The organism is Corynebacterium glyciniphilum AJ 3170, from assembly GCF_007673095.1.
Classification (GTDB): Bacteria; Actinomycetota; Actinomycetes; order Mycobacteriales; family Mycobacteriaceae; genus Corynebacterium.
The window spans coordinates 107,764-162,257 of the sequence record NZ_VDYZ01000010.1; the positions used below are offsets into that span (position 1 = coordinate 107,764).

The 54,494-nt window shown below is 63.9% G+C and carries 62 protein-coding genes (2 of these 62 only partly in view); 24 read left to right on the forward strand and 38 right to left on the reverse strand.

Annotation, left to right across the window (positions count from 1 at the left end; genetic code table 11):
* The 13 genes from FS507_RS11145 to FS507_RS11210 all read right to left on the reverse strand — a co-directional run.
* Positions 1–119, reverse strand: the 5' end (the start) of a protein-coding gene (locus FS507_RS11145) for a DMT family transporter (RefSeq protein WP_145942856.1). Its footprint begins 202 nt before the window's first position; only the first 119 of its 321 coding nucleotides appear in the window; its start codon is at positions 117–119; its stop codon lies off the left edge, out of view.
* Positions 116–619 (reverse strand): nucleoside deaminase, encoded by a 504-nt coding sequence (locus FS507_RS11150; protein ID WP_145942857.1) that lies wholly within the window; start codon positions 617–619, stop codon positions 116–118. Before FS507_RS11150 ends, FS507_RS11145 begins: the two co-directional genes overlap by 4 nt.
* Positions 616–1,209, reverse strand: coding sequence for a DsbA family oxidoreductase (locus tag FS507_RS11155; RefSeq protein ID WP_145942858.1), 594 nt, complete (start codon positions 1,207–1,209; stop codon positions 616–618). The genes FS507_RS11150 and FS507_RS11155 overlap by 4 nt, the downstream gene beginning before the upstream one ends.
* A gap of 75 nt (positions 1,210–1,284) precedes the next feature.
* Positions 1,285–1,767, reverse strand: a complete 483-nt coding sequence (locus FS507_RS11160) for a MarR family winged helix-turn-helix transcriptional regulator (RefSeq protein ID WP_260853341.1) — start codon at positions 1,765–1,767, stop codon at positions 1,285–1,287.
* Between the two features lie 26 nt (positions 1,768–1,793).
* Entirely contained in the window at positions 1,794–2,519 is a 726-nt protein-coding gene (locus tag FS507_RS11165) for an alpha/beta fold hydrolase (protein WP_145942859.1), read from the reverse strand.
* Positions 2,520–2,554: 35 nt separating this feature from the next.
* Positions 2,555–2,959 carry a hypothetical protein gene (locus FS507_RS11170; protein ID WP_145942860.1) on the reverse strand — a complete coding sequence of 135 codons (405 nt, stop codon included), beginning with the start codon at positions 2,957–2,959 and terminating at the stop codon, positions 2,555–2,557.
* Between the two features lie 48 nt (positions 2,960–3,007).
* Positions 3,008–3,757: an ABC transporter permease gene (locus FS507_RS11175; protein ID WP_145942861.1), complete on the reverse strand. Its 750-nt coding sequence runs from the start codon at positions 3,755–3,757 to the stop codon at positions 3,008–3,010.
* A 1-nt stretch (position 3,758) separates the two neighbouring features.
* Positions 3,759–4,505 (reverse strand): ABC transporter permease, encoded by a 747-nt coding sequence (locus tag FS507_RS11180; protein ID WP_145942921.1) that lies wholly within the window; start codon positions 4,503–4,505, stop codon positions 3,759–3,761.
* Complete coding sequence (locus tag FS507_RS11185) at positions 4,505–5,413, reverse strand: ABC transporter ATP-binding protein (protein WP_145942862.1); 909 nt, start codon at positions 5,411–5,413, stop codon at positions 4,505–4,507. Before FS507_RS11185 ends, FS507_RS11180 begins: the two co-directional genes overlap by 1 nt.
* 87 nt (positions 5,414–5,500) lie before the next feature.
* Positions 5,501–6,172 carry a response regulator gene (locus FS507_RS11190; RefSeq protein ID WP_145942863.1) on the reverse strand — a complete coding sequence of 224 codons (672 nt, stop codon included), beginning with the start codon at positions 6,170–6,172 and terminating at the stop codon, positions 5,501–5,503.
* Positions 6,169–7,401: a sensor histidine kinase gene (locus tag FS507_RS11195; protein ID WP_145942864.1), complete on the reverse strand. Its 1,233-nt coding sequence runs from the start codon at positions 7,399–7,401 to the stop codon at positions 6,169–6,171. Before FS507_RS11195 ends, FS507_RS11190 begins: the two co-directional genes overlap by 4 nt.
* Positions 7,402–7,557: 156 nt before the next feature.
* Positions 7,558–8,208, reverse strand: coding sequence for a hypothetical protein (locus tag FS507_RS11205; protein ID WP_260853344.1), 651 nt, complete (start codon positions 8,206–8,208; stop codon positions 7,558–7,560).
* A gap of 61 nt (positions 8,209–8,269) precedes the next feature.
* Entirely contained in the window at positions 8,270–9,574 is a 1,305-nt protein-coding gene (locus tag FS507_RS11210) for an MFS transporter (RefSeq protein ID WP_222121419.1), read from the reverse strand.
* A gap of 126 nt (positions 9,575–9,700) precedes the next feature.
* Here FS507_RS11210 and FS507_RS11215 point away from each other — a divergent pair, with 126 nt between their 5' ends.
* Entirely contained in the window at positions 9,701–10,021 is a 321-nt protein-coding gene (locus tag FS507_RS11215) for an ArsR/SmtB family transcription factor (RefSeq protein WP_260853345.1), read from the forward strand.
* 63 nt (positions 10,022–10,084) lie between these two features.
* On the opposite strand, the gene FS507_RS11220 is transcribed toward FS507_RS11215, so the two are convergent.
* Together FS507_RS11220 and FS507_RS11225 are read right to left on the reverse strand one after the other, a co-directional pair.
* Positions 10,085–10,999: a Fic/DOC family protein gene (locus tag FS507_RS11220; protein ID WP_145942866.1), complete on the reverse strand. Its 915-nt coding sequence runs from the start codon at positions 10,997–10,999 to the stop codon at positions 10,085–10,087.
* Between the two features lie 52 nt (positions 11,000–11,051).
* Positions 11,052–11,813 (reverse strand): ArsR/SmtB family transcription factor, encoded by a 762-nt coding sequence (locus FS507_RS11225; protein ID WP_145942867.1) that lies wholly within the window; start codon positions 11,811–11,813, stop codon positions 11,052–11,054.
* Positions 11,814–11,878: 65 nt separating this feature from the next.
* Here FS507_RS11225 and FS507_RS11230 point away from each other — a divergent pair, with 65 nt between their 5' ends.
* Complete coding sequence (locus tag FS507_RS11230; RefSeq protein WP_145942868.1) at positions 11,879–12,775, forward strand: MFS transporter; 897 nt, start codon at positions 11,879–11,881, stop codon at positions 12,773–12,775.
* Positions 12,776–12,847: 72 nt separating this feature from the next.
* On the opposite strand, the gene FS507_RS11235 is transcribed toward FS507_RS11230, so the two are convergent.
* Complete coding sequence (locus tag FS507_RS11235) at positions 12,848–13,762, reverse strand: EamA family transporter (protein WP_186314653.1); 915 nt, start codon at positions 13,760–13,762, stop codon at positions 12,848–12,850.
* Positions 13,763–13,869: 107 nt separating this feature from the next.
* Here FS507_RS11235 and FS507_RS11240 point away from each other — a divergent pair, with 107 nt between their 5' ends.
* From FS507_RS11240 to FS507_RS11255, 4 genes are all read left to right on the forward strand, one after another.
* The gene (locus tag FS507_RS11240; RefSeq protein ID WP_145942870.1) at positions 13,870–14,802 is read left to right on the forward strand and encodes a LysR substrate-binding domain-containing protein; all 933 of its coding nucleotides are present in this window, start codon (positions 13,870–13,872) and stop codon (positions 14,800–14,802) included.
* A complete protein-coding gene (locus FS507_RS11245) occupies positions 14,799–16,025 on the forward strand; it encodes a sensor histidine kinase (RefSeq protein WP_145942871.1) in 1,227 nt (408 codons plus the stop codon). Before FS507_RS11240 ends, FS507_RS11245 begins: the two co-directional genes overlap by 4 nt.
* Before the next feature lies 1 nt (position 16,026).
* A complete protein-coding gene (locus FS507_RS11250; RefSeq protein WP_260853347.1) occupies positions 16,027–16,683 on the forward strand; it encodes a response regulator in 657 nt (218 codons plus the stop codon).
* Positions 16,684–16,797: 114 nt separating this feature from the next.
* Positions 16,798–17,181, forward strand: coding sequence for an SdpI family protein (locus FS507_RS11255; protein WP_145942873.1), 384 nt, complete (start codon positions 16,798–16,800; stop codon positions 17,179–17,181).
* Between the two features lie 96 nt (positions 17,182–17,277).
* On the opposite strand, the gene FS507_RS11260 is transcribed toward FS507_RS11255, so the two are convergent.
* Positions 17,278–17,952: an NAD(P)-dependent oxidoreductase gene (locus tag FS507_RS11260; protein WP_145942874.1), complete on the reverse strand. Its 675-nt coding sequence runs from the start codon at positions 17,950–17,952 to the stop codon at positions 17,278–17,280.
* Positions 17,949–19,163, reverse strand: a complete 1,215-nt coding sequence (locus FS507_RS11265) for an MFS transporter (RefSeq protein WP_145942875.1) — start codon at positions 19,161–19,163, stop codon at positions 17,949–17,951. The genes FS507_RS11260 and FS507_RS11265 overlap by 4 nt, the downstream gene beginning before the upstream one ends.
* 105 nt (positions 19,164–19,268) lie before the next feature.
* Here FS507_RS11265 and FS507_RS11270 point away from each other — a divergent pair, with 105 nt between their 5' ends.
* Positions 19,269–19,862, forward strand: a complete 594-nt coding sequence (locus tag FS507_RS11270) for a TetR family transcriptional regulator (protein WP_145942876.1) — start codon at positions 19,269–19,271, stop codon at positions 19,860–19,862.
* Here FS507_RS11270 and FS507_RS11275 read toward each other — a convergent pair whose 3' ends face one another.
* Entirely contained in the window at positions 19,863–20,672 is an 810-nt protein-coding gene (locus FS507_RS11275) for a TrmH family RNA methyltransferase (RefSeq protein WP_145942877.1), read from the reverse strand.
* A 180-nt stretch (positions 20,673–20,852) separates the two neighbouring features.
* Positions 20,853–21,857: a zinc-binding alcohol dehydrogenase family protein gene (locus FS507_RS11280; protein ID WP_145942878.1), complete on the reverse strand. Its 1,005-nt coding sequence runs from the start codon at positions 21,855–21,857 to the stop codon at positions 20,853–20,855.
* Between the two features lie 71 nt (positions 21,858–21,928).
* Here FS507_RS11280 and FS507_RS11285 point away from each other — a divergent pair, with 71 nt between their 5' ends.
* Positions 21,929–22,279, forward strand: a complete 351-nt coding sequence (locus tag FS507_RS11285; protein ID WP_222121420.1) for a winged helix-turn-helix transcriptional regulator — start codon at positions 21,929–21,931, stop codon at positions 22,277–22,279.
* 3 nt (positions 22,280–22,282) lie between these two features.
* Here FS507_RS11285 and FS507_RS11290 read toward each other — a convergent pair whose 3' ends face one another.
* The gene (locus tag FS507_RS11290; RefSeq protein ID WP_145942879.1) at positions 22,283–23,188 is read right to left on the reverse strand and encodes a LysR family transcriptional regulator; all 906 of its coding nucleotides are present in this window, start codon (positions 23,186–23,188) and stop codon (positions 22,283–22,285) included.
* Between the two features lie 71 nt (positions 23,189–23,259).
* Between FS507_RS11290 and FS507_RS11295 the strand changes: the two genes are divergently transcribed.
* Both FS507_RS11295 and FS507_RS11300 read left to right on the forward strand, forming a co-directional pair.
* On the forward strand, positions 23,260–24,171 hold the full coding sequence (locus FS507_RS11295) for an EamA family transporter (RefSeq protein ID WP_145942880.1): 912 nt from the start codon (positions 23,260–23,262) through the stop codon (positions 24,169–24,171).
* A gap of 207 nt (positions 24,172–24,378) precedes the next feature.
* Entirely contained in the window at positions 24,379–24,549 is a 171-nt protein-coding gene (locus FS507_RS11300; RefSeq protein ID WP_145942881.1) for a DUF4236 domain-containing protein, read from the forward strand.
* A 229-nt stretch (positions 24,550–24,778) separates the two neighbouring features.
* Here FS507_RS11300 and FS507_RS11305 read toward each other — a convergent pair whose 3' ends face one another.
* The 5 genes from FS507_RS11305 to FS507_RS11320 form a co-directional block, all read right to left on the reverse strand.
* Positions 24,779–27,745 (reverse strand): amidohydrolase family protein, encoded by a 2,967-nt coding sequence (locus FS507_RS11305; RefSeq protein WP_145942882.1) that lies wholly within the window; start codon positions 27,743–27,745, stop codon positions 24,779–24,781.
* A gap of 67 nt (positions 27,746–27,812) precedes the next feature.
* A complete protein-coding gene (locus FS507_RS17605) occupies positions 27,813–27,974 on the reverse strand; it encodes a hypothetical protein (RefSeq protein ID WP_186314654.1) in 162 nt (53 codons plus the stop codon).
* 255 nt (positions 27,975–28,229) lie between these two features.
* Positions 28,230–29,057 (reverse strand): SDR family NAD(P)-dependent oxidoreductase, encoded by an 828-nt coding sequence (locus FS507_RS11310; protein WP_145942883.1) that lies wholly within the window; start codon positions 29,055–29,057, stop codon positions 28,230–28,232.
* A complete protein-coding gene (locus FS507_RS11315) occupies positions 29,054–29,989 on the reverse strand; it encodes an SDR family NAD(P)-dependent oxidoreductase (RefSeq protein WP_145942884.1) in 936 nt (311 codons plus the stop codon). Before FS507_RS11315 ends, FS507_RS11310 begins: the two co-directional genes overlap by 4 nt.
* 17 nt (positions 29,990–30,006) lie before the next feature.
* A complete protein-coding gene (locus tag FS507_RS11320; RefSeq protein ID WP_186314655.1) occupies positions 30,007–30,642 on the reverse strand; it encodes a TetR/AcrR family transcriptional regulator in 636 nt (211 codons plus the stop codon).
* A 146-nt stretch (positions 30,643–30,788) separates the two neighbouring features.
* Between FS507_RS11320 and FS507_RS11325 the strand changes: the two genes are divergently transcribed.
* A complete protein-coding gene (locus FS507_RS11325) occupies positions 30,789–31,430 on the forward strand; it encodes a LysE family translocator (protein ID WP_145942886.1) in 642 nt (213 codons plus the stop codon).
* Here the strand turns inward: FS507_RS11325 and pdxR are convergent.
* From pdxR to FS507_RS18515, 3 genes are read right to left on the reverse strand one after another with little or no spacing between them, the layout of a single operon-like run.
* Positions 31,421–32,839: a MocR-like pyridoxine biosynthesis transcription factor PdxR gene (pdxR, locus tag FS507_RS11330; RefSeq protein WP_145942887.1), complete on the reverse strand. Its 1,419-nt coding sequence runs from the start codon at positions 32,837–32,839 to the stop codon at positions 31,421–31,423. The two genes, FS507_RS11325 and pdxR, sit on opposite strands and share 10 nt — an antisense overlap.
* A 48-nt stretch (positions 32,840–32,887) precedes the next feature.
* Entirely contained in the window at positions 32,888–33,262 is a 375-nt protein-coding gene (locus tag FS507_RS18510; RefSeq protein WP_260853348.1) for a MerR family transcriptional regulator, read from the reverse strand.
* Positions 33,263–33,310: 48 nt separating this feature from the next.
* Positions 33,311–33,676, reverse strand: a complete 366-nt coding sequence (locus tag FS507_RS18515) for a MerR family transcriptional regulator (protein ID WP_260853349.1) — start codon at positions 33,674–33,676, stop codon at positions 33,311–33,313.
* 20 nt (positions 33,677–33,696) lie between these two features.
* On the opposite strand from FS507_RS18515, the gene FS507_RS11340 reads away from it, so the two are divergent.
* Both FS507_RS11340 and FS507_RS11345 read left to right on the forward strand, forming a co-directional pair.
* Positions 33,697–34,200, forward strand: coding sequence for a DUF6194 family protein (locus tag FS507_RS11340; protein ID WP_145942888.1), 504 nt, complete (start codon positions 33,697–33,699; stop codon positions 34,198–34,200).
* Positions 34,193–35,089: a DNA-3-methyladenine glycosylase family protein gene (locus FS507_RS11345; RefSeq protein ID WP_186314656.1), complete on the forward strand. Its 897-nt coding sequence runs from the start codon at positions 34,193–34,195 to the stop codon at positions 35,087–35,089. The genes FS507_RS11340 and FS507_RS11345 overlap by 8 nt, the downstream gene beginning before the upstream one ends.
* On the opposite strand, the gene FS507_RS11350 is transcribed toward FS507_RS11345, so the two are convergent.
* From FS507_RS11350 to FS507_RS18520, 7 genes are all read right to left on the reverse strand, one after another.
* The gene (locus tag FS507_RS11350; protein ID WP_145942924.1) at positions 35,064–35,933 is read right to left on the reverse strand and encodes an RCC1 domain-containing protein; all 870 of its coding nucleotides are present in this window, start codon (positions 35,931–35,933) and stop codon (positions 35,064–35,066) included. The genes FS507_RS11345 and FS507_RS11350 overlap by 26 nt on opposite strands.
* Before the next feature lie 42 nt (positions 35,934–35,975).
* Positions 35,976–36,554 carry an AAA family ATPase gene (locus tag FS507_RS11355; protein WP_145942890.1) on the reverse strand — a complete coding sequence of 193 codons (579 nt, stop codon included), beginning with the start codon at positions 36,552–36,554 and terminating at the stop codon, positions 35,976–35,978.
* Complete coding sequence (locus tag FS507_RS11360) at positions 36,554–36,913, reverse strand: TA system antitoxin ParD family protein (RefSeq protein ID WP_186314657.1); 360 nt, start codon at positions 36,911–36,913, stop codon at positions 36,554–36,556. The genes FS507_RS11355 and FS507_RS11360 overlap by 1 nt, the downstream gene beginning before the upstream one ends.
* Before the next feature lie 32 nt (positions 36,914–36,945).
* The gene (locus tag FS507_RS11365) at positions 36,946–37,866 is read right to left on the reverse strand and encodes a proline iminopeptidase-family hydrolase (protein WP_145942892.1); all 921 of its coding nucleotides are present in this window, start codon (positions 37,864–37,866) and stop codon (positions 36,946–36,948) included.
* 45 nt (positions 37,867–37,911) lie between these two features.
* Positions 37,912–39,789 (reverse strand): calcineurin-like phosphoesterase C-terminal domain-containing protein, encoded by a 1,878-nt coding sequence (locus FS507_RS11370; protein ID WP_145942893.1) that lies wholly within the window; start codon positions 39,787–39,789, stop codon positions 37,912–37,914.
* 98 nt (positions 39,790–39,887) lie between these two features.
* Entirely contained in the window at positions 39,888–40,781 is an 894-nt protein-coding gene (locus FS507_RS11375) for a LysR family transcriptional regulator (protein ID WP_145942894.1), read from the reverse strand.
* A gap of 48 nt (positions 40,782–40,829) precedes the next feature.
* On the reverse strand, positions 40,830–40,976 hold the full coding sequence (locus FS507_RS18520; protein ID WP_260853350.1) for a hypothetical protein: 147 nt from the start codon (positions 40,974–40,976) through the stop codon (positions 40,830–40,832).
* A 28-nt stretch (positions 40,977–41,004) separates the two neighbouring features.
* Between FS507_RS18520 and FS507_RS11380 the strand changes: the two genes are divergently transcribed.
* The 4 genes from FS507_RS11380 to FS507_RS11395 all read left to right on the forward strand — a co-directional run bounded on the left by FS507_RS11380 (position 41,005) and on the right by FS507_RS11395 (position 44,309).
* Positions 41,005–41,853, forward strand: coding sequence for a DMT family transporter (locus FS507_RS11380; protein ID WP_260853351.1), 849 nt, complete (start codon positions 41,005–41,007; stop codon positions 41,851–41,853).
* The gene (locus FS507_RS11385) at positions 41,850–42,488 is read left to right on the forward strand and encodes an NAD(P)-dependent oxidoreductase (protein WP_145942896.1); all 639 of its coding nucleotides are present in this window, start codon (positions 41,850–41,852) and stop codon (positions 42,486–42,488) included. The genes FS507_RS11380 and FS507_RS11385 overlap by 4 nt, the downstream gene beginning before the upstream one ends.
* A complete protein-coding gene (locus FS507_RS11390; RefSeq protein ID WP_145942897.1) occupies positions 42,457–43,881 on the forward strand; it encodes an MFS transporter in 1,425 nt (474 codons plus the stop codon). Before FS507_RS11385 ends, FS507_RS11390 begins: the two co-directional genes overlap by 32 nt.
* 245 nt (positions 43,882–44,126) lie before the next feature.
* Positions 44,127–44,309: a hypothetical protein gene (locus tag FS507_RS11395; protein WP_145942898.1), complete on the forward strand. Its 183-nt coding sequence runs from the start codon at positions 44,127–44,129 to the stop codon at positions 44,307–44,309.
* Between the two features lie 250 nt (positions 44,310–44,559).
* On the opposite strand, the gene FS507_RS11400 is transcribed toward FS507_RS11395, so the two are convergent.
* Complete coding sequence (locus tag FS507_RS11400) at positions 44,560–46,092, reverse strand: GMC family oxidoreductase N-terminal domain-containing protein (RefSeq protein WP_145942925.1); 1,533 nt, start codon at positions 46,090–46,092, stop codon at positions 44,560–44,562.
* Between the two features lie 172 nt (positions 46,093–46,264).
* Between FS507_RS11400 and FS507_RS11405 the strand changes: the two genes are divergently transcribed.
* The 6 genes from FS507_RS11405 to fni are packed head-to-tail and all read left to right on the forward strand — an operon-like array spanning position 46,265 to position 52,139.
* Positions 46,265–46,585 (forward strand): hypothetical protein, encoded by a 321-nt coding sequence (locus FS507_RS11405; RefSeq protein WP_145942899.1) that lies wholly within the window; start codon positions 46,265–46,267, stop codon positions 46,583–46,585.
* On the forward strand, positions 46,585–47,937 hold the full coding sequence (locus tag FS507_RS11410; RefSeq protein ID WP_145942900.1) for a tripartite tricarboxylate transporter permease: 1,353 nt from the start codon (positions 46,585–46,587) through the stop codon (positions 47,935–47,937). Before FS507_RS11405 ends, FS507_RS11410 begins: the two co-directional genes overlap by 1 nt.
* 14 nt (positions 47,938–47,951) lie before the next feature.
* Positions 47,952–48,920 (forward strand): mevalonate kinase, encoded by a 969-nt coding sequence (mvk, locus tag FS507_RS11415; protein ID WP_260853354.1) that lies wholly within the window; start codon positions 47,952–47,954, stop codon positions 48,918–48,920.
* Positions 48,917–49,924: a diphosphomevalonate decarboxylase gene (mvaD, locus tag FS507_RS11420; RefSeq protein WP_145942901.1), complete on the forward strand. Its 1,008-nt coding sequence runs from the start codon at positions 48,917–48,919 to the stop codon at positions 49,922–49,924. Before mvk ends, mvaD begins: the two co-directional genes overlap by 4 nt.
* Entirely contained in the window at positions 49,921–51,036 is a 1,116-nt protein-coding gene (locus FS507_RS11425; protein WP_145942902.1) for a phosphomevalonate kinase, read from the forward strand. The genes mvaD and FS507_RS11425 overlap by 4 nt, the downstream gene beginning before the upstream one ends.
* A gap of 14 nt (positions 51,037–51,050) precedes the next feature.
* Positions 51,051–52,139: a type 2 isopentenyl-diphosphate Delta-isomerase gene (fni, locus tag FS507_RS11430; RefSeq protein WP_145942903.1), complete on the forward strand. Its 1,089-nt coding sequence runs from the start codon at positions 51,051–51,053 to the stop codon at positions 52,137–52,139.
* A gap of 11 nt (positions 52,140–52,150) precedes the next feature.
* Here fni and FS507_RS11435 read toward each other — a convergent pair whose 3' ends face one another.
* Positions 52,151–53,896, reverse strand: a complete 1,746-nt coding sequence (locus FS507_RS11435) for a 2-isopropylmalate synthase (RefSeq protein WP_440130350.1) — start codon at positions 53,894–53,896, stop codon at positions 52,151–52,153.
* Positions 53,897–54,071: 175 nt separating this feature from the next.
* Between FS507_RS11435 and FS507_RS11440 the strand changes: the two genes are divergently transcribed.
* Positions 54,072–54,494, forward strand: partial view of a FadR/GntR family transcriptional regulator gene (locus FS507_RS11440; RefSeq protein ID WP_145942904.1) — the 5' portion only. Its footprint extends 252 nt past the window's final position; 423 of the gene's 675 nt are visible here — the first part of the coding sequence; the start codon lies at positions 54,072–54,074; its stop codon lies off the right edge, out of view.

Genomic DNA, 54,494 nt, shown 5'->3' on the forward strand with positions numbered 1-54,494 from the left:
GCACCGGAGACGAGAGTGGAGATCGTCCACCAGAGGTTCTTGAAGCCGTCGGCTTTTCCTGCCGAGATGCCGACAGCGACTTCGAAGATGACCGCAATGCCGAGGTAGAGCCAGTTCATGATGATGTTCCTTTCGGTTCGGGGGAATGCTGCAGTGTCAGGTAGCGGGTGAAGGGCTCGCCGCCGCGCGGGACCGGGAGGTGACGGTAGAGGCGGTCACGTGTCGTGTCGGTGACGCCGAAAGCCCGGTAGCTCGCGCGGTAGTCGAAGCCGAATTCGGCGACGTCATCGCGGTCGACGGCGACATGGATCCGGGTGACGCCATGGTCGAGCGCGTACCGGTAACACAGCCCACACGGCTCGCCGGTGGCCAAGAGGATGTGACCGTCGAGGGAGTCGAGATTGTGGCGGGTCAGTGCGTCGCGCATGGCGACGATCTCGGCGTGTGCCGTCTGGTCGCCGGACTCTGCGACCCGGTTCGCGCCGAACCCGGATGCAGGCTCGCCGGCGGGGTTGACCAGCACACCGATGAACGGGAGGCCGCCTGCCTCGACGTGAGCGGTGCAGGTGTCGACCGCCTGCGCCATGAGGTCGGTCAGGTTTCGGGTGTCGGTGTTCATGACTGCACCTCGTCGACGACTTTCTTCAACCGGGAGGCAGACGGAACTCCGCGCAGGACGGTCCCGTCGACCACGATGCCGGGGACCGCTTCGATGCCGACGGTGTTCACTGCGTAGTCCTGGGCGGCGCGTTGCCGGTCGCGGCGCGCCTCACTCTGCAGTGCTTCTTCAACCTCTGCCCGGTCAAGTCCGACGGAGGTGGCGATGTCAATGATGACGTCGTCGACGCCGATGTTGCGGTCCTGCTGGAAGAATGCGGCGAACATCGCCTCCGAGTACGCCTCAGCCTTGCCCTGTTCGTGGGCAAGTTGCAGGACCATGAACGCTTTCTCCGTGCGGGGTTGAGGTGAGACGGACGGTAGTGTGACCGGTATCCCGACGCGCCGGGACATCGGGTAGACCGATTGTTCCCACACCCGCGGCAGGTAGTCGTCCTCTGGCCGGAGCGTTGGTACCGGGGTGGGACGCAGTTCGAAGGGGTGGATCGTCACTTCCACGTCGCGATCGCGTTTGAGTTCGTTGATGGCCGGCTCCACGAGGAAGCAGAAGGGGCAGACGTAGTCGACGAATACGTCGATGGTGGTCGGCATGGAGATCATCCTCTCTTTAATTGTGTGTACATGCACCTATATGGGTAAAAAAATAGGGCCGAGATGTTGCAGGCGTCAGGGTGTGAGCAGCGCGTTCACCTCCGCGAGTGACGAGGCGACGGAGTTGACCTCCAGATGGGGGAAGTGTTTCTTCGGTTCGCTCAGCAGGTCCTGCATTCGCGCCGCGAATGGTTCGCGGACCTCGGACAGCAGTGTTTCCCCCGGCTGGTCGATCACGGCGTATACGCCGCGTCCGTCGTCCTGGCACACATCACGTCGGGCATGTCCCTTGGCTTCAAGTCGGCTGACCAGGCGGGTCGTCGACGTCGAGGTGAGGCCGACACTCTGCGCGAGAACCGCGATCCGTAACTCCTTGTCCGGCGACTGACTCAGGTGCGTCAGGGCGCGGTATTCTGTCAGGCCGAGACGGTAGTTGTCGCCGAGCCACTTGTCGAGGCTGGCGTCCACGGCGGAGGCAAACGCCGCGACCTGCGACCACGCTTCGCTGATATTGCCCGGCACGTTGATCTCCGATCTTCTAAGTGTGTGTGCATGCACCTACTTTAGTTCATGTCGCCGCGTTGTCAACCTCCGTGGCTGGTTGACAGTGGAGCGAGGAAGTTGTTGAGCGCCGCGGAGAACCGCTCCGGTGCCTGGATATTCGACTGATGTCCGGCTCCGCCGATGATCTGCAGCGTCGCACCCGGGATATTCGTTGCCAACTGGCGCGCCGCAGGGCGGTTTGCGGGATCCCAGGCACCACAGAGCACGAGAGTCGGTACGGTGATCGTCGGAAGCTCGTCGGAGAAGTCAGTCGCTGCGACTGTGCGGAGGACGTCAAGCATCTGGGCTTTGGACGCGTTCTCCGATGAGACGAGCTTTTCGGGAAGTACCCGCATGATGGCGTTCTGAATTGCCATGGGGATCCGCGGAGGCTTTACCTGGCCAGCGGCCATGGTGAGTGAGCGGACGCGATCCGGCCGGTCCGCGGCGATGCGAAAGGCGACCATGGCTCCGAGAGAGAGTCCGCAGAGATGTGCGCTGTCGATTCCGCGGCGGTCGAGCAGCGAGAGGACATCCGCCGCAGCAACGTCGAGACTGAACCCGGTAGAAGGCGCTGCTGCTGTGAGGCCAGGGATGTTGACTGCGATGCCGCTGAAACCCTGAGGTAGTGAGACTATCTGGTGGGACCAGGCATCCGGTGATTCTCCGAGTCCGTGGATGAAAACTACGACCTGATCGGTGTCCATGATTTCCATCCTGCCAGGATTTGTCTGGAGCATGACCGAGCCGACCACCTGTGAACTCACGTCGTCACCTCAACCCTTCCGAACAGGTGGTCCTGTCAGGACCCGAATAAGCGATCCCACACCTGGTCGAGGGCATCCTGGAACCACGGGTCGGAGACCGTTGGGCCAGCGACGATCACATGCCAGAAGGTGGCGACACCGCCGAGGGCCGCAAACAGGAGGACCGAGAGAACCAGGCCAGTGACGGCTAGACCCGTGTCGTGCGTCGCCCGACGCAGCCCGACACTCGCGAGGATGATTCCTATCCCCGCGAAGACTGCTGGAAGGAAGCCGAGAATGGGGAGGGGGAGGGACACCGGTGCGGAAACGACCGCGGCCGCGCAGAGGATGAGTGAGGCGATGCCCTGCCTGGTGGCGGACTTCTCCGAGGTCGCACGCCCGTCATGAGGCATCGGGTCGGTAGAGTCGGAGGGGCGTTGATAGGGGTTCGGAGCGGACATACTGTTCTCCTTGTCGTGAGGTCAGGCTCGATGGTGGTGTGGGTGCGATCAGCCGCGGGTGTCCCGGCGTTCCAGGATCGCGGTAGTCGCCGCGATCAGTGCGACCGTCAGCGCTGCTGAGGCGACCAGGACGGTGACGACGCCTCCGACGGTCACGGTGCCAGTGTCGGAGAACGTACCGGTGCCAAGCTGGGTGGCGCGGGTCGCCAACCCGTAGGGCGAGATGACGGCAGGTGTGCCGATGACCATCAACGCGACGACGGAAACTCCGGTGCCGACGAGTGCGACGGCAATGGGGGCGGCGAAGGACCGGGAGAGCATCGAAAAACTCGACTGCAGGACGGCCAACGGGACGACCGCGATGATGACCAGCAGTGTGGTCCACAGGTACTCGGCCGGGAGCATTCCGGGAAGATCGAAAGCAACTGCGCCGACAACGATGACGGCGCCGAGCATGATCAGCTGTATCAGAGCAGCCATGCCTGCGACGACAGCAGACTTCGCGGCGACGATCGTCGCCGTCGGTGTCGGACCGGACATGAGTGCGTTCCAGTTGCTCCCGTGATGTTCGCTGCGCCAGACCAGAGAGGCGAGGACCGCGACACCGAGCGCCAGGGGGAACAAGCCGTGGAAACCGACGGACTGGAGCCAGACGGTGTGCCAGCCGTCCTCGGGTTGTTCACCGCGGGTGAGGTTGGTGGCGGCGCCGAGTACCGTAACCGCGATCGGCAGGAGCACGACGACGAGCCAGCTCAGGGAACGCTTGAGTTTGATCATTTCAACGCTGAGAGCGCGCATGTCAGGCCTCCTGGCGGTCGAGTCTGCTGGTGAGAAGGATAAAAGCCGCCGTTGCGACGACGGCGAGGCCGACGAAGCCCGCGTAGGGGATGGGCACGGTGACCATCACGCCGTCCTGGAAATTCGCAGCCTCGGCAAGGGCGTAGTAGCCCCAGGGAGTGAAGTGGGCCAGGACGTCGGGAACGTTCCGGGAGAACAGCCCCAGGAGCGTGCCGAGGACGGCGAGTCCCAGTCCGATGAGCTGGTTCTCGACCTTTGCCGCGAGGAGGATGTGTAATGCCAGCAGCACGAGGTTGACCAGGAGGATGCAGACCGTGAAGCCTATCCAGTGGCCTACCGGAAGTGGTGAGGAGATCCCGACCAGGACCCGACCGGCCGCCGCTGCGCCCAGGCTCACCACCGCGGTGATCGCTGTGACAATTGAACCGAGTGAGAGGAATTTGGCGCGGCACACGGCTCCGGGAGCCAGCCCCGCTGTCGTCTGCAACAGCCACCCGTTGCCCCGGTGTTCGATGTCGGTCTGCCGTGAGGCGAGTACCGCCAGCAGCAATGGTGCGACCAGCGGCGTGCCCAGCGACATCCCGGCGAGTAGCGAGTTCCAGGCGGTGGTGGTGTCCGGGTCGAAAGCAGGGTCGGACAGGAGGCCGACCATCGCCAGACCGAGCACGGTGATGACCATGACTGCGGCGATCGTTCCGACCCGGAGGTGTCGCATCTTCGCGAACTCATTGACGACCGTGGTCCACATCACAACCCACCGCCTGCGGTGAGGCTCATGAACACGTCTTCGAGGGTCTGTTCGTCGCGGCGGATGCCGTAGACATCGATTGCCTCACTCACCAGTGCCGCAACGATCGCGGCGGTCTGCGGGTTATCAATGCCAGGAACAGCGACAGTATTGTCCTCGGTGAACCGGGCGTCGAACGACGCCAACAACCTGGTCGCCTCGCGAGGGTTTGAGCAGGTGATGATGACGTCTGGCGTGGTCGCAGCCATCAACTCAGAACGGGTCCCCTGGAAGATCATCCGGCCCTGGCTGAGAATACCGAGCATAGTGGCCGTCTTGTCGACTTCACCGAGCAGGTGGGATGACACAATGACGGTCACTCCGTCGTCGGCCAGACAACGTAACAGCCCACGTACTTCCTCAATACCCGCAGGATCGAGACCATTGGTCGGTTCATCGAGAATCAACAGGCGCGGCTGTCGAGCGAGAGCCATCGCGATGCCGAGACGTTGTTTCATGCCGAGGGAGAACTCCCGGACCTTCTTGTCCATCTGGTGCTCCATACGCACCACGTGCACGGCATGGTCGATCTGCTGGTCAGTTAACCCCAGGAGTCGTTGCACCAGCCGCATGTTCTCCGCCCCGGTGAGGTGGGCGTAGCCCGGAGGAGACTCGATGAGGGAGCCGATCCCGCCCAACAGTTGACGCCGGGTGGACCGGTTCATGGGCCGGCCCATGATCTGCACCTCACCACTCGAGGGCTGGATCAGTGACAACAGCATCTTCATCGTCGTCGACTTCCCGGCGCCGTTCGGGCCCAGGAACCCGTACACGCACCCTTCGGGGACGCGCAGGTTCACATCCTCGACGACGGTGCGTTGCCCGTAGCGTTTGGTCAGGTTGCTCGTGGAGACGATGGGAGACGACATGACCTCATCGTCGCGCCACCGCAAGAGAAAAACGTCTGCCTGCGGACATATCTTCGACGTACTACCTGAGATATACCCGGTGGCCAGTCACCCGTCGCCGGTGGCGATGATCCCGGTCTCGTAGGCGAGGATGACTGCCTGCACCCGGTCACGGAGATCCAGTTTGGTGAGAATCCGGCTCACGTGGACTTTCACCGTTCCCTCGGCGAGGACAAGTTCGGCGGCGATCTCGGCATTCGACAGTCCACGCGCGACCAACTGGAGCACCTCGTACTCCCGCGCGGTGAGCGCGTCCAACCGAGCATGAGCATCGCGGTCGTCGGAGGCAGTCGGACGGGCCCGGGTGAAGTGGTTGAGGAGGCGCCGGGTCGTGCTCGGCGCGACGACGGCGTCTCCGGCATGGACATGGTGGATAGCGGAGATGACCTCGTCCACCGGCGTGTCCTTGAGCAGGAACCCCGACGCGCCGGCCTGCAGCGCGTCATAGGCGTACTCGTCGAGATCGAAGGTCGTCAGGATCAGCACACTCGGAGCATCTGGATGTACCATCAGGCGGCGGGTCGCTTCGACACCACTCATGTGGGGCATACGGACGTCCATCAGGACGACGTCCGCTGGGGTTCTCTCCAGCAGCGCCAGGGCGGTGTCACCGTCATCCGCTTCTCCGACGATCTCGATACCCGGTTGGGACTCCAACACCATGCGCAGGCCCATCCGGACCATCTCCTGATCATCGACCAGCACCAGCCGGACGTTCATCGGGTGACCTCCCTCGGTAGCGTCGCGAGGACCTCGAATCCTCCACTACTATGCGGGCCTGCTGTCAGCGTTCCGCCGTATGCGGCGACGCGTTCCCGCATACCGACCAGACCGTGGCCGTCGGCGCTAGCCTTTTCGTGTTGTTCCAGACCGTCGCCGTCGTCCGTCACGTGTACCCGGACTGCATCCGGGAGGCAGGACACAGACACATCCACCAGGGTGACGTCCGGGCCGGCGTGTCTGCGCACGTTGGTCAACGCCTCCTGCACGAGTCGGTAGACGGTTAGACCCATGCCATCCGTCACCGCTCCGGCGTCGCCGTCAATAGTGAGCGCCACTGGAAGGCCCGCTGTCTTCGACTGATTGATCAGCGTGTCCAACTGGTCGATCCCGGGTTGCGGGGCATCGGATCCCGGTTCGTCCTCCCGCAGGACACCTAGCATCCGTCGCATATCCGCCAGGGCGGTCCGGCCGGTGTCGCGTACCTGCACCATCGCTGACCGCGCCCGGTCCGGCTCGTCGCTCACCTTCGCGGCTGCACCCTCGGACATCAGTATGACGACGCTCAGACTGTGCGAGACCACGTCGTGGATCTCCCGCGCGATGCGGGCACGCTCGTCTGCGACAGCGATACGGGTGGCGGCCTCCCGAGCTTGTTCCGCCTGTTCAGCGCGTTCCCGTAGTCCGGCGACGTAGGCGCGCCGGGTGCGTACGAGGATGCCCCAGGTCCAGACCCAGAAAGCGACCACGGTCAACACACCGATTTCACCCGCATTAAGGAACTCGTTGCCGAGGTGGGGGAGTGTGGCGATCATCAGCCAGACCAGCGCTACGAGGGTGCCGGTCAAGGAAATCCACCAGGGGCGTGATGTGGAGAGGTTGTAGATGGCGAACAGCATCATCACGTCCGCGGCGAGGACCGGTGCGCCGAGTAGAAGCTGTATGCAGGCAGCCAGGACGATGATGCCCAGCACCGCTGTGGGATGGCGTCGTCGTAGCAGGTAGGGGAGACAGAGCATCACGGACACCGCGACCAGCCCACCCAGATGTGCTGCCCCGTCGGAATAGCTCGGAACAATGGGCAGATTGTAGAGAAATACCGCGAGCACGATCAGCAGGTCGACGAGCCACATGTGGTCTCGGAACCACGAACCAGGTTCTGGGGAGGAAGCAGGCACCGGGGGCACGCTGGAATCCGGGCTAGTGAGAACAGGAGCCGAAGACCTCATGCCGTTCAACGCTACCGTTAGATGCCCTGAGGGCCTGCCCCGTGCGATAGAGCTCGACCAGAAGGGGGCGGAGTTCCTCGCCGCGCGGGGTGATCCGGTACTCGGCCTACTCAACACAAGTCCGCACCCGTGCTAGCCTAGAGACATTGCCACCTGTTACGACAGGATCGGAAGAAGACCCCGAGACCCCAGCCGGACGACTGGACTCGGGGTCTTCGCTTCTCTCTGAAGTGACCCCGGGGTGGGGTGATGAAGAATGACCTTGTCCTCCAGCGACTCCCAATAGTGTGACTGTCCAAGGTGTGCAGAGTTGAGCGCTCCGAGGACCGTATCCGGGATCCACAACAACGGATCATCGCCGCCACGCTTGTGTCGTAGTCGCAGTTCAGGATGCTGTCCTTGTCCCTGCAATGCCACGATGTGGGCGACATCGCGGCGGTTCTGTGCAACTTGTCGACTTTCCAGGGTGATGTTCTGGACACCCATCTCCGAGAGCTCAAAGTAGAGCTGCTCCAGGCATTTCCTGCGGTAGCGTTCTGTTTTCCTGCTCGGCTCGCTACGGTGGGTGATGATCGCTTGCATTGAGTCGAGGGCGCAGACGGTGTCTATGATCCGCTGGCGTCGCTTACTGCTTTCGTCGGTCCAGTGCAGTTTGATCTGTCCGGGCAGTCGCAATTGGACGAGCGCATCGCGCACGGCGTCCAGATGCTCGGTGTCGATGATTGCTGCGCACACCATGTATTCCTGGTGCTTCGGCGGTCGGGGCGCGGATGACTCATCGATATAGGCGACGTACCGGGAGTTCACCTCGACAGCGTACCGTAAGCCTTACCCTCGCGATGAGCGTCTCATGGCGCGCGGACGACCGTCATTGTCGGGAGTGCAACATGTCCGTGGCCGCCTCGGCCGCCGCATTCTCCCGAGATGTGCGGACCGACACTCGGTGAATGATGACGAAGACGATCCCGAGCAGCACTACCAGGCCGACCATGGTCAGCGCGGCGGCGACGAGACCGTCGTGGTAGATCCAGGGGTGTCCGCTGCCACCGGACGCGACCAGTTGGCCTGTGTTTCCGGGCAATGCGTTGGTGACGATCGCGGCGAGAATCGCGGCATAGGCGGCGACGAAAACAGCTTCCGAGCCGATTCGCAACAGGTTGATGACTCCGGACGCGGCACCGGCACGCTCTGAGGGCACGGCGGCAAGCGCTTCGGCGTCGACGAATCCCAGCGGCAGTCCGAAACCCAGGCCGAGCAAGACCATGGGGGCGACACCTGCCGCGACGGGGAGATCCGGGCGCAGGAGGAGGACGACGCCAACGCCACCGATGACGAGCATGGCGAAGGAGGCTGCGATAACACCAGTGGGTGTAGCTCGCCCGGACTGCATGATGCGGTGCATCAGTGTCGGAGCGATGAGGACCGGGACTGTCATCGTGAGCATCAGGGCACCGATCGCGCCGGCGGACAGGTTGTGAATCGCCCCGAGTGCACTGGGGAGGTAGGTCAGGAACGTCACGAACCCGATGGCGCCGGCGACTGGCACGAGCGTCATGGCGAGGAACCTCGGTGCCTTCAACGCCGAGAAGTCCAGGAGCTGGCGCAGCGACGTTTCGCCGCGACCGAGCTGAGGCAGCCGGGTGGACCCCAGCAGGGCAATGACCAGGACGATGGCCTGCACGGTGAAGATTCCGCGCCAGCCCCAGACGGAGAGCAGCATGCCGGAGATCGCCGGGCCGGCAGCCAGTCCGAGCCCGTTGATCGTGCCGAACAAGGCGAATGCCTTGGCCCGGGCGGGGCCCTCGAACAGGTACGTCATCAACGGTGCTGCTCCGGTGAGCACGGCCGCCGATCCGATACCGGCGATCACCCGTCCGGTGTCGAGTATGTCCAGCGTGGGTGCCAGTGCACTGATGACGCCGCCGGCGGCGGCGATCACGATGCCGATACGGAAGGAGCGGGTGTATCCGATGCGGTCAGAGAAGGCTCCCCAGGCGATGGTGCAGATGGCGAAAGAGACGTTAAAGCCGTTGACGACCCATTGCAGTGGGGCCGGGTCGGATCCGAGGTCTGCGGCGATGCCGGGAAGTGCCACGGCAGTACCGGAGATGGACAACGGGATGACGAACTGTGCGAACAGGATCACTGTCAGCAGTAGTCGGGGACGGGGCATGAACACTCCTGTGGTTCGATGAGTATCTAAGGTTCGATTATCGACGAACCTATGCAAGCACGTCCATGAGGTACGATGCAAGACGAACCTTCAGTAGTGCATCGAAAGACGCAGAGAGGAAGTGCCGTGACCAGTCAGTCGCAGCCCTCGGAGCCGGACGAGATCGAACTCGGCGCAGTGTTGTCAGCGCTGGCCGATCCACACCGCAGGCGGGTCATCAGAGCGCTGGTCCACGATGCTGACGGCAGTGAGCGTTCCTGCACGAGCTTCGGGTTGGGCCTGTCGAAATCCACGAGGAGTCACCACTTCAAGGTGCTCCGGGAGGCGGGGCTGGTGAGTCAGGTGGACCGTGGCAACAGGAGCGGGGTGACTCTTCGCCGCCAAGATCTCGATGTGCGCTTCCCTGGACTGCTTGCGCTGATCGGCGATGAGGCGGAAGCCGACTGATCCCCAGTCACTCAGGGCGCCAGTAGCCCCTGCATCAGATGGAAATGAACTCTCACCCGCTCCTCACGGGCGGAAACTCTGACCCGCTCCCTCCGCTCGGGAGCTGTCCGGTCCCGACGCCACCAGACGGTAGACCTGTCGCAGTGGCGTCGAGTCGGTGTGAATCCCGGAAGGATCCAGGAACGTTGCTGCCGAGGCACGGATCCAGTCTTCGCAACTGACCCGGTTGAAGTGCAGTTCCACGCCGTGCTGATGCGCGAGATCATTCATGAACAACCGGGAGACCCTCCCGTTGCCGTCCCGGAACGGATGGGCGAAGTTCAGGTCGGTGTGAATGTCGGCCAACGCATCCACAGTCTGTTCGAACGTGGCGTCCTCCCAGGCGACCCCGTCGATGGAGCGGTCGAGCTGGCGCATGTACATGCTCATGCTGTGGTGGTCGCCGAACCCGTGCGTGCCTTTCATCATGTTGACCACCCGCGGCTGGCCGGCCCATGCGTAGATCTCCGCGAACAGCATGTGGTGGATCGACGACAGACGGTCGCTGGTGCTCTCCCCTTCGGCCGCGAGCTCCCCGCGGGCGAATGTCAACCCCCGACCTGTCGCCACCACATGTTCAACGGCGCTGAGGCGGGCGTCGTCCCGGATGCCGAGGTGGTTCCGCATCACCGTGGTGCCGGGGTAGAAGTAGCTCCTCCAGACATCAGGTTCGGGCGCGGGCTCCTTCGCCCGCCCTGGCGTGCCACCGTCGTCGGCGAACCCGTCGACCTCTGTACTCGTCAGGTAGGACGGGCCGTCGCGCTGACTACGATCCGCCAGACTCTGCATGTCCGCCACGGTGGGCTCCCAGCCCTCCAGGACGCTGCTGTGGGCTGCTTCGATGATCGGCTCGACGTCGGTATCGCTCATAACGTCGAACACCTCGGAAAATACGGCACGGTAACCGTTGATACCGGTCAGTGTGGTGAAATCCGTCATGGTCAGCGCCTTTCCGTGAAGTGCGGACCCCAATTCTACGGCCCCGTGCCACCTACCGCGAGGGCTTCTCGCAGAGGTCCACACCGAACAATTCCTCCAACGCGTCGCGACCGTCGTCACTGAGCTGCATGGCCCGCGAGTGCGGTGCAGGACGGAGCCAGCCCCGGTCGCGACAGACACTGAGGATCGCTCTACCAGGAGCCCCGGCGAGGTGGTGACGGTGTTCGGTCCAGTCCACGCAGCACCGTGCCGCGCTGCCGGCGGATACGGTGATACCGAGCCGACCGAGGAACTCGGATCCGGGCCGGGTGACCGTCACAGCGATCGGATCAAGCACGTGGTCGGGCGGGTTGTCTGCCGTCGCCAGCGGCTCGTCTTCCGGGGCGACGACGTAGCCGTCCCGCGCCATGGCACCGGTGATCGCCACCGCCAGGCGTCCGCCGAGATGGTCATAACAGTGTCGGGCGCGACGGACGACGCGGGCGCGGGTGTCGGCACGCAATGAGCTGATCGTGAGCGTCGGCGCGATCCGCGCCATCACCTCAACCAGCTCCGCCACCGTGGCGTCGGCGAGCCGGTAGTAGCGGTACCTGCCGTGTTTCTCGGCGACGATCATTCCTCCGTCGACAAGTCGTGCGAGGTGCCCGCTCATCGTGGAGTTCGCCACCCCAGCTTCCCGTGCGAGCATCGACGCCGGCAGCCATCGGCCGTCGAGAAGTGCCATCAATGCCTTCGCACGTGGCGGCTCGGCGATCAGTTTCGCGACGGCGCTGAGGTCCGCTTCGCCATGGTGCTGTCGCTCGTTGCTGTGCATGCCTCGATCGTAGAACGGTGATGTTTCGGGCCGGCCCGAACTGATTCAGTCTTAGTCTTCCGGACATGTCTTACTCCGTATCCACCTCCACCCCACGGCATCGCCGGACGATGTTCGTGTGCTCCGGGTTCGCACTGTTCGCCCTCATCGTCGGTACGAACATGCCGTCGCCGTTCTACGCCGTGTACGCCGAACGATTCGACTTCTCCCCGCTGACGCTCACTCTGATCTTTGCCGCATACACCGGTGCGCTGATCCCCACCCCGACGCGTACGACGTACCTGATCGAAGTCGGCGTCCTGCTGCTCGCTGCCGTCGGCCTGTTCTCCCTCCCGGCTGACCTGGGACGCACCGGCGCACATTGGCACCCGCGACTGCCACAGATTCCGCAGATTCCGGCCCAGAAGCGTGCCTTCTTCACCGCCTGTGCCGTCAGCTTCACCGGGTGGGCCGTGACGGCAGTGTTCCTCTCCATCGTGCCGACATATGTCACGACATTGACGGGGAATGATTCATTGCTGGTTGCAGGCATGGCCGCCGGACTGGTGCTGGTGGTTGCCGCCGCGATCCAGCCTGTCGTCGCTCATCTCCGCGGAGACACTCTGGAACGTTCCGGTCTGATGGCCCTCGCACTCGGCCTGGTGGCACTTCTCGTTGCAGGGATAACGCAGTCGATTGGTGTGGTTCTGGCCTCCGCAGTGATTGCAGGAGTAGGGCAGGGGATGGGGTTCATGGGAGCGATGCGGCAGAGCGCGGACGCGGCGCCGGACGGCACTGAGGCCGCAACAGCGTCCGCGTTCTATGTCGCGACCTACGCGGGCGTCGGACTACCGACCATCGGCGTGGGGTTTCTTGCAACGTGGCTCGGCACGGTGACGGCCGTCGATATCTTCGCCGGCGTGATCCTGGTGCTCAGTGTCGGTGTCGTGTGCACGGTCCAGCCGGTACATGCAGACAACTAATCCGAGTACTCCGAGTACATCGTTTGGGCCGCTACATGTTGCGGAGTAGTGAACGTTACTGGGACTACGAAGTTAGCTGGCGATGTTGATCACCGGTAGGGCGACCGCGGCGATAGCCAGGCCGGTGACCTGTAGGCGGCTGAGGCGTTCCTTGAGCACCAGCAGAGCGAGCAGCACAGGCAGTGCCGGGTAGAGAGCGATGGCGACCATTACTGGCGCCAGGGCGTCTGCCTCGCGGGTGGCGTACAAGTAGGAGACCATCGCCAGCGCGGCCAAGCCGCCTACAAGCGCTGCCTTGCCGGCGGCACTTCTTGTTCCAGAGGATGTATCACGTATGGGGCGCAGACCGAGTAGAAGCAGTAGCGGCAGGAAGCTGGCCAGTTGGCCGATCAACATTGGCATCGCTGGTTCAGGTGACGAGAGTCTACTCAGAGCGAACAGCTGGGTAGCGTAGCCGAGGCCAGCGATCAGTCCGTAGCCCACTGCGGCCCTATTAGGATTGCCGGCACGCTTTGCCGCGGTGACCGCCCGCAGCGGGGATGATTCCGAGGGGGACGTCGTTGAGGACTTCGGCGAAGTGGACGGTCGACCGAGCAGCCACGTTGCCGGAACGAGCGCCACAGCAGCCACTATCAGCAAGGGCTCTACATGGTCTCCGAGGACCAGTATCGCGAGGAGGAACGGTACTGTTACTGAGACGATGCTGGTCACCGGCACGACAACAGAAATGCGGTAAGCACGCATGCCTTCGTAAAGGGCACCGACACCGACCCCTGCCCCTAGTCCGGAAATGCCGCCCCAGATGAGGTCGTCGCTGCGCGGCCACGTATCCCAGGTCGTGACTGCCCAGGCTGCGAAGAGTACCGCACCGCCAGCTTGGGAGTATATGGCGACCTTCATTGCCGGTATCTGTCGGGTGAGGACGCCGTTGAAGAAGTGGGAGGCTCCGAACATGACCGCAGCAGCGAATCCCAGCAGCTCGCCCATTACCATCACCTTCTTGCTTAGGACTCGGACAGATTGACCCCATCCTCCCTACGGTGAATGTGAATGTCTAGTTCTTAATCTTCAACAGAACTGTTTACAATAGGGTCATGCTGGACAGGCGAATAGAACTGCTGCGGGTGTTGGAGAAAGCGGGCACGATCACAGAAGCCGCGGAACTGTTGCAGCGCAGCGTCTCTGGATACTCCCGACAATTACGAAGTCTCGCTGACGAGTTGGGGTTTGAGTTATTGGAACACCAGGGGAGGGGCGTGCGGTTGACTACGGCGGCAAAACGTCTGGTTGAGTTCGCCAATGACACTGTCGCAGCCTGGGAGAAAACGAAGGCATCGTTGACCGAAGATGCAGCTCAGGTCACTGGACTCTTGCGGATAGGGGCCCACCCGACCGCACTGTCACAACTGGTGATTCCACACCTGCGTGAAATGGAGGCGCAGTACCCGCTGCTTCAGTTCAGACTCTCCGAAGTCGAAGTCCCCGAGTGCTTTGACCAGTTGGTTGTTGATGAGCTCGATGTTTGTATTGTCGTCGCTCATGCTGGTGTGCCACCTGTCGGCGACCGGCGTTTCTACCAGCAGCGGCTGGTGGAGGAACCCATTGATGCGCTTGTCAGCTCCACCAGTTCGCTTGCAGAGCGGAAGACCATTGAGCTGTCAGAACTGAGCGGGTATCCGTGGGTACTGCCTGGCGTCGGTCAGCCGGGACGTGACGAGATTTTGGGTGCCTGCCACGCTGCGGGTTTCGTGCCTTCAGCCACTCATCACGGGCACACTACCCAGTCGGTGGCTGATCTGATCGAAGCTACTGGTGCAGTCAGCCTGACCTCCCGATTCGCACGCTATGGTGCTCAAGCGGTGCGGATACCCGTGGCGGGCCAGCCTGCACCATCGCGTCAGCTCCTGATCTGTACCCGTAAAGGCTCGGAAACCATCGCCCCGGTACAGACCCTAAGACAACTCACCACTGATAGATTGCTCGTGAAGCACGACGAAGGTGGAGATCGAGAAGAGAGGACGCTATGACAGCTGTTGGCACAGAAACGGACAACTCATCGTTGGTGACAGTTGCAAAGCGGAATCGCACAGGACCGAAGCTTTCTAGGGAAAAGCACCATGACTTTCTGATCGATTTACCCCTGATCTTATTAATGGTGTTTCTACCACTGCTGGCTCTGCTGATGAGCCGTCCAGACAAGTGGGGGTGGACATTCGTCTCCGTACTGATGGCCGGCGTCGTTCTTCTGTGGCACAGGAACTACCCACTCGTCGCACTGGTCGTAGTGGCCTTGGGGGCTGCAGTAGCGCAGACCGGTAGTCTGACAATGATTCTCTGCGTCGCAGTGTTTCTGGTCGCCGTCCGCAGCGGTTTGGCGACGGCGCTTTTCGGCTATTGCATCGGGGTTGTCCTTCCTCTCCTCGGTACAACTGTCAAAATCATGCTCGGAGCCTTTGCGCCTCCGGTCACCAGCGATCCTCCACCGGTAGGAGTGGGTACCAGCGTCGTTGATCCCTACGTAGTCGTGGCGTTGGCAGCGGGGGTGGCGGTGCGGCATCTGCATCAACGAAATCAGGCCAAACTAGAACTCGTCGTACAACGCGAAAGCCATGCTCGTGCGGTGGAGCGCTCGCGGATCTCCACAGAGGTGCACGATGTCATCGGCCACGCGCTGACCGTCATGGTCGCCCTTTCCAACGGTGCACGCTCTGGGTGGGAAGCCGATCCGGAGCGTTCTCGCCATGCTCTGGATCAACTAGGAGAGGTCGGCCGTACAGCTCTGGACGATATGCGGCGTACCCTCGCGATCTTGCGCGAAGCCGATGATGGTCTCGGCGACGCACGATATGGTTTCGATTCTGACCCTTCTTCTCTGGATAATCTGGTAGACGGGTTCCGGGAAGCCGGACTTCCTGTGCACCTGACACAGAGCGGAGATCCCGTGCCTGAGGACGCCGTGCTGACCGCGACGATCTATCGGATCGTCCAGGAAGGCCTCACCAATGCGCTGCGTCACGCGAGCGGGGCTACCGAGGTGACGGTGGAGATTGCTGTCTGCGGTAGCGAGGTAAATATTTCGATCCTTGATGACGGGCGGCCCGCTCAAGCTTCATACGTTGGCACGGGGCGCGGCTTGATCGGTATTGCCACCCGTGCCGCTAGTTTCGAGGGCACCAGCAGTACAGGCCCGCGATCGCCCAGGGGTTGGCAAACGCGGGCTACTCTCCGGATAGGCCAGATCAGTGATTAGGGTGCTCATCGCCGACGACCAGGCGCCGGCCAGGCTGGGGAATGCACTGGTACTCGATAGCGCCGCTGACCTGACCGTCATCGGTGAGGTGGCTACAGGTGAGGAAGCAGTCACGTTCGTTGAAGAGAACCTTCCCGATGTGGTGTTGATGGATGTTCGAATGCCCGGCGCCGGCGGGATCGAGGCGACGCGAACCATTGTCACCAAGTACGCCGAAACGAAGATCGTGGCGTTGACTTCGTTCGATCTGGACGACTACGCTTTCGGCGCATTAGAAGCCGGTGCAAGTGGATTCCTACTGAAAACGGCAACGCCAGTGCAGTTACGCGAGGCGATCCGCGTCGCGCATCGGGGCGAAGCCGTCGTTGAACCTCGAATCACAAGGATGCTCATCGAGCAGGCCCTACCGCGGCGACAACGACCGAATCTGGATGAGGCGGATGTGCTGGACGTGCTGAGCCCTCGTGAGTACGACGTGTTCGTCGCTATTGCCTCGGGTATGACAAATGGGGAGATCAGTCACCGGCTCTTTCTTAGTCCGGCAACGGTAAAGAGTCATATCAACCGGATCTTTAGGAAACTCGGTCTGCGGGACAGAGTGCATGCGGTGATTCTCGCCCAGCGGCTGGGCATCACGAACACCTCTGGCAGAGGCTAACCGAGTGCGGTCATGATGTGAGGTTCAACCTGTGGTTGGTAGTCAGCTGACATGTGATCTCCGTAGCGTGAAGGGCAACGTAAGATCTGTACGCGCTCTTCTGTAGGAGTTTTCATGCCTGAGGTAGTAATCTTCGCTCTCCTGATTGTAGTGGTCGGCGGGCTGACGCTGTGGTGGGCACGCGCTTGCCAGAGGGGCACTGTACGCCAGAACTTCATTCTGGGTTACCGCACCCCGTACACACTCCGGAATCAGGATGCATGGGTTGCCGCGCACAAAGCCTACGCACCCTACGCCTACACCGCTGGCACCGGCACGATCGGTGCAGCATCCGCAGGGGTCATCGCAGGGCTACTTTCCTTCGATGTCTGGGGTTCAGTATTGGTCGGCGGCGGCGTTATCTGGTTGATCTTCTGGATACTGGTCGGTGGTTTCGCGACGATGGTCGCTGTCAGTCGGCATAAGCGTGCCCGGACGGACCAAAAAGGGGATTCCTAGGAACAGCATGCCAGAACGAAGGCGAACAGTGTTTGCTTTGTTCGTCGGGTGATCGCTGGACGTCTTTCCCCGCTGCCGACCTGTTGCCCTATACGTTCAACTCTTTCGTGTTGGAGTAGGCCACGCGATCAGGCGGGTCCCGTTGAGATTGTCCGTAGCTGCGTCTGCCACCGCGGCACCGAAATCCGCGTAGCTGACTGCTCGCCTGGTGAAAGCACTCTCATCCGGGCCGGGGACACTCCGTTCCCAACGCCCTGTCGCAGCGCCGTCGGGATCATAGGTTGGCGGAGGAATCAGATATGCCCATTCACCTCCGGTGTGTGCGGTCTCGAGGTGATCGCGGAGGGCGGCGTGCGCGCGACCACGGGGGAGAGTGGTGTGAGGAAACGTCGGACTTTCCCAGAAACGATGCCCTCCGGGGAGCCGTAGGGCACCGGCTCCGCCGACGGTAACAATCCTCGGGGCCTTCCCGCGGGCTTGTCGGCCTGCGGCGAGGATCCGATCGTGCAGTGTGACGAGACCGTCCGTGGGGATGTTGCCGCGGAGACGTATCGCATTGACGACGACCTCGACGGTGTCCAATGCATTCCGGAGGCTGATTTCGTCGTTGATGTCGACCCTCACACGGGCCGGTGGTTTTTTCAGGGCGGGGAGCCGGGCCCCATCTTCCGGTGCGCGTAGCGCGACGATTGTGGTCACGTCCGGAGGCAGGTTACTGAGCACGGCGGATCCGGTTCTCCCAGTGGCGCCGAGTACGAGAATGCTGGTCATGACGGTGCTCCTACGGTCGTTCGCTCGAGCCGGGTGAAACCAGTCAGATACAGGACAGCGATCACCATGAGAACGGCGAGGCCGAGCAATAGGAAAGGAAAACTCAGGCCCAGTTGCGCAGTGAGTGGGCCGAGGCTCGCTCCGAGGAAGAGAACGAAGCCGTTGAGCGCCATGCCACCGGCGCGGTTCGGTGCCGCGCTCTCGCCGAACAGGGTGATCATCGACGGGACAGCGAACGCCACGCCGGTCACGAACACCAGACTGCAAAAACCCGTCCCTACCAGCGTCCCGGAGAGTGCTGCCTCCAGAAGCAGCCCGGCGGCGGCGAGCGCGAATCCTGCTCTGGCAACCCCCGCGGTTCCGAGTTTCCGCGCGAACGTGCCAGCGATGAGCGAGACGAACATCCCCGGTAATCCGACCAGACGTAACCAGATCACCTGGGAGGAGTCGAGTCCCAGACTGGACAGATGTGGGCCGAGGCCGGTGTACATTGCCACGAACGAGAGGAGCAGCGTCAGGTGTGCGGCGCTCAACAGCATGACCGCAGGACGGGTTGCAACCTTTGCCACCGCAGCGAACCGGCGCTTCAGGTCTAGGCTGTCGGGTTGTCCGGAAGGTTCCGTTACCACGAGAACCACACCGATGAGACAGAGCGTGAGCATGATCCCGGAGAGGATGAACATCCACTCCCAGCCCAGGTGGAGGGCGACGAGCGAGGCAACTACCTGCCCGACGATTCCCGCGACGAGGAAGGCTGTCGACATCGCTCCGATCGCCGTGGCGCGGCGCGTCAAGGGCGTGGCTTCAGCAAGGTAGGCCAGGGCGACCGGCGCGAAACTCGACGCCGTCAGACCTTGCAGGCCACGTAGCACTGCCAACAGTGGTGCCGACGATGCGAACCCGCATGCGAGGGTTGCGACAGTCAGTGCGATCAGACCGATCACCATGATCCGTCGCCGCCCGTACTGGTCGGCCAACGGACCCCACACAAGGAACCCCACGGCGTAACAGATGCTGAAGACGGTGGAGAGGGCAAACGTGGCGTCCGTGCCGAGGTCAGCTCCTACTGGAGCGACGAGCGGGATCGCTGAGTACAACTGCGTGAGGACGAGCAGCGCTGTGACGACCAGGAGGGCAACGGTGCCACCAGTCGCCGGATATATCTGCTCGTCACTGTGTGCTGCCGCCTGATTTTCGGGATGATGAGCCATCACAACCTCTTTCCAACGTTTACGTTGGAGATGACCGTAGTACTCTGGTCGCAAAGAAGCAACGTTCGCGTTGGAGAAGCTGGACGACAGGAAGGACGCACACTGATGGCCTGGGACACCGAGGGGACCAAACGGAGGATTCTCGATGCCGCGGTGGCTGAGTTCGCGGCCCACGGCCCGGACGGCACAACGGTCGAGAAGATCGCCAAGGTGTCCGGGGCAAACAAGGAGCGGGTGTACAACTACTTCGGGGGGAAGCGAGCCCTGTTCGCCCGGGTTTTGCGTGAGGAGCTCGCCAAGGTTGCCCAGGCGGTGCCGGTGGAGTCCTTCGCTGTGGAGGACGTGGGGGAATACGCAGGGCGGGTGTACGACTATCACCGTGAGCGGCCCGAGCTGACCCGTCTGCTGCGGTGGGAGGGGTTGGTCTTCGACGCGGAGGTTCCGGATGAGGAACAGCGACGTGACTATTACGGGTACAAGACTGCGGCCGTGGTGGCAGGGCAGGAGGCCGGGACTGTCACCAAGGACATCGGGGCTGATCACCTGATGATGATGATTCTGGCCCTGGCCGGGTGGTGGTCGGCTGTTCCTCAGGTGGCCCGCATGATCGCCGGGCCAGACAGTGAAGAGGAGCATGCCCGCCGCCGCGCATCGGTGGTTGCCGCTGCCCGACGGCTGGCGAGCTCAAAGTTGGGCTGACTACGAACAGCGCGAGTGGGTGCGCTCGTGTAGTGCAATACCCGCCGAGACCGAGACATTGAGTGACTCAATGTCGTCCGACATCGCGATGGAGCACCGATAGTCGGCGATTCTGCTGATGTCAGTGGATACTCCCCGGCGCTCGCTGCCCAACACGATCGCCATTCGTTCCTTCACCCTCTGCAGAACCTCGATCGGCTCGGCGCACTCAGCTGCCAGTGTTGCTACAGGAATCTGCTGTCCGTGCAGGTAGTCGATGACGTCGCGTCGGGGCGCAATCACGGTAGGTAGGGTAAAAACCAGACCTCTGCTTGCCCTGATCAAGCGCCGATCGAACACAGTCCGTAGTCCACTATCCAGGAGAATGACCGCCGCGGCATTGAGACCTGCGGATGTTCTGATGATCGCGCCGATATTGCCGACCAGGCGCACGCCGTCAAGAACGATGACGTCACCGGAACCGTCAGAAAAGTCGCTGAGCTCACCCGGAGCAGGTGATTGTGCCAAGGCGAAAATGCGTGAGCGTTTTTCGTCGCCGAAGATCTTCCTGGTCACGGCGCTGGACAGCGTGTGGATCTGAACTTCGTGCAGTTCAGGCACCGCCTCGTCGATCGCGGCAGGGTCGCGACCTTCGGTGGTGTAGAGACTGTCGATCAGGACACCGCTGCGTGCTGCCTGGGCAATGTTCTGCAGGTCATCAATCAGAATGATTTTCGTCGTGGCGGCTCGACGTCGCACCACGTCCGTAATACGACGTGCCACCGGATGATAGGGGTTATCGATGGTCTGGTGGTGTGCTCGGGCCGCCATGTGGAGGACGTTCCGGTATGACGCGACGTGAGGGTCAAATCAGCATGCCGTTAATACAACTGAGACGGGCTGGAGTTGCCACCCCTGACTGTCCGAGGACGCGCGTGCTGCAGTCGTCAGGGCGGCCCTGGAGCCGTCTCATGCTGCTGCACCGTCGCTATGACGAATAGGTTGCAGTGCCTACCATCCGTGGACGACAACTTTGCCGAGGGTACGACCGCCTTCGATGAGCTGGTGCGCGTGGCGCAGTGTCTCGGGCGAGATCGGGGAGAGGCTCTCGGTCATCGTCGTGCGTAGGTGGTTCTGGTCGACGAGGTCGGCCACGCGGTTCAGCAGGCGGTGCTGTTCAATCAAGTCCGTGGTCTGCTGGAGTGACCGGGTGAACATGAACTCCCAGTGCCAGGAGATGCTCTTGTCCTTCAACGGCGATACATCGCGGGGCCCGTCGTCAATCGCGACAATCTGACCGAATGGGCGGACGATCTGTGCGTAGGTCTCGATCTGCCCGTCGGAATGCGCGGTGAACAACCAGTCGACCCCGTCGGGGGCCGTGTCCAGCACCTGGGCCACCAGATCCCTGCGATGGTTGACGACGTGGTCCGCGCCCAGCTCGCGTACCCAGGACGCGCGCTCTTCGTCGGACGCGGTCGCGATCACCGTGACTCCCGGCAGCAAGGCCTGAGCCAGCTGCAGCATGATCGACCCGACGCCGCCGGTCGCACCGACAACAAGGAGGGTGCCGGTCGATTCTTCGGTGAGACCGAAGCGGTCGAACAGTGCTTCCCATGCTGTGATCGCTGTCAGCGGGAGGGCGGCAGCTGCGGCGAAGGAGAGGGAGGAGGGCTTGCGTCCGACGAGGCGTTCGTCGACAGTATGCAGGCGTTGGTTCGTCCCGGGGCGGTTGATGGTCCCGGCATAGAACACTTCATCGCCGGGCGAGAACAGCGTGACGTCTGTGCCGATCGCCTGGACGGTGCCAGCGGCGTCGTATCCGAGCACCTTGAAGCCGTCGCTGGGCGCACCGGCGCGGAGTTTCACGTCGACAGGGTTCACCGAGACCGCTTTGATCTCGACCAGCAGATCGTGCGGGCCGAGGTCGGGGACGGCGATCTCTCGTGAGATCAGCGCATTGTCGTTGGTGGCGGGAAGGTTGCTTTCGTAGCCGATGGCTGTCGTTGTACTCATGAGGTTCATGCTTCCCGCCGTGCACTGGTTACTGTCAAGAACCCTTGGTACCTTTCGGATACCATGCAGGGATGACCGTTACCCCGGATCCTTGTGAACGTAATGATGTGTACGCGGCGATGTGCCCGTGCCGGGACATGTTGGATCTGCTGGCCAACAAGTGGAGTGCGCTGGTGATCGGAGCCTTGGAGGACGGTCCGCAGCGCAACGGCTACCTGCGGCGACGATTGGAAGGCATCAGTCCTAAGGTCTTGTCTCAGACGCTCAAGCGGTTGGAAGCTCATGGGCTGCTCACCCGGACCGTGTATCCGGAGGTGCCGGCCCGGGTAGAGTATGAGTTGACGGCGCTGGGGGAGAGCGCGGCAGCACCGTTGAAGCATCTGCGGGACTGGGCCCAGCGTCACGGGAGGACCGAGGGATAGAGGTTATGGAGCTTGTGCCGCAGCGCTATCTGCAGCGCTGACAATGGTGGTCAGCAGCGTCTGGACCGCCCTGCGCTGGGCGCGGTCCCGGCGCATGATGGCGGACATGTACCGCACCGCCGGGACATCGGTGATCGGACGCAGCACGAGGCCGCCGTTTGCTCGGGTCGTGAACCGCGGAAGTACTGCAAGGTGGTTACTGCCCGCGACGATCGACTCGATCAGCCGGTTGTCTCGTACTCGCTGGACCACGTCCAACGGTGTGCCGAGGTTACGGGCGATCGAGGTGAGCACCGTGTCGAAGGGGTAGCCTTCCGGGACTCCGATCCACGTTTGATCGGCGACATCCGCGCTGCAGAGGCTCGGAGGCGAGGCGAGGTGGTGGGAGGATGACATTGCGATGTCCAGCGGTTCCGCCACCAGTCTGCGTACCGCAAGACCATCAGAACCGACGGGTGCCGGGCTGTCGAGGCTGTGGGCGATCACAATATCAAAATCAGCGGTCAGGCTCGCGAACTCAGACTCTGCGGGATCGATATCTGTGAGACGGACGTCGAGTCCGGCCCGTGTCGCAGCATTGAGCACCTGCGGGAAGACGAGCGTCGCGGCGCTGGGGAAAGCGGCAATATTGACCTGTCCTCCAGGATCATTGCGGTAGGCATCCCACCGGGCCTGGACAGTCGCCAGCACCTCGTTGAGTTCGGCTCCACCGGCTGCGAGGAGCCAGCCCGCCTCGGTGAGTCGCACACCTCGGCCATGTGGCGAGACCAACTGCATGCCTGCAGTGCGCTGTGCCGTGCGCAACTGCTGAGATACCGCGGAGACGGTTCGGTGGGTTGCGGCGGCGACGGCAGTCACGCTGCCGCGGTCGGCGAGTTCGCGTAGCAACTGCAGGTGTTTCACATCCATGTAGATAGCCTACGTAGTAACATCACAACTTTTCAGTTGTCCTGCATTGTTGGCGCGTTGACGATGGAAGCATGCCGATTCGACACGTACTGCTCGCCATCACGGTTGCTGCGCTGTGGGGAGTCAATTTCATAGCCATCGACGTTTCCTTGACTACCTATCCGCCGCTGTTGCTGGCGGCACTACGGTTCGGTCTGGTCGCCATCCCGACGGTGTTGTTCGTACGTCGTCCACAGGTGCCGTGGAGGTGGCTGATCGGCTATGGCGTGGGATTCGGAGTGCTCCAGTTCGGTTTCCTCTACTGGGGAATGGCCGCAGGGATGCCGACTGGACTGGCGTCCTTGGTGTTGCAGTCCTCAGCGCCGTTCACGGTGCTTCTGGGTGCGGTCTTCTTCAGGGAACGGCTGAGCGGCGCGCAGCTTGTCGGTATAGGTGTGGCTGTTCTCGGCCTGGCGGTGGTCGGGTGGCAGCGATCGGAATATGCGGCGTTGTTACCCTTCCTGCTGACATTGGTGGCGGGTCTGGGGTGGGCGATCGGCAATGTCTGCAACCGTCAGGCCCGGACGGCCGAGCCGTTCCGGCTGATGCTGTGGATGACGGTAATTCCCCCAGTGCCACTCGTAGCGCTCAGTTACCTCTTCGAAGGGCGCGACGGGATCGCTGACGCGATAACTACGGCGTTTACAACGGAAGGCTTGGGCCCGACAGCGGGTCTGTTGTTCACGGTGGTGATTGCCGTGGTTGCAGGCTCCGGGATCTGGACGTGGTTGATGTCCCGGCACCCTGCAAGTACCGTTGCGCCATTCTCACTCCTTGTTCCCGTGTTCGGGATGAGCTCGGCATGGCTCGTACTGGGGGAGACCGTGACTACGGGGGAATTGGTTGGGGGAGTGCTGGTCGTCGGAGGCGTTCTGTTGGGGACGGTGAGGCGTCTGCACACTACGGGCAGCTTCCGTCATATGCGAGTGGTAGATGAAAGTTGATGATTGTATTCATGTGGGTTTGGCCTCCTGCGCGTGCACTGCTGGTTCCTCCGGTTGTCGACAGCTTCGTGGCATGTTCGGCACGCTGGGCGACTGAGCGGTCTGTCGAATAGCTCGGGGGAAGCTAAGGAATGCGCCTTGCGTAATGTGGTATCTTATCTTTAAGTTCAATTATAGTAATCTTTTACTTAACCTCCAGGAGGAGACATGGGTTTATTCGTTCGGAAGCGGAAGAAGCTTGGCAAGAAAATGCATCTGAATGTGGGCAAGCGAGGAGCGTCGGTGTCGATGAAGGCTGGCCCGCTCTCGGTGTCGTCACGCGGTAACGCCTCTGTGCGTCTGGGGAAGGGCGTTGGCGCGCGTAAGAAGCTCTGGTAAATAGCTTGTGTGTGCCTCGTGTGGGCATACTTTCCAGGACTTGACCGGTACGGATCGCCCACTGGGACGGCTGGTTCACGTTGTCTCCTTAACTCTAGTGGATGATTGCATCATCCATTCCAGTGAGTTTGAGACGTCGATACATCAAACCGTGGTTCACAATCCACCGGAACTCGTCACCGAGATAGACCCGGTGGCGAGCTTCACGACCTACTGTAGGAGTGAGGACTCAGTGATCGTGCCCGTCGCCGTCACCCACCTCCAGGTGTTCCGGGCTGGCGACTGCGGCGTCAGTGCGCTCGTCGATGCGTGTTGCCGGCGGGACCGGGGCGGTGTCCGTGCGGTCGGGGGTATCAGGTGCATCGTCGGTAGTGTTGCTGAATGGTGCACCCAGGCCATCCGCCGTGTACACCTTGCCTCCGACCATGGTCAGCTGGACATTCATGAGGGTGTCGATGTCCTCGAGCGGGTTGCCGTCCACTGCGATGAGGTCGGCAACCTTGCCCGGCTCAAGCGTCCCAACGTCGGAATCGATCCCGAGGAAGCGTGCCGGATTTACCGTCGCTGCCCTGAGGGCGTCAGCAGGATCCCATCCGTAGCCCACCATCTCGCGCAAATTGGTGTGCATTCCGAGGCCTACGTGGTCCAAAGGAGCATCAGTGCCGACAAGGACCTGGGCACCGGCTTCTCGAGCACGGTCGAAGGCCTGGGCCTCGCGGCATTCCGCTGTCTGGCAGTCCGGATCCGACGGGTATTCGTCGTTCTCTCCGAAGGCTTCCATAAGCTCGTCCTGTTTCCAGGAGGGGAACAGCTGGAACTTAGGGTCCGAGGTGAGATCGTCGGCGAGCATGAAGTCTCCGCTGAAGAAGGTAGTCGTCATCGACCGATTACCTTCACCATAGATCGCCGGAATGTCGTCGTAGGTGTGCCCGGTCTCAGACTGGGTTCGTGCGTACCCGAGACGTTGCGTTGCCGCGAGGTGTGTGGTGCCGTCCTGGCCGAGGAACGTTCCCGGCGCCATGTAGTGGGAGGCAGAAGGTAGCCCACAGTCATGGGCGGTCTCGATGACTTTCTCCATCCCGGCAGCGGGCAGCCGCACGTAGGTCTTGAAGAAGTCGTAGTCCAGGTTCTCTGCCCGGTCCAGCTCACGCTGGATGTCTGCGTCACCGTCGGTGGGCCTCATGAAGTTGTAGTACACGCGGGAGCCGTCGACGGGTTCGCCGGTGGCATAGAACCTTGGGCCGGCACGCTTCCCGGCGTCGACTGCGTCGCGGTTTTCCATGGCGCGGTACGCCTGATCGCCGACCGAGAGGGTCGATGTCACGCCGTAGGCGAGGTTGATACGGCCCTGTCGGTCTCCGAAGAACCGTGACTCCAGCCCCTGGTGAATGTGAGCGTCCATCAGCCCGGGCATCACGGTCTTGTCTTTGAGGTCGATGACGTCGCCCTGGGGATCCTGTTCATCACGGTCGGTAATGGTGTCGATGCGGTTGTCTTTGACGACGATGTCGACATTTTCCCTCAGCGTGTCCGTCGTGCCGTCCCAGATGGCACCAGCCTGAATAGTCTGTGTGTCGGAGGCGATGTCGGGCTCGACGTCGAGAGGAACCTCAATGGTTTCGGCGTCCCCGGACTCCACGTCAGCCAGCTTCATCTCGTCACCGGAGAGGTAGAGGAGTCTTGACGAGTCGCCGCTCCACGATGGGGCATCAGCGATGTCGTCATTCAGGGGTTCCGGTTCGCCGGTGGCCTGTCCGCTGTCATCGACGTCCATGGTGAACAACTGTGAGTTGACGATGAACGCGAGCGACCTCCCGTCAGGAGACCAGACGGGTCCGTCGTCACCGCGGGTGGAGATGGAGGAGTCCTGCTCGCCGGGGGCTTGGAAGGTCTGTTCCCCGGACTCCACGTCAACGGTAAGAATCTGGCTGGTGCCCTCACGAAAGCGCTCTGAATACTCCTTGACGGCGGCCAATGCGATGGTGCTCCCGTCCTCGGACCATGTCGGACGGCCGGGGCCGAAAATCTCCGGTACCAGTTCACGGACATTGTTGTCTTCCCGGTCCAGAACGTAAGTGGCTCCGTCCTGGTCCTGGAAGGCCATGCGAGAACCGTCCGGCGAGAATGACGGGGCGACTTCCGCGCCGTCGATACTGGTGATGCGGGTCTCATCGTCGTTTTCAAGTGAGCGGACGTAGATGTCCTGGGTGCCGGCCTTGTCACTGGCATAGGCGATCTCCGTGCCGTCCGGGGAGAACACCGGGTCAACCTCGTGGAACTCGTCGTCGGTGATCTGTTCCGGCTCGCCATCGATCGGCATGTGCCAAACGTCGCCGAGGGCGACGAACAGTACGGACTTTCCGTCGGGAGACAGCTGTGGTGTCAGGACTGTAGCCTGCCGTGACTCGGTGTCGTCGAAATCGTGCGGCTTCTTGTCGTAGTCTGCACCCGGGATGGAGAAGGTCACCTCGAAAGGGATATCCTCCGCTTCGTCGGCATCGAAGGCCCGGTTGCGCAGTTTTCCGTCGGCGGTGTAGACGAGCTGATTATCACCGGTCCAGGACGGAGTGAAGGGGAAGACGTCTTCACCTTCAGTGACGGGTTTGTCGTCCAACATCAGGTCGGCGACGTTCTCATCGTGTCGCACCCAGGCGACGTGTTCGCCGTCAGGGCTCATAGCGGGAGCGTGGACGGTCACCCCCTCGTCTTCGCTGGCTTCTTCGTCAACCGGCTCTTCAGGGTCGGGGTCCCTGACGAGCGTCTCGGTATCGCCGTCCGGGTTCACCGTTGCGACCTCGTTACCGTTGACATAGACGATTTCTGTTCCGTCAGGGGACCACGATGGCTGGGTCTCATCTCCGGGATCGCTGGTCCATTGCGTGAACTCTCTGCTGTCAATGTCGATGGTCCAGATATCGTAGGAGCCTTTGTCGCGGTCGGAGGAGAACGCAATCTGTTTACCGTCCGGTGACCAGCGCGGTTCGCGGTAGTCGAAGTATCCGTCGGTGATCTTCTCCCTGTCTGAGCCGTCCGGTTCAGAGACCCAGATATCGAAGTCGCCGCCGTCGTAGGACTGGTAGACAATCCGTCCGTCGGGCCCCACGTGGGGACGGGCGACTTCGTGTTCCGGGTCGGAGAGTTTCTCTGCTTCACCACCGCCCTCCGGAACCCGGTAGAGCATGCCGTGAAGGTCCATAATCGTGGATCCGTCGGGGGCAGCCGTTGCGGTGATGTTTGTTCCCTCAGTGACCGTTACGTCTGCTTCACGGGGGGAGCGAGTCTTCAGCGTTGGCCTCCGGTTCACCGGAGTCGGAGCCAGCGGCGACTGCAAACCATACGATCAGAGCAATTATGGCGAGGGCGGCGACAATTATCCAGGGGAGTACGTTCTTTTTTCCTGCAGGAGGGGCATTGGTGTCAGTCATTTATACCTCTTGAGCGTCATGTTTCAACCAGGTGGTGGACGTGGTGTTTCCTGTGGTTTCATTCCGGCGAAACCATGAAGCAAATGGTAGTGACACGGATCACTCCCTGCAATAAGTATCCAATAAAAGATATATTGGTAACTTATGTCTTAATTATTTGATTGCGAAACCTGGATCATGAAAAATGGGGAGAGTGGAACAACTTAAGTAAGGGTTACCAATTCTCAAAGAGATGGATCAAATGTGATCCGGAAGTCACCACTCGATCCCCAGCATCTCGGCGCTCCGCTCCCAGTGACCCTGCACAATCGCGGGGTCATAGGCTTGCCGGTTCGTACGTCCGATTCGTCGGGGCGTCGCGTAGTACTTGCCCGACTGCCACGTCTCGTCCGGCCGTCCGTCGATGAAATGTCGGAGGCGCGCGCCGCCGCGTTCCGGCGAGACGAGAAACGTTTTCAGCGCGCCGTGGTAGATGCGTTGAAAGGAGCTGTCGGTGTCTGAGGCGAAGTTCGTCGCGACGATACCGGGATGGAATGCCACCGCAGAAAGCCCCTGCGCATGGAAACGTTCGTGCAGTCCCATGGTGAACAGGATGTTCGCCAGTTTGGCGTTGCCGTAGGCCAGGTTCGGCGAGAAGTCCTGCCAGGTGTTCAGATCGTCGAGAGTGATCCGGCCGAACAAGCGCGCGCCAATGCTGGAGGTGGCGACCACTGCCGCCTGACTGTCGACGAGGAGGTCGATCAACAGGTGCGTGAGCAGCGTCGGGGCGAGATGGTTGACCTGGAAGGTCATCTCGAACCCGTCCGGGGTCGCTGTGGGGCCTGAGAAGATCCCGCCGGCATTGTTCGCCAGGACGTCGATGCGATCGCAGGTCCTGCGGAGCGTCGCCGCGAGTTCGCGGACATCGTCCAGTCGGGTGAAGTCTGCGCAGTGGTAGTCGGCCCCGAGTTCATCGGCGACCGCCCGGGTTTTCTCCGGTGAGCGTCCGACGAGGACCAGTCGTGTATCGCTGTCGGCGAGTTGACGGCTGGCCGCGGCGCCGATTCCGTCGCTGGCTCCGGTGATCACGAGGGTGCGTGTCATGTGTTGTCCTCCTGGTGGATGAATGGTGTGGTGAGGCGTTCGACGGAATCCCACAGTCGTCGTTCGCGATCCGGGTCGTAGGACTCCGGTGAGGAGGCCGCGACATGGTCCCGGTCGATGTAGGCGCCACTCGGTGCGCGGATATCACCGACGACCGCCTCGGCGAGCAGTGCTCCGGCCTTCGCCGGTGTCGTAGCCAGTGGCGTCATCGTCAGTGCTGGCATGAGCCGTCTCATCGCGAACCGGGACAGTACGTCGGCGTCCCGCGTGAGGCCGGTGCCGGGGACCAGTCCGGGGTTGTATCCGTACACCGCTGGACCGGTGGGGAATCGGCGGGCGTATTCGTGGAGCAGGTGGATCGCGGCCAGTTTGCTGGTCGAATAGGCTGTGCGTCCGGCCCTGGTACGTCCCGGTGGTGAGAATGCGCCGGTGTGCGCCAGGATGTCGGTGGGTAACCACCGGGGTCCGGGCACCATGCCCAGGTTGTGGCGCAGATCCCCGAAGTGAGTGTCGCTGACGGTGACGACGACCCGGCCGCCGGGACGGACGTACTCGTGCAGCGTGCGGAACAGAATGTGGTTCGCCAGGACATTGACGGCGAACGTCGCCTCGAAGCCGTCGACAGTTTCTACCAGTGTTGACGTGTGCTGCACTCCGGCGTTGCAGACGATTGCACCCAGGGGCGGGAGATCGCCGGTGTCACAGCGGTGGGCGACGGTGGTCGCGGCCGCGTAGACGCTATGCAAAGACGCCAGATCGGTGGGAATGGCAGATACCGTTCCTTCCGCTTTCTGCAGGTCCGCGACGACATCTCTGGCATCGCCGCGGCTGAGGAGTACAAGGTGTGTGCCAGGCTGGCGGGTCAGCAGTCGCTGTGCCGCGACGCGACCGATGCCGCGGGTCGCTCCGGTCATCACGATGGTCTGGTTCATCGTATGGGGCAATGTTCTCACCTCTCCGGGGCAGGGTTGGGGAGCCCGTGGGATGGTGCTCCCGTGATCGCCTGGACGAGGAGGGAGACGTCCGCGTCCGGAAGGAGCCCGGTCGCGTCATCGGGGCCCATGAAAGCCGCCCGAGAGAGGATCGTGCCGATGATGAGATGGGTCGCGGAGTTCGCATCGCCGGCGAGTCGCTCGTCCCGCTCCTCGGCACGCTCGAGGACGGCGGCGAGGTGGTCACGGGTTGGTTCGAGCACACTGTGCCGGACGATGGCGGCGAGTTCGGGGTCGTGCGCAGCTTCCCCGACCAGTGCCACGAGCGTCGCTCCGACGGCTCCGGACAGCACGCGGCGCTTGTGGGCCAGCAATTCGATGAGATCGCCCTCCGTCGTTCCGGTGTCAACGTCGGCGCTTTCGGTCTCGGCGATCTGGGCTGCCGCAGCAAGGAGGAGGTCACGCTTCGAGGGCCACCGGCGGTACAGCGTCGCAGTCGAGACGCCGGCCCGCTTGGCGACAGCGGCGGTAGTCAGCGCGGCGTAGCCGTTCTCGGCCAGCAGCGCGAGGACGGCCTTCATGATCGCCGGCGTCAGCGTGGTGTTCACCGGGCGCCCTCGGGCGCTCCCGGGTTGGTCATCGGCGGCAGCCATGGCACCTTCCTTTTTCGATACGAAACGGGTTCGTTTCATAACCTAGTCGAACCGGTGTGACGCCGCAATCAGTACTCGGTTTGGACCATGACGGTGATAGATCATTGGCTCTGTAGTTAGACCATGATCTCCCGCACGCTGACAGCATGACCATTGAATTCTGGATCACCTCGATCATCGTGACCGCGACACCAGGGACCGGGGCGCTGTTCACCGTCGCCGCCGGCCTGAACCGTGGCATTCGTGCCGGGCTGATCGCCGCGGTGGGCTGCACTCTGGGCATCGTTCCTCACCTTGTGCTCGCCCTGTCCGGTGCAGCGGCAGTGTTCGCGGCGAGTCCCGTCGCTTTCGGCGTCCTCAAGTGGCTCGGTGTCGCCTACCTGCTGTACATGGCGTGGGGGACCTGGCACCAGACAGGGGTGCTGGCACCCGACACCAACGAGACTGACGGCGCTGACGAGAGTTCACCGGTGGCGGGGCCGTCCTCCGGGAAGGTGATCGCAAACGCTGTTCTGGTGAATCTGCTCAACCCGAAGCTCACCGTGTTCTTCTTCGTCTTCCTGCCCCTGTTCGTTGACACCGGGGCTGACGGTGCCGTCCTAGAGATGGCGATCCTTGGTGTCGCGTTCATGCTGGTCACCCTCCTGATCTTCGCGGTCTACGGTGCGTGCGCCGCCTGGTTGCGCCGGTACGTGGTCGGGCGACCGGTGGTGATGGTGTGGACCGGGAGGGTATTCGCCGTATCGTTCGTCGTCCTCGCGGTGATGCTCGCCCTGACTCAGCAGTGAGTGTCTCGTACGAACTCACCGAGTTGCCGGATGGCCGCGTCAAGACGCCGCGAGGCATGCGGACCGTACCCGATAACCACACCGGGCGGGCCCGGGCCGGCGCGGTGGCTCGACAAGGGTTGCACCGCGAGGCCGACATTGCGGGCTCGTGCAGCGAGTACGACGTCATCGACGTGGTCGGGCAGGCGGACGAGGACATGCAGGCCCGCGGCAACACCGTCGACGGAGCATCCGGGGAGGTAGCGGTGGATCGCATCCACAGCTGCGTCACGGCGCTCCCGGTGCCGTAACCGGAGGCTGCGCAGGTGACGCTCCAGCACACCGTTCTCGATCAGATCGGCGAGGGCGAGCTGGGGCAGGGCAGGAGAGCCCAGGTCCGTCGCCCACCGCAGCTCAGCAAGGTCATCCCGAAGTGGGTCGGGGGCAACCATCCAACCGAGACGAAGCGCCGGAGCAAGGACCTTCGACAGGCTGGAGACATGGACGATGCGGTCCGGGGCCATGGGGTGCATGGCCCGGACAGGGGAGCGGTCGTAGCGGTACTCGGAGTCGTAGTCGTCCTCGATGATGTACCCGCCGGTCGACCGGGCCCAGTCCACCAGGGCGCGACGGCGTTCGGGGGACAGGACGACCCCGGTCGGGAACTGGTGGGCCGGGGTGACCACGACGGCACGCACACCGGAACGAGAGAGCGCGGCAACATCTATGCCGGAGGCATCGACCGGGACGGGATGAAGCTCGTCCAGCCAGTAGTTCAGGATCCGGCGGTTGCCCTCCGCGCCGGGATCCTCGACGGCACAGTCGGTGATGCCGCGGCGACGCAGCACCTGCGCGAGCAGGCTGAGAGCTCCGGTCACTCCGGCAGTGACGATGATCTGCTGCGGTGAGACGCTCAGCCCACGGCTGCGGCCCAACCACGACGCCAGCGCCGCCCGCAGTGCCGGAACGCCAGCGGGATCGGCGTACCCCAGTTGATCCGGTGTCGCCGTGTCGAGGACGCGTCGTTCCGCACGCAGCCACGCTGCCCGCGGAAAAGCGCTGATGTCCGGTACCCCGGTGGAAATGTTCAGTAACTCTCTGTGCTCTGCGAGTTCCGTGGTGGTGTCAGAGGCCGCCGTGCTCGGCGGTGAGGATGGTGGGGCTGGCGGGGAGATTGGGGCGGCAACTTCGGTACCGCCACCCCGGTTGGTGACCAGGAGGCCTTCCTCCGTCAGGCGCCGGTACGCCTCCACGACGGTGCCACGCGACATCTGTAGTTCCGTGGCGAGCGTCCGTGTCGCGGGCAGGCGGTTACCGGGCCGGAGCACCGCGTTAGCGATCGCTGCACGTAGCTGCTCGGCGAGCCACGCCGTCCTGCCACGTGGTGGAGCTTCGGTGGGGTCGAGGGAGAGGAAAGTTGAACCGGTCATGTGATGCAGGAGTCTACGTGGGTAGTGATGATCTGAAACAGTCGCTGGTTACGCCTTCCGACCCTTTTCGTCAGGCGAGTGATGAGAAGCCTGTGGCTGCAGTAGATCCGCAAGGTCGGTGCCGGCGCGAAGTAGAGCGTCAGAGCGTGCCGCGATGTCCTGGAGCCGCCGTCGGAGAGAATCCCGGGCATCTGCAGTCGTGCCGAGGGTGTCCAGTGATGTCATCACGGCCCGGACGGCGGGGATGCCGTAGTTACCGGCCCGGAGTGCGGTGATGATGCGGGCATCCCGTACGGCACCAGGTGGGTATCGCCGTGGAGCTCGCTGTGACTCCCGCTCCGGCGTGATCAACCCCTCATGTTCCCAGTACCGGAGTGTTGAGGACCGTACACCGAGTGCTGAGGAGAGCTCGGTGATGGTCATTGCATCGGTGGGGTCCACAGGTGCGTCGTCGAGGCTCTCGTCGAGGATCTAGTCGAGCGCGTGGAGTGCGGTGATGGTCTCGTCTCGGGAATGTGCCAGATTGACATGGAGGGCCCCAACTGTGGCGATGGCCTCGTTATATGGCAGGGCATACAGCTGGCGCATGGTCAATCGGGCGAGCGCCGGGCCCACCGCAAAGGCTAAACGTCGGTATGCGCGCAATGCGGTGAGATGCACGCCGGTGAACTGGCGGTAACCGTTAGTCTGCCGGTGTGCAGACGGGATCACGTGAAGACCCTCAAGGTCTCGAACCTGTTGTACGGAGTAGTCAGTTACGGCTGCGAGTTCGCCAGTCGAGTACCACCGCAGAGTCGGTGCGCCGTCGTCTTTCATCCGGGAACCCTCCATAAGCACTTCATTTTTACACTTCAACCATGTCGATGGATCAGATCTTGTCAGATGTCCGTAACTACGAAGGGCTCCTTGAACTTTGGCCTGAGTCGGGGAGTGAACACCCGGTGCAGTCATGGGGTGATCGCTTCTTCTATTTCGCCCCGGATGGTGAGGTACCGGGCAACCGGCAGCCGTACGCCACCATCATCACGAAAAACTATCCCGACGACGGTCGATCGCACCTCGACGCCGAGGGGCGGTGGCGCCTGAACATCCACGTCGGGACACGGGTTTTCGCCGAGGTGGTCGGGTATCCTCCGTCGAACTTCGACGCATCGCGCGTGGACTACAGCGTTGATGATGTGTTCCTCCCGCACCCGCTGTATGGCGCTTACGGGTGGATATGCGTCGTGAATCCAGAAGGCACGACCGTGGACCATGCGCGGATGCTGCTTCGTGGGGCCCACGAGGATGACAGGCGACGGGTGGAGCGGCGAGCACGTGGCACAGCATCCTCGAGCATCGGATACTGGAGGAATGACTGACCCTGAGATGACCCGGACGATGGCCCCGCTCTTCGTATCGCCGGTAGTGCTCGATACGTTCCGACGCCACGGCGACGACATGATTGACCGCTGGGACGGCCGACGGTTCACACGTGCCGTCGATACCGGGGACGGTGTGGAGGCCGTCCAGATTGATGTGGGCGCAGAGCCCGGCCCGACAAACTGGACGGTGACGCTCAGCGGGGACCCGTCTGACATTGAGGGCGTGGTTGGTCGGCAGTTCATCGTCGGTGATGCTGCTGGCGCGCGGTGGGAGGATGCCTGCCCCGAGGTGACGGGGAAAGTGCCCCGCGAGTTCATCGAGTCTGCAGCGGTGGTGCGATCCACATCGCTGTTCCAGTCGGTGGTCCGGTGCGTGACTGCCCAGCAGGTCAACCTCGAGTTCGCCTCCGTCCTGCGACAACGTCTGGCGACACGGCTCGGCATCTACCATTCCGTCGGAGATACGGGCGCGTACTGGTTGGATATCGACACGGCGCTGGGAACCTCGGTGGAGGAACTGCGGGAGATGCAGCTCAGCGGTATGAAAGCCAGATGCATCCTGGCGACGGCCCGGGCAATCGCCGATGGTGTCCTCGACAGTCAGACGCTCGCGGACCTTGATGACGTTGAACTACGTCGCCGTCTGACAGCGATTCCGGGTATCGGACGGTGGACCGCCGACTGGGTGATGATCCGCTGGTTCGACCGCCCACTGGTTGCAGCCGGGGACCTCGGTGTGAGGAAAGCGATCCGCTGGCTGCATGACCTTCCGGAGATGCCGAGCGAACGTACCGTTCGTGAGCTCACCGCACACTGGGGTGAGGACGCCGCCGTCATTCAGGCGGCGGTGATGGAGGCGTTCAACCGTCACAACGCCCGGGGCTGAGACGGCCGGCCCACGTTGCGATGTCTCGCCGGCCGTCAGCACCGTTCCCTGCACTGACGAGAGAGCCATCGGAACACAATCCGATCGTATGGGTGGAGCCCGCTGCGACCGCGACAACGTGTTCCCATTTCTCGACATCACACTGGCCGTGACTGTTGTCGCCGACTGCTAGAACACGGCCTGAAGCAGTCACCCCCACCGCATGCTGGCTCCCCGCGGACACCGTGACAATATCTTCCCACGTGTCGACGTCGGCCAATCCAATGGTTGGTGCCCCGGTGATGAGAACCCGCCTGTCGGCTTTCAGCCCGACCGTGTAGACCGAATCGGCTTCGACGGCGGTGAGATTCCTCCACGCCTCCACCCCGCATTGACCTCGTTGGTTATTTCCCGTGGCCACTGCGGATCCATCGTCGCGGAGCCCGACCGAATGCCAATCACCGCACGATACAGCCACGATGTCTCTCCATCTGCTCACATCACAGGCGCTCTCGGTGGTCCGGCCGGTCGCCAATACGGTGCCATCGGAGCAGACTCCGAGTGTCCGCCGCCAGCCCGCTGCTATCGCCGCTATGTCACGCCAGGCCCCGGTGTCGCACTGGTGGTCGTGATTCCATCCGGTCGCCAATACGGTGCCGTCCGAGCGGAGACCGACAGTATGCGATTTGCCGGTGTTCCTGGCGGTATGGACATTCCCCGCGGCTACGGCGACGACATTGTTCCAGTGGTCGACATCGCATTCTCCGGCTCGGCCGTCACCGACGGCGACCACGGTTCCGTCTTGCCGCACCGCGACTGAATGTCGCCTGGCTGCCGCGAGCACCAGTCTGCGACCTCGCTCCATTGTCTTCACATGGAGAGAGTACGTGCTCGCTATGCACTCAGGTTAGAGGCTGGTAAGAGGAGTCGGTGTCCATGACGGCCAACTGGACTTCGCCGTCTGTCGGCCACGGTCGAAGGATGCGATGCGACGGTAGGGAACCTCTGGAAGGCTGTTGTCGAGAAACTCGGCGTAATCGGCGAGCGCGGCCGCTTGTGCTACCAGCGGCCATAGACGGTCATAGCGTTCGCGGATTTTGTGCTCTGGGACAGCGTGACCGCCGTGCGCTACGCGGTGTCGGACGCGGTGGAGGGTGATTTCGGCAGGCACCATGATCACGTGGAGTAACACGAGATATCCGCGGGCCTGTGCTTCTCCGACTAGTTCGAGCTTGCTGGGATGGCTGAACACCGTCTCGGCGATGAACGACCTGCCATCTGTTAAGAGTTGCAGACGGGTCGATGCCGCTATGCGAGCGGCTTCGTATGCATGCTCGGCCTGGCTATCTGGCCACCGCTCTGCGGCGATGACGTCCGCGTTGATAAATGGGAGCAGGGGTGAAGCAGGCTGGAGAACGCGCGTAACGTATGTTGACTTTCCTGCTCCGTTGGGTCCGACAAGTAAGTGCAGGACGGGCGTGGTCATTATTGGGGGGACGGCCCGCGCATCTCAAGGTCGCCGTCGGGTGTGCCGGCGACCCACGAGTTAAGTCCCTGACTCCGGAACTCCTCCTCGAAGTTGAGGGACTGGCGAAGCTCTTCCTGACGTTCAGTGATTCTGGTGCGGGCGATGGCCTGTTCCCGGTCAGTGAGGTCGTCGTAGGAACGGGTACCGCTGAGAACCGCTTCGATGTCTCGGAGGTTCACGTTGTGTGCACGCTCGAACTCACGGCCGATCCGGGCCCAGTGCGCGATCTGCTGCGCGGTGCTACGGGAGTTGGACGGTGCGACGGCAGTGGCAGCATCGTAGACATCGTCGGGAAGTCTGGTCGGTGAGCTACTCATGCTCATAGTGTAGCGAAATGCTACAGGACCGTCTAGGGGCTGCTGATGGGGGCTTGCGGTGAGGCTTTCTCCAGAAAACCTCCCACAACCTCCGCATACAGCTCCGGCTCCTCCATCATCGCCATGTGGGCGGAGTTCTCGAAGAGGTGCCACTGAGCCCGTGGAAGAGCGTCGACCATCGGGCGCACCGTTGCCGGTGTCATCTCGTCGAAGCGTCCGGAGGTGACCAGTACCGGTACCGCGATTTCGTTGACCTGGCCTGCTACCGACCAGCCCTGGAGTGATCCGGTCATATTCCACTCCGGGCCGAGCAGTGCGTCGTAGATCTCCTCGTTCAGGCCGGTGATGGAGGCGAGCATGTGGTCTGGCATATCGTCCAGCCGCAGCACATGCCGTGACTGGAAGAGCCCGAAAGCCTGTTCGTACTCTGCGCTGTCCGTTGTTCCTTCGGCTTCGCACCGGTCGATCACCGCTCCGAGACCGTCCGGCAGGGCATCCTTCAACGCAGCGATCTCCCGTTGATAGAGGGGCATATCAGCACAGGTGCTGGCGAGGACGAGTCGTCGCAGGCCGGTGGGCTGCCGCAGTGCCAGAGACAGTGAGATCCACCCGCCGGCGGAATGGCCCAGCAGGTCAAAGGTCTCCAGCTCCAGGGCAGACAGCACGGATTCCAGTTCGTCTACGAACAACTCGAGGTTCCATGATCGGACTCCGGCGGGGCGTTCCGTGTTGCCGCATCCTGCCTGGTCGTAGTAGATGATTTCCCGCGCGTTATCCGGCAGATCGGCCAGTCTATCGAGGTCGGTGAGGTAGTCGTGGGTCATGCCGGGGCCGCCGTGGACGACGACGAGCGGGGGAGCGGATGCCGTCGTGTCTTCAGGGGCAGGGGAAACCCGGCGGAACCAGACGCGACGTCCGTCGACGGATACCGTGCCGGTGGTTACAGTGCTCATATCCGTGCAGGCTACCGTGTAGCCATCCGACAGGGTGCACTCTGACTACTGGTCGTCCTCGGTAACGGTGAACGTCACCGTCTGGGAGGTCTGTCGTCCGTACCGGTCGGTGCCCGTGACCTCCGCAGTGTGCTCACCAGGGGCAAGGCTCGCCGGCAGCGCCACACGCCAGGCATGCAGGCTGGCCTGGGCGACGTTGCCGGAGGAGCTCAGATTGTGCGTGGCGGAGACAGTTTCCGTGTACTCCCAGCCCTTGTTCAATGCCTCTCCCTCGGCCGGCTGCGTGTGCTCGGCATCGACAGCCTCACCGTCGATCGTGACCTGGACGTCCGCTGCTGTGGAGCCGCCGAAGAAGCTCGTCGTCAGGAAGGACTCTCCGCCGCCGACATCCTTCCGGGACACCTCCAGCGGGTCGATCTGTTCCGGGGCATCCCCCTGTTTGTCGCTGTCCTGCCACTGCTGTGCTTTCTCGGCCCAGGTGCGCCAGGTCGGCGAGTTGATCCCGGTCAGGAACTGGTGGTCCTGCTTCTCATTACGCACGGTGTAGTACTCACTGCGGCCGGTGCCGTCGAACTCGAAGGTCAGCACGCCCGGCTCGGCGGCGTCCGATGTGTAGGCGTGGGGGACGCCATTGTCGTTGAGCTCACCGGAGTACCAGTCGCCGGACACCGCGCCGGCGATGATCTGGTCGTGGCTGAGCTGGGTGATCGGGCTCTGCTCGTTGTCGGCCCATTCTGCACGCTGTTCCCCGGCCAGGAGGTGTTCGAGGGTGTGGGTGTGCCCGCCGACAGTCACCGCATTGGGGTAGTCGGCGAGGATGTCGTAGAGGTCGTTGGCGTTGTCGGTCACGACCTCCTGGTAGCTGACGATCGGCGCGTGCGCGGCGATCACGATCTGCTGGTCCGGCTCAACGGTGGCCAGGTCATTCCTGAGCCAGTCCAGCTGTTGATCGTCGATCTTCTCGTCGTATCCGCCGTTTCCGGTGCCGTCGTCGCCGTTGTAGACGATGTTGTCCAGGGCAACGAAGTGGGTCTCGCCGACATCGTAAGAGTAGTACGGTGCGCCGAAATCCCGTCGGTAGGTGTCGGTGGCGTTGACGTCGGACGCGGCGTCGTAGTCCATGTCGTGGTTCCCCGGCAGCGCACGGACGGGGCCGTTGGCGCCGCTGTACAGCTGTTTCAGGTCCGGATTGATGCTGAGGTCGTCGCCCACGTTGTCGCCGAGCAACAGGATTCCGCAGCCTGCGTAGTCGTCCCGGGCGGCGAGATCCGCCGGGGCGCCTTTCCGCGCGTACTCGACTTCCTGCTTGTCGTAGGTCTGCGTGTCCGCGGCCATGGGGCAGGACTGCTCCGGAGCCGCGGTCGCCTGGGACGCCGCGAGCGGGAAGTTCACTGCGGTGGGGACGGGGCCGGACGGTTCGAGACCGCCGAATTCGAGATCCGGTGAGCCCTCCGGATAGTGCTGGTAGCTGAACTGGGCGAAGTTGTTCTCGTCGACGGGGACCTGCCAGCCCGCGGGCTGGGTCACCGACACCGACATGTTGTCGCGGACGGGGAGCTCATAGCGGCCGGTGTCGTCGGTGGTGGTTACCTCGACGCCGTTGGAGACGCTGACCCCGGGGATGCCGGCTTCGTCGCCGTCGAGCGTGGAATTCTTGTTGGCGTCGTCGAAGACGCGACCGGTGAAGAGGGTCTGGTCCTCGGCTTCTCCGTCGACAATCTCGACGGTGCCTTCGTAGAGTCCCTCGTTACCGGACGGGTCGGTGGGAGCGGAGGATCCCGGACGTGAGCTTGAACCGGGTAGTGCGAAACCGTCCTGGGCGTAAGCGGGCGTGTGGGCTGGTGCGACGGTGAGGATCACGGCAGCGGCGAGGGCGGTACCGAGAGGTACGCGTAGTACGTGTGAGGGCATGCGTGAGGGCATGGGGGCATTCTCCTGTCAGAAACTGATGGTCGGCATGTACCGCCACACAGTCTGGGCGGTACCGGTGTCACCCTGGTGACTGCGCAGGAGAGGACGGGTCAACGGGGGGTGAACAGGTCGTGATGCTGGCCGGTGAGCATCGCCACCAGCGCCGTCGCCGCCGGGCTCGGGTTGAAGTCGCTCCAGGCCAGATACTGGATGCGCGACGGCCCGTCGGCCACGTCGAGGATGTGCACATCAGCGTCCTCAGGGACGGCGTCACGGGAGAGGAGAGCGACGGCGAGTCCTTGCCGGACGACCTCCACCATGAAGCTGGTGTCCACCGCCTCGAAGGCGACATCGCGGGTCAGGCCGGCGTCGCGGAACGCCACGTCGGACTGCGCCCGACCCGGCGAGTCGACCGGGAAATCCACGAATGCCTCGCCGTCCAGGTCGGCCAGTGCGATGTTGTCACGTCCGGCGAGACGGTGAGTCGCGCTGACCACCGCCACGAGATCCTCGCGGACAAGTTCCTGACTACGTACTCCGCGGGGTGGCTGACCGGCGGGTAAACCAAGCACCGCGACGTCCATCCCTCCGGAGCGGATGGCGGCGATGAATTCGTCGCTACTCCCGCCGAGAAGCCGGATCTTCACTGCCGGGTGAGCCTGGTGGAACCTGCCGAGGACCGCCGGGACATCTATGGCGGTCACCGTGGGAATTACGCCGATGGTGACCGTGCCCCGGATCTGACCGGTGGCTGCGGCTGCGTCAGCGGCGGCACGGTCGGCGGCCTCCAGACTGGCCTGAGCCGAGGGGAGGAACGCTGCACCGGCGTCGGTGAGTTCGACCCTCCTGCTGGTGCGGGCGAACAGCTGCACACCGAGTTCATGCTCCAGCGACTTGATCTGGTGACTCATCGCCGACTGCACGATATGGCAGCGCTCCGCCGCCCGGGTGAAGTTGCGGGTCTCGGCGACGGCCAGGACGTACCTCAGTTGTTGCAGTTCCATGGATCAATCATGAACCACGATCGGTGAAATGAAAAACATGTGTTGGACTCATGGCTTGGTGCGGCAGACGATGAAAGGCATGACAGCAACCACAGCAACAGCAGCTGCCCACCAACCACCGCCCTCTCCACCGGGCGCGCCACCACCGGCGACGGGGAGCGCACGGGTGGGGTGGACGGCCCTGACCGCCATCACGCCCGCTGTGTGGGGGACCACCTACATCGTGACCACGCACATGTTGCCGGACGGCCACCCGCTGTTCGCGGCGATGATGCGAGCACTCCCGGCCGGCCTGATCGCTCTGCTCCTGGCCAGGACGCTGCCGCGCGGATCCTGGTGGTGGAAGAGCCTGGCGCTCGGCACCCTGAACATGGCGGCGTTCTTCCCGCTGCTCTTCCTCACCGCCCAGCACCTGCCCGGCGGGGTCGCCGCCACGCTGAACGCGTCCCAACCCATCGTCGTCGCCTTCCTTGCCGTGGCGATCCTGCATGAGAAGCTCTCGGTCTGGCGGCTGGGATGGGGGATCGTCGGTGTCGGTGGAGTGGCTCTGGTGGTGCTCGGTCCCGGCGCGGGACTGGATCTTGTCGGTCTGCTGGCCGGTATCGGTGCCGCGGCGTCGATGGGTACAGGGGTGGTGCTCACCAAGAAATGGGGCAGACCGGACGGTGTCAGTGCCACCGCTCTGGCCGGGTGGCAGCTCACCGTGGCAGGGCTCGTTCTGCTCATTCCCGCCCTCGTTGTCGACGGTGTGCCGCAGGGCATCGACGGCACCGCGGTCACCGGATACCTCTGGCTCGGACTGGTCGGCGGCCTGATGACCTACATCATCTGGTTCTCCGGTATCCGACGCCTCCCAGTCACGGCGACGGCCCTGCTGGGGCTGTTGTCTCCACTGGTGGCAGCGGTGCTGGGAGCGGTCATCGCCGGAGAGTCGTTCGGCACCGTTCAACTGGCAGGGTTCGCCCTGGCGCTCTCGGCGATGGTGGCGGGCCAACTCCCACCTCCACGGAAGACGACACAACGCACGAAGAACTCCCGTACGGGAAACTCACCGGAAGGAACTGACTCATGAACATCGCCGTCATCGGAGCGACCGGAATGGCGGGCAGCGCCATCGTCGCCGAAGCCCTGTCCCGCGGCCACCACGTCACCGCAGTGTCGCGGCACACGCAGGGGAGTGGAAATGAACTGCTTCGGACCGTCGCCCTGGACATTGCCTCACCGGACGCGGAGCTGCCACAGGTTCTCGCCGGCGTCGACGCAGTGGTGCTGGCCGTGCGGCCGTCGCCAGGCTCGGAGCACCTCATGGGACCGATGACCGCCACCGCCCTCGACGCCGCACACTGCGCCGGCACCCGTGTCCTGGTCATCGGTGGTTCAGCGCCCCTACGTTCGCCGGACGATCCGGACCGTCTCCTCATCGACGACACCCGGTACATCCCCGAAGCCTGGCGACCGATCGCCGGAGCGAGTCTGGACCAGTTCCAGGTGTGCATTGAGCACGCGCGCACCCGGTGGACGTATCTCAGTCCGTCGGCGGTCTTCGAGCCAGGGGAGGACACCGGCGGGTATCGGCGTGGGACAACCACACTGCTGACGGACAAGCACGGTCAGTCCCGTGTCACCCCCGGTGACCTGGCACTGGCCGCCGTCGACGAGATCGAGGAGCCTGGCGATGACCCGCACATCACCGTCATCGGACGCTGACCGCGGCCAGGTGCCGGACACCGAACCGTCCGGCGTGTTCGCACCACCACTGCGCCTGCTCACCATCGGGTTGCTGGTCTCGGTCGGCATCGTGGCGTTCGACGGCCTCGGGGTCACTACCGCGATGCCGCAGATTGCCTCTGACCTGGACGGGATGTCGACCTACGGCTGGGCGGTCTCGGCACTGATGCTCGCCAGCGTCGTCGGCACGGTCGTCGGTGGTTACCTCGCCGACCGAACGGGGCCGCGGAGACCGTATCTTGCGGGCCTGGTGGTCTTCATCGCCGGGCTGCTGATCTCGGCCACGGCCCCGTCCTGGCCGATCTTCCTGGTGGGGCGTGCGGTACAGGGACTCGGCGTGGGAGCGGTGATGAGCATGGCCTACGTGGTGGTGGCGATCGCGTTCCCGCAGCGACTGCAGGCCCGGGCGCTGGCACTGCTGTCCGGCGCATGGACGGTCCCGGCACTGGTGGGGCCGATGGTCTCCGGAGTGCTCACCGAGACTGCGTCCTGGCGTTTCCTCTTCCTGGGCCTGGTGCCGTTGGTCCTCGTCGTCGCGGTGATCACCGTGCCCGGCGTGCCGACACAGGACGCTCCGGCAGGAGGAGCACCGGGGGTGTCGCGGAATCTCGTCTTCAGTATCGGCCTGGCGATCTCTGCCGGGGTGCTGCTCGCCGGTCTTGAACAACACAACATGGTCGCTCTGGTGGTCATGGGCATCCTTGGTGTGGTGGTGATGATCTGGACGCTCCATGAAGTCACCCCGGAAGGAACTCTTCGGGCGCGCCGCGGTGTCCCGGCAGGTATCGCCACACGCCTGATCCTCTCCATGTCGTTCTTCGGCATCGAGACGTTCCTGCCGCTGGCCATGACCGGGCTGCGCGGGGCCAGCACTCTGCTCGCGGGTGCCTGCGTTGCCGCCGGCGCGCTGGTGTGGGTCGGCGGATCAATGCTGCAGAGTCGACGCGAGATGCGGCAGGGGACGGTGACGCGCCGGGGTGATTCCGTGTTCGGTCTGGGCATCCTGGCCGTAGGTATCGCCGTCATCGCCGTGACCCTGCTGGGGGAGGCCCTCCCGGTGGGTGTCGCCATCGTCGGATGGATGATCGGCGGATTCGGCATGGGGCTGGCCTACAACGCCAGCACCGCCGCGACATTCAGTGAGACCAGCGGGGACGCCTCGGGCCAGATGAGCGGCACCATCCAGATGGCGCAGACGCTCGGCACCGCCCTGGCCGCCGGTATAGGGACGGCGGTGATCGGTGGTGCCGGTGGTGGCGGACTGCAGACTCCTATGGCGGCGATATTCGCGTCCACCGCGGTCTTCGCGCTGGTTGCGGTGCCGCTGGCGATGAGGATCCGGACTGAGGTCCCGTCTGGAACGCGGGTGTGAGCGGAACCTTGGTGGCATTGGTGGAGCCGGCTTCAGTGGGCGTTGGATCGGATCATCAGTGAGGACCGGATCGGAGAAGTGACAGGACTCCGGCTTCTTCCTGTCATCACTCAATCTTCCCTGTCCAGTGAAGATGATCGAAAGCTGGCGGAAACAGTAGATGTTCTCGTAGAGAACTTGTCGAGCCTCAGAACGACCTCTGGTGACGTAGACTCGGTGCCAGCATCGAAAGAGGGTGAAGAATCATGAGCGGTTTCTACATCAGTGACGCTCAGTTTGAGGAGATCAAACGTGAGTCTCTGGAGGAGACGCGACGGGTCATTCGAGAGAAGTTTCCGGACCTGGATGAAGTCCGTGAAGCACGCAAGGCTGGCGTCGAGCAGCCGAAGCGCCGTCGCTGGCCAGCTCGACTGTTTAGCACAGGCTAGCCCTGTGAAGGCTGGAACTTCGATCAGCTTCCACGGTGCCCACTGAAGATCTGAGCTACGGGCGGCGTCAGGGACGGCAGACCTTTCGGTAAACGGTAGCGTAGAGCGTCGGAAAATGGTCTTGTTGGCGTGATTCAGGTGCCAGAAACGGTCACCGCGGGGCCTCCGTCCCGACCGTTTTTGGCAGCTGAGTCACACAGCGCCCACGAAGCGCACCGGCTCCCTTCATCGAGCAGATCCAGCAGGTCCCTCACCTGTCGCCCAGAATGAACTCCGCGGCCTTCTCACCGATCGCGATGGACGGGGCATTCGTGTGCCCCCGGATGATCTCCGGCATCACCGAGGCATCGGCGACGCGGAGCCCCTGCACGCCACGGACCCGCAGATGCGGGTCGACGACAGACGCCTCATCCGTCCCCATCCGTGCCGTGCTCGTCGGGTGGTACAACGTGTGGGACGCACCGGTCAGGGCCTCCTCGCAGCGCTGTTCAACCGTCATCTTCTCCCCGCCGGCGGGGACGATGAACCGTCCACTCCGGCGTGACCGCAGACTCGGTGCATCGAAGATCCTGGAGCAGATCTCCAGCCCCGCCAGCATCGTCGCCCGGTCCCTTCCACCCGCGTCGGTGAGATACCGCGGGTCGATCACCGGCTTGACCAGTGGGTCAGCGGACGCCAGGGTGATCTCACCGCGGCTCTCGGGCTGCAACAGGATCGGGCCCATCGTCAGACCGTGCTCCGGAATGCCGGTCAGCCCTTCGTTGACGTAGGCGACCGGGGCGTAGATGATCTCCAGGTCAGGAGCGGCAAGGTCAGGTCGGGACCGCACGAACCCGTACGCCTCGGCGACGTTCGAGGTCAGCATGCCCCGTCGCCGCGTGAGGTAACGGGCGAGCTGGGGCAGACTCGTGGCGTCGAACAATGTCCCGGCCTCGGTCGCCACGGCGAACAGTGACACGAGATGATCACGCATGTTCTGGCCGACCTCGGGGGAGTCCACCACGGTCTCGATGCCGTGCTGCGCCAGGTGACGGGGATCACCGATACCGGAGAGCATCAGCAGTTGGGGAGTGTTCACCGCCCCACCGCACAGCACCACCTCACGCCGGGCGCCGACGGAGCATTGCCGACCGTCGTGCAGGTAGTCCACCCCCACGGCCCGGGTTCCGTCGAAACGCACCCGCGCCGTGTGTGCTTCCGTGCGTACCGTCAGGTTCGGACGCAACTCGGCGGGACGCAGGTACACCGTCGCGGTACTGGAGCGCGCGCCGCGGCGCTCGGTGACCATCGTCTGGGTGAAGCCGTCCGGTGCATCGGCGTTGGCGTCCTCGACGCGGTAGCCCGCCTCCGAGACCGCGCGGAGGAAGGCTGCGGTGTAGTCACTGGGGTCGCGCTGGTGCTCGACGGAGACCTCGACCCGGTCCAGGGCGCGTGAGATCTCCGTCCAGGACCACTCCGGCCCGGCGAGCTCGCCCCACCGGTCGTAGTCCTCGGCGAAACCGACGACCCACATCAAGGCGTTGATCGACGAACTGCCGCCGAGGACCTTGCCGCGTGGCCAGTAGATCGACCGGTCGCGCAGGCCGGGTTGGGCCGTGGTGGCGTAGTCCCAGTCGAACTCGGAGCGGAACGTCTCGGAGAACGCCGCCGGGACCGTCACGCCCTGCCCCTTGTCCTTACCGCCGGCCTCGAGTAACAGGACGGATCTGGACCCGTCCGCGCTGAGCCGGTTGGCCACCACAGAGCCTGCTGACCCGGCCCCGACCACGATGTAGTCGAACATCTCCGGGAACTGCGGCTCGGGGGACCTGCCCGATCCTGGTGTGGGTGTACCTGACATCAGAAACCTCCGTCAACCTCCGTCATCGATACTGTTGTCAACCGAAAGTATCTGATCCGGCGGCGACATGGAGGGGAATGCGGTGAGACGTGCCCGACCACTAGAGTCCATAGGTATGCCTTACTCTGATCAAGATCCCGCGAGCCGGGAGCAGTACATCGAGGTCTGGAATGACCTGGTGTCCACCCGCGACCTGACCTGGTCACTGCTCATCTGCGGGGTCACCACCGCGGCCGCCCTGGCGGTCGCGACACTCCTCTCCTCCAGCGAGTTCTTCTGGGGACTCGGCGGTGCCGTCGTCGGCTTCGTGATCTGCGTGGCCGTCTTCACGCCCAAACGCACCGTACGGATCACCGACGGCCCGGCCGGTACCACCGTCGACACCACCACCGCCACCACCGCCACCACCACCGGTGAATCAGGAGACCCCGCCTGATGGACCCCGCCCTGCTGCTCTCCATGCTGATCGCCGCAGTGGCGGCGATCCTGCTCTACACCTTCATCGGCTTCATCCCCGGCACCGACGAGACGAGTGTTCTCGTGCCGGTCACACTCGCCCTCGCCCTGGCAGGTGTCGACCCGGCCGTCCTGCTGACCTTCTTCATCGCCGCGATCGTCACCCTGAACCTCACCAACGCCATTCCCACCGCCCTGGTGGGCCTGCCCGGAGGGGTGCTGTCAGCACCGATGATGGAGCATTCGCTCTACCTCAAATCCCAGGGCAGAGCGGCCGAGACGATCAAGAAGATGGCCGCCGGCAGCGCGATCGGCACGCTCATCGCCATCCCCGTCAGCCTGGCCATCGCCACCGCGATCGCCCCCTACGCCGACACCCTGCGCGAGTACGGCACCCTGCTCTTCGTCGGTGGAGCGGTGCTGCTCGCGCTGCTGGGCGCCAACCGGCTGCTCTCCCTCATCGCCATCATCCCGATGTCCCTGCTGTTCCAGGGACTCCTGTCGCTCTACCGTGACCAGGGTGTCATCCCGCAGGACGGCAACATCTCCGTCTCCTTCTTCCTGGGCATCACCATCGGCCCGCTGCTGGTCTCCGTGCTGGGGCTGCTCAACCGCAGCCAGCGGAAGAACCTCCCCGGCCACCCGCCGACCACGGTGGACATCTCCCGCAAGAACCTGCGCGGCCAGTCACTCGCCCCGAACAGGATCCTCACCAGGGACGAGACCGCCCGCACCGGGCTGTGGTCGCTGATCTCCACACCGTTGTTCTTCCTCAGCCCCGTCGGGCTGACCTTCCTGCTCGGCGAGGGAGCCGCAGGACGCTCCGGCGACCGCACCACCCGGGCCAACCGGGCTGTCGCGGGGATGAACGGCGTGGCCCACGCCAGCTACCTCTCCGGCACCATCATCCCGCTGCTCGCGATCGGCATCCCCCTGTCACCCGTGGCGATCGGTCCGGCCCAGGCCCTGTTCAACGCACCGCCGGCGCTCACCCTGGACAACAACCTGCACCACCTGCTCAGCACGCCAGTGTTCATCGCCGCCGTCGTGCTCGGTGCCGTCCTGGCTCTCGGACTGACGTACGTCATCGCGGTGCGCTACTCCTACCGGATCACCTACATCGTGATGCGCTACATCCCCCACGAGGCCGTGCTCGGGCTGTTCATCGGCTTCATCCTGCTGCTGGCCTACCTGGACGCCGGGGTGGCGAACATCTTCGGCGTCCTGCTGGTCGGGGTCGCCTGCGGGACGTTGAACAAGTTGGGCGTAGGCTACGGCGTGCAGTTCATGACGTTGTACGCGTCCCCCTGGATCGTGCAGAACCTGCTGTAGTGAGGAAGGATGCTGTGGAGTCTTCTCGGGAACGTCACATCGGACACGGCGGGACCGTGGCCAAGATCATCCTCTTCGGCGAGCACTCCGTGGTCTACGGCCATCCCGCCGTCGCCGTGCCGTTGCACAGCCTGCACATGAGCGCCACCGTCGAACGCTCCGCAACGCCCACCACATCGAGCACGCTGAGCTGCCTGGAATGGCACGGCCCACTGGACGCCGCACCCGCGCGGCTGGGCTCGGTGGTCAAGGCCGTCGAGGTCGCCACCGCTGCCGCCGGGCAACCGGACACCGGCCTGCACGTGACCACGCAGGCCGACTTCCCGCCGGAGCGCGGGCTGGGCTCCTCCGCCGCCGCTGCCGGCGCGGTCATCCGCGCGGTGCTGGACGCCTACCACGTCCCCGCATCTCCGCAACAGCTCTTCGAGCTGACCCAGGAGGCCGAACGCATCGCCCACGGCCGGCCGTCCGGTCTCGACGCCCTGACCACCGCCTCCCCGTCGCCGGTGTACTTCCGTGACGGAGCGGCAAGCACGCTGGACATGGATCTGGCGGCCTGGATCGTCATCGCCGACTCCGGCACACAGGGCAGCACCCGGGAGACCGTCGGCGACGTTCGCCACAGCTACGAGACCTCCCCGGACCAGGTCGGACCACTGCTCGACCAGCTCGGCACCATCGCCGACGGTGCGGCCGACGACCTGCGGAGCGGCGACGTCACCGCACTGGGGGAGAAGATGAACGTCGCGCACGGTCTGCTCGCCGAGCTCGGGGTCAGCGACGACCGGCTCGACGCGCTGACCGCCGCCGCCCGCGACGCCGGTGCCGTCGGCGCGAAACTCACCGGCGGCGGACGTGGCGGATGCATCATCGCCCTGGCCCGCACCAGCGACGACGCCGCCCGCATCGCCGACAGCCTCACCCACGCCGGAGCATCCGGCACCTGGATCCACGCACCCCACCTCGAGAAGGCGGCACCATGAGCCCACACAGGAAAGCCACCGCAACCGCACACGCCAACATCGCCCTGATCAAGTACTGGGGCAAAGCCGACGAGACACTGATCATTCCGCGCACACCGAGCCTGTCACTGACCCTCGACGAGCTGTACACGACGACCACCGTCGAGTTCGGTACATGGCGCGCCGATGAGGCCTCACTGGACGGGGCCCCTGTCACCGGCCGCGCGATGAACCGCATCACCGCCTTCCTCGACATCGTCCGTGAACAGGCCGGAATCCACACCGCCGCGCAGGTGACCTCGGTGAACACCGTGCCCACCGCCGCCGGGCTCGCCAGCTCGGCCTCCGGGTTCGCCGCTCTCGCCGGCGCGGCCGCTGCGGCGGCAGGACTCCATCCCGACGACCGCGACCTGTCCCGCCTGGCACGCCGTGGATCCGGCTCCGCCTCCCGCTCCGTGTTCGGCGGCCTGGCACTGTGGAACGCCGGACACGACGACGCCACGTCCTACGCCGAACCCGTCTCCGGCGGAGCCGAGATGAGCCGGAACCTGGCCATCGTCGTGCTCGTCATCGACGACGGTCCGAAAGGCATCTCCAGCAGGGAGGCGATGCGGCGCACCGTCGACACCTCCCCGGACTACACCGCCTGGGTCGACCGGCACGCCGGGCACCTCGCCGAGGCGCGGGCGGCGATCGCCGCCGGCGACCTCGTGCGGCTGGGCGAGGCCACCGAAACCAATGCGCTGGGTATGCACGCCACCATGCGCACAGCCGTCCCGCCGGTCGACTACCTCACCACCGGCAGCCACGCCGCCCTGCAGGCCGTGCAGGACGCCCGGGACGAGGGGTTCTCTGGATGGGCGACCATGGACGCCGGCCCGAACGTCAAGGTCCTCACCAGTGCCGACCAGGCCGAGGCACTGGATGTCTGGCTCCGTGGCCGGCTGGCGACCCCGGTCCCGGGGCTACGCACCATCGTCACCCACGCCGGTCCCGGTATCCGGGTCGAGGAAGGACAGTCATGACAGCACCGCGCGTCGCCGAGGTCCGCGCGCCGGGAAAGCTCTACATCGCCGGCGAATACGCTGTGGTGGAGACCAGTTTCCCCGCCATTCTCGTGGCTGTCGACCGCTATGTCACGGTCCGGGTCACCCCCGCCAGCGGTACCGGACACATCACCTCCGACCAGTATACGCAGAGCCGGCTGGAATGGCACCGGGGCGAGCGGCAGATGATCGTCGAACCGGATCAGGCACCATTCGACTTCGTGCTGGCTGCCGCGCGCATCGTCGAGGAGGCGGCCGTCGCCCTGGGCACCCCGCTCGAGGTCTTCAACCTCGACATCAGCAGCGAACTCGACGATGAGTCCGGCCGGAAGTTCGGCCTCGGGTCGTCCGCCGCGGTCACCGTGGCGACCGTCCGGGCGTTGTGCGACTACTACCGGCTCGACGTGTCCCGGATGGAGCAGCTGAAGCTCGCCCTGTTGGCCAGCATCTCCGTGCAGACCTCCGGGTCGGGCGGGGACGTGGCGGCGAGCATGTTCGGCGGGTGGATCGCCTACACCTCCTTCGACCGGGAGTGGGCCCGGGCCGAACGTGCGGTGCGCCCTCTCGTTGAACTCCTGGGGATGGACTGGCCGGGCCTGTCTGTCCGACGGGTCTGCCCGCCGGACCGTCTGCGCCTGCTCGTCGGCTGGACCGGCTCGCCGGCGTCCACCTCCCGCCTGGTCGGGGACGTGCAGTCGAGGAAGCAGGGGGAGGGGATGGACTACACCAGGTTCCTGGCGGAGAGCCGACGCTGCGTGACCGGGCTGATCGAAGCCCTGGATAGTGACGGTACCGACGACGTCGCCGGAATCCGGGCCGGGATCCGACGCAACCGTGAGCTGCTCCGTGAACTCGGCGAGCATTCCGGCACCACCATCGAGACACCGACACTGCGACGGTTGATCGAGATCGCGGAGGCCAGCGGTGGCGCGGCGAAGACCTCCGGTGCCGGCGGCGGTGACTGCGGTATCGTTCTCATCGACAGCGAAGCCGCCGACGCCGACATCGACGGATTGCTCGCGGCGTGGGAACGCGCCGACATCCGCGTCCTCAACCTGCACGACCACCAGCCCGACGGAAACCCGGAGTGACCGGAAGTGAGCACATGAGCAGCAACCGCAAGGACGACCACGTCCAGCTGGCCGAAGAACTGACCACGGAGACCAGCACGGCGCGTCCCACCGGTGGTTTCCATGACCTGCGCTTCATGCACCACAGCTTCAACGGACTCGCCCGTGACGCCGTCGACATCTCCACCACCGTGACGGGCACGCGCTGGGATGTGCCGTTCTACATCAACGCCATGACCGGTGGCAGTGAGAAGACCGGACAGATCAACGCCGACCTCGCCCGTGCCGCCGCAGCCACCGGCGTGGCCATGGCGAGCGGTTCTGTCAGCGCAGCTCTGCGCGACCCGTCGCTGGAGCCGACGTTCCGCATCGTCCGCGACAGTGCACCCGACGCTTTCCTCTTCGCCAATGTCAGTCCGGAAGCCTCCGTGGAGCAGGCACGTCGTGCCGTGGGCCTGTTGGATGCGAACGCCCTGCAGATCCACGTCAATCCCGCCCAGGAGCTGGTGATGCCGGAGGGTGACAGGGACTTCCGTCCCTGGCTCGACCGGATCGGCGAGATCGTCGCCGGTGTTGACGTGCCCGTGGTCGTCAAGGAGGTCGGCTTCGGTCTCAGCCGGGAGAGCATCGTGGAGCTCACGGCCCGCGGCGTGGCCACCGTGGACGTCAGCGGACGGGGTGGCACCAACTTCATCGACATCGAGAACCACCGCCGTTCCCGCCAGGAGTACACCTATCTGTCGGGGTGGGGGCAGACCACCGTGGAGTGTCTTCTGGACACGCTGCATGGTGACGGAGGGGCGGCGGAGGTGGACGTCCTGGCCTCCGGTGGAGTGCGCACCCCGCTGGACGTGGTCCGCGCCCTGGCCCTCGGCGCCCGGGCCGTGGGGGTCAGCGGGCACTTCCTCCACGTCCTCATGACGGATGGAGCGGATGCCCTGGTCGACGAGCTGACAGCGTGGAGCGACCAGGTGCGCACCCTGATGACGTTGCTCGGCGCGGCGGACGTCCCGTCCCTGTCTGCGACGGACATCCTGGTCACCGGTGAGACTGCGGAGTTCGCCCGGCTGCGGGGTGCTGACCTGCAGGCGCTGGCGCGCCGACGGGCCACAGCCGGACGGTAGGCACAGTGGTCTCAGACCACCCTGTTGGCCGCGGAGACGACCGCATCCATGCTGGCCGCCAGGACCGAGGAGTTCCGTCCCGCGACCCACTGGGCCGGGGCCGCTACGTCGGTTCCACCGCGGCGGAACTCCAGCAGCGTCAGAGCGTCGCTGTCACTGCCTGCGGCGACACTCGTCTGGGACAGTCCGATGACCTCGACAGCGATCCCGACTTCCGCCAGAGCAGTGACCAGCGCCTCCACCGGGCCACGGCCGGTGACGGTGTGGGTCGATTCTTCGCCGTCTACCCGGAGCTGGACCGTGGTTGTCGCACCGTCCGGGGAGGCGGTGTCGTCACCTGTCTGGTAGCCCAGCAGGGTGACCCGTCCGTCGGTGGGGGAGAGGTACTCCGTGGTGAAGATCTCCCACAACTGGTCGGCGGTGACTTCCGTACCGGTGCCGTCGGTATGCCGTTGGACGTGCCCGGCGAGATCGATCTGCAGCCGACGGGGCAGTTCGATGCCGTAGTCTTCGCTCAACAGGTAGGCGATACCGCCTTTGCCTGACTGGGAGTTCACCCTGATCACCGCATCGTAGGTGCGTCCGATATCTGCCGGGTCGATCGGCAGGTAGGGGATGTGCCAGTCGGCCTGACCTTCCGGCTGTCCGTCCCGGGCGGCCCTGGCGCGGTGGTCGATGAAACCTTTGCGGATGGCATCCTGGTGGGTGCCGCTGAATGCGGTGTGGACCAGGTCGCCGACGTACGGGTGGCGGGGGTGGGCCTCCATGCGGGTGCAGTACTCGACGGTGCTGCGGATCCTGTCGATGTCGGAGAAGTCGACCTCCGGGTCGACGCCCTGGGCGTGCAGATTCAATGCCAGAGTGGCGATGTCGACGTTGCCGGTGCGCTCGCCGTTACCGAAGATGCAGCCTTCCACCCGTTCCGCACCGGCGAGGACGGCCAGTTCGGCGCAGGCCACCCCGGTGCCGCGGTCGTTGTGCGGGTGAACCGACAGGATGACGTGGTCACGTCGGGCGAGATTCCTGCTCATGTACTCGATCTGGTCGGCGTAGACGTTGGGGGTGGCGATCTCCACGGTGGCCGGCAGGTTCAGGATCACCGGACGGTCGGACGACGCGTCCCACAACTGGGTCATGGAGTCGCACAGCTCCAGCACATAGTCCGGTTCAGTCTGGTTGAAGACCTCCGGGGAGAACTCGAAGCGGACATTGTCCATCTCGCCCGCCAGCTCGAGGACGTCCCGTCCGCCGGCGAGGATCAGTTCCTTCAGGTCATCGCGGTCGCGCCCCAGCACGAGCTCCCGCCACAGCGGGGCCGTGGCGGTGTACATGTGGATGACCACAGGGTTGGAGATTCCCCGGACAGCGGCGACGGTGCGCTCGATGAGATCCCGGCGGGCCGGGGTGAAGACCACGATGGTCACGTCGTCCGGCGCGATGTCTGTGTCGGCGATCAGCCGGACGAAGTCGTAGTCGGTCTGGGAGGCAGAAGGGTAGCCCACCTCGATCTCCTTGTACCCCATCGACACCATCAGCTCGAAGAAGCGTCGTTTGCGGGTCGGGTCCATCGGTTCGGCGAGGGCCTGGTTACCGTCGCGCAGGTCGACGGGGACCCACAGTGGGGCCTGGGTGAGACGGCGGGTCGGCCAGCTGCGTTCGTCGTCGCGCAGTGGTACGGAGACCCGGGAGTAGACGTCCCGGTAGCGGTGGGAGGGCATCGGGGACGGTGACTGGATAGTCGTTGCAGTGCTTGCCATGGTGGTGCACGGTCCTTGCGTCATGTGTCGGGTGACCGGCGGGATGCTGTGGTCTCCACGACAGGCGGCCGGTCGGGTTACGACCTGCCGTGGCAGCATAGGAGAAGGAGTCCGTGGAAGCGCATAGTCGGACTCTAACACAAAGTCCGCAGACAAGTAGAGGTGTATACATTCGATGTCCCAGGTGAAGAGGTCGTCCCTGTCGGAGCAGTCTGCTGATGTGCTGTTGAAAAGGGTGCAGAGTGGGGAGTGGGAGCTCGGTCAGAAGCTGCCCTCGGAGACAACCCTCGCCGCCCAGATCGGGGTGGGGCGCTCGACGGCCCGCGAGGCCATCCGCATCCTGGCAGGTAAGGGCGTTCTTGCCTCCAGGCAGGGATCGGGGGTCTACCTGACGGCGCTCGATGTTGTGGAGGAGTGGACCTCGACACTGACCAGTTCGGACATCGTGTCAGTGATTGAGGCCCGCCTGGCGATCGAGACAGAGGCGGCCCGGCTTGCCGCGGAACGGCGCACGCCAGCGGCGCTCCGTGCGATCCGGCGTGCGCTGAAGGCCCGCGACATGAGTCGGGACGATCTGGAGGCGCACGTGGGCGCCGAC

Excerpts from the sequence above, each read along its gene's own strand:
- FS507_RS11405 (WP_145942899.1), top strand. The coding sequence starts at position 46,265 with ATGCCTTACTCTGATCAAGATCCCGCGAGCCGGGAGCAGTACATCGAG.
- FS507_RS11365 (WP_145942892.1), bottom strand. The coding sequence starts at position 37,866 with ATGAGCACTGTAACCACCGGCACGGTATCCGTCGACGGACGTCGCGTC.
- FS507_RS11355 (WP_145942890.1), bottom strand. The coding sequence starts at position 36,554 with ATGACCACGCCCGTCCTGCACTTACTTGTCGGACCCAACGGAGCAGGA.
- FS507_RS11340 (WP_145942888.1), top strand. The coding sequence starts at position 33,697 with ATGTCGATGGATCAGATCTTGTCAGATGTCCGTAACTACGAAGGGCTC.
- FS507_RS17605 (WP_186314654.1), bottom strand. The coding sequence starts at position 27,974 with ATGACTGACACCAATGCCCCTCCTGCAGGAAAAAAGAACGTACTCCCC.
- FS507_RS11305 (WP_145942882.1), bottom strand. The coding sequence starts at position 27,745 with ATGGACCTTCACGGCATGCTCTACCGGGTTCCGGAGGGCGGTGGTGAA.
- FS507_RS11385 (WP_145942896.1), top strand. The coding sequence starts at position 41,850 with ATGAACATCGCCGTCATCGGAGCGACCGGAATGGCGGGCAGCGCCATC.
- FS507_RS11245 (WP_145942871.1), top strand. The coding sequence starts at position 14,799 with ATGACAGCTGTTGGCACAGAAACGGACAACTCATCGTTGGTGACAGTT.
- FS507_RS11315 (WP_145942884.1), bottom strand. The coding sequence starts at position 29,989 with ATGAACCAGACCATCGTGATGACCGGAGCGACCCGCGGCATCGGTCGC.
- FS507_RS11300 (WP_145942881.1), top strand. The coding sequence starts at position 24,379 with ATGGGTTTATTCGTTCGGAAGCGGAAGAAGCTTGGCAAGAAAATGCAT.
- FS507_RS11225 (WP_145942867.1), bottom strand. The coding sequence starts at position 11,813 with ATGCACAGCAACGAGCGACAGCACCATGGCGAAGCGGACCTCAGCGCC.
- FS507_RS11180 (WP_145942921.1), bottom strand. The coding sequence starts at position 4,505 with ATGTGGACCACGGTCGTCAATGAGTTCGCGAAGATGCGACACCTCCGG.
- FS507_RS11240 (WP_145942870.1), top strand. The coding sequence starts at position 13,870 with ATGCTGGACAGGCGAATAGAACTGCTGCGGGTGTTGGAGAAAGCGGGC.
- FS507_RS11375 (WP_145942894.1), bottom strand. The coding sequence starts at position 40,781 with ATGGAACTGCAACAACTGAGGTACGTCCTGGCCGTCGCCGAGACCCGC.
- FS507_RS11285 (WP_222121420.1), top strand. The coding sequence starts at position 21,929 with ATGACCGTTACCCCGGATCCTTGTGAACGTAATGATGTGTACGCGGCG.
- fni (WP_145942903.1), top strand. The coding sequence starts at position 51,051 with ATGAGCAGCAACCGCAAGGACGACCACGTCCAGCTGGCCGAAGAACTG.
- FS507_RS11255 (WP_145942873.1), top strand. The coding sequence starts at position 16,798 with ATGCCTGAGGTAGTAATCTTCGCTCTCCTGATTGTAGTGGTCGGCGGG.
- FS507_RS11325 (WP_145942886.1), top strand. The coding sequence starts at position 30,789 with ATGACCATTGAATTCTGGATCACCTCGATCATCGTGACCGCGACACCA.
- FS507_RS11175 (WP_145942861.1), bottom strand. The coding sequence starts at position 3,757 with ATGCGCGCTCTCAGCGTTGAAATGATCAAACTCAAGCGTTCCCTGAGC.
- FS507_RS11400 (WP_145942925.1), bottom strand. The coding sequence starts at position 46,092 with ATGTTCGACTACATCGTGGTCGGGGCCGGGTCAGCAGGCTCTGTGGTG.
- FS507_RS11275 (WP_145942877.1), bottom strand. The coding sequence starts at position 20,672 with ATGGCGGCCCGAGCACACCACCAGACCATCGATAACCCCTATCATCCG.
- FS507_RS11220 (WP_145942866.1), bottom strand. The coding sequence starts at position 10,999 with ATGACGGATTTCACCACACTGACCGGTATCAACGGTTACCGTGCCGTA.
- FS507_RS11435 (WP_440130350.1), bottom strand. The coding sequence starts at position 53,896 with ATGGCAAGCACTGCAACGACTATCCAGTCACCGTCCCCGATGCCCTCC.
- FS507_RS11210 (WP_222121419.1), bottom strand. The coding sequence starts at position 9,574 with ATGCCCCGTCCCCGACTACTGCTGACAGTGATCCTGTTCGCACAGTTC.
- FS507_RS11345 (WP_186314656.1), top strand. The coding sequence starts at position 34,193 with ATGACTGACCCTGAGATGACCCGGACGATGGCCCCGCTCTTCGTATCG.
- pdxR (WP_145942887.1), bottom strand. The coding sequence starts at position 32,839 with ATGACCGGTTCAACTTTCCTCTCCCTCGACCCCACCGAAGCTCCACCA.
- FS507_RS11155 (WP_145942858.1), bottom strand. The coding sequence starts at position 1,209 with ATGCCGACCACCATCGACGTATTCGTCGACTACGTCTGCCCCTTCTGC.
- FS507_RS11260 (WP_145942874.1), bottom strand. The coding sequence starts at position 17,952 with ATGACCAGCATTCTCGTACTCGGCGCCACTGGGAGAACCGGATCCGCC.
- mvaD (WP_145942901.1), top strand. The coding sequence starts at position 48,917 with ATGAGCCCACACAGGAAAGCCACCGCAACCGCACACGCCAACATCGCC.
- FS507_RS11265 (WP_145942875.1), bottom strand. The coding sequence starts at position 19,163 with ATGGCTCATCATCCCGAAAATCAGGCGGCAGCACACAGTGACGAGCAG.
- FS507_RS11280 (WP_145942878.1), bottom strand. The coding sequence starts at position 21,857 with ATGAGTACAACGACAGCCATCGGCTACGAAAGCAACCTTCCCGCCACC.
- FS507_RS18510 (WP_260853348.1), bottom strand. The coding sequence starts at position 33,262 with ATGACCATCACCGAGCTCTCCTCAGCACTCGGTGTACGGTCCTCAACA.
- FS507_RS11150 (WP_145942857.1), bottom strand. The coding sequence starts at position 619 with ATGAACACCGACACCCGAAACCTGACCGACCTCATGGCGCAGGCGGTC.
- FS507_RS11185 (WP_145942862.1), bottom strand. The coding sequence starts at position 5,413 with ATGTCGTCTCCCATCGTCTCCACGAGCAACCTGACCAAACGCTACGGG.
- FS507_RS11230 (WP_145942868.1), top strand. The coding sequence starts at position 11,879 with ATGTCTTACTCCGTATCCACCTCCACCCCACGGCATCGCCGGACGATG.
- FS507_RS11290 (WP_145942879.1), bottom strand. The coding sequence starts at position 23,188 with ATGGATGTGAAACACCTGCAGTTGCTACGCGAACTCGCCGACCGCGGC.
- FS507_RS11310 (WP_145942883.1), bottom strand. The coding sequence starts at position 29,057 with ATGACACGCACCCTCGTGATCACCGGAGCCAGCGACGGAATCGGCGCC.
- FS507_RS11390 (WP_145942897.1), top strand. The coding sequence starts at position 42,457 with ATGACCCGCACATCACCGTCATCGGACGCTGACCGCGGCCAGGTGCCG.
- FS507_RS11170 (WP_145942860.1), bottom strand. The coding sequence starts at position 2,959 with ATGTCCGCTCCGAACCCCTATCAACGCCCCTCCGACTCTACCGACCCG.
- FS507_RS11295 (WP_145942880.1), top strand. The coding sequence starts at position 23,260 with ATGCCGATTCGACACGTACTGCTCGCCATCACGGTTGCTGCGCTGTGG.
- FS507_RS11235 (WP_186314653.1), bottom strand. The coding sequence starts at position 13,762 with ATGGGCGAGCTGCTGGGATTCGCTGCTGCGGTCATGTTCGGAGCCTCC.
- FS507_RS11410 (WP_145942900.1), top strand. The coding sequence starts at position 46,585 with ATGGACCCCGCCCTGCTGCTCTCCATGCTGATCGCCGCAGTGGCGGCG.
- FS507_RS11360 (WP_186314657.1), bottom strand. The coding sequence starts at position 36,913 with ATGAGTAGCTCACCGACCAGACTTCCCGACGATGTCTACGATGCTGCC.
- FS507_RS11370 (WP_145942893.1), bottom strand. The coding sequence starts at position 39,789 with ATGCCCTCACGCATGCCCTCACACGTACTACGCGTACCTCTCGGTACC.
- FS507_RS11350 (WP_145942924.1), bottom strand. The coding sequence starts at position 35,933 with ATGGAGCGAGGTCGCAGACTGGTGCTCGCGGCAGCCAGGCGACATTCA.
- FS507_RS11270 (WP_145942876.1), top strand. The coding sequence starts at position 19,269 with ATGGCCTGGGACACCGAGGGGACCAAACGGAGGATTCTCGATGCCGCG.
- FS507_RS11320 (WP_186314655.1), bottom strand. The coding sequence starts at position 30,642 with ATGGCTGCCGCCGATGACCAACCCGGGAGCGCCCGAGGGCGCCCGGTG.
- FS507_RS11190 (WP_145942863.1), bottom strand. The coding sequence starts at position 6,172 with ATGAACGTCCGGCTGGTGCTGGTCGATGATCAGGAGATGGTCCGGATG.
- FS507_RS11425 (WP_145942902.1), top strand. The coding sequence starts at position 49,921 with ATGACAGCACCGCGCGTCGCCGAGGTCCGCGCGCCGGGAAAGCTCTAC.
- FS507_RS11395 (WP_145942898.1), top strand. The coding sequence starts at position 44,127 with ATGAGCGGTTTCTACATCAGTGACGCTCAGTTTGAGGAGATCAAACGT.
- FS507_RS11195 (WP_145942864.1), bottom strand. The coding sequence starts at position 7,401 with ATGAGGTCTTCGGCTCCTGTTCTCACTAGCCCGGATTCCAGCGTGCCC.